Origin of the sequence: Corynebacterium pacaense, from assembly GCF_900169525.1 — a bacterium.
In the GTDB taxonomy this organism is placed as follows: domain Bacteria; phylum Actinomycetota; class Actinomycetes; order Mycobacteriales; family Mycobacteriaceae; genus Corynebacterium; species Corynebacterium pacaense.
The window spans coordinates 173015-230685 of record NZ_LT821240.1 but is presented as its reverse complement, the minus strand read 5'-3'; the positions used below and the strand labels follow the sequence as shown (position 1 = coordinate 230685).

The window sequence follows — 57671 nt, the reverse complement described above, 5'->3', positions numbered from 1 at the left end:
AACGTATGCGATATGCAATCTGCTTCACCGACAACGATAACCCACATCCGGGGTCACAGCCGGAGTTTCGGGGGTGGAGATTCACAAATCACAGCGAGCTGCGTCACGCAATGCGGACAATCGCCGGTCACCCGCGGCCCATTGCCGGCGGCACCGGTTGTAGAGTCTTCCCCATGGAGCGAGACGAGGATGGCGCGGACACCGCGGCGGGCGATCAACCACCGGTCACCTCCCGGCTGCGCACCGGTCTGACAGCGGCCGCGAACTTCATCCTCACCACGGCTTCCGATGCGTTGGCTACGGTGCGATCGTGGACACCGCTCAGGGCGATCACGATCGCAACGGCGCTTGCCCTGTTCATAGCCGTGACCGTCTTCGTGGACGTCCCCTCCATCGGCACGCTGCGGCACTGGGCGGAGGATGCGGGCGGTTCCTTCATCGTCCTGTTCTGCCTGCTGTACATCGGTCTCACGCAGTTTCCCGTTCCCCGCACCGTGCTCACCCTGTCCTCGGGTGTCCTCTTCGGTCCCGTACTCGGAAGCATCGTCGCCCTGGGCAGCACCACCGCCTCCGCCGCGATTTCGCTGGTGATCGTCCGCCGCATCCTCGGCGACTGGATGAGACCACGGCTGACCCATCCGGCGGTGGCGGGCATCGATCTCCGGCTCCGGCACCGCGGCTGGCTGGCCGTGGGTTCACTGCGCATGATCGCCGCCATCCCCTTTTCCATCCTCAACTACTTGACCGCACTGACCAGCGTCTCGCTGCTGTCCTTCGTGCTGGCCACCCTCGTGGGATCGGCGCCGGGAACGATTGTCACGGTTGTGCTCGGCGATGCGCTGAGCGGTGGCGGGGATCTCAGGTTGATCCTGCTCAGCGTGGCTCTCGCAGGTCTGGGCCTGGTCGGGATCATCGTGGATCGGCATCTCCCAGTCAAGGCTGACGAGTAGAATTCTCCGGGTATGCTGGATGAAAACAGCCAGAGAAGAGGAATCGAATGTGGGCGCTGCATGCCAGATACCGGGGACGGGACACGCGCAGGGCGGAATTGGTCGGTCGCTTCGCGGAGGCGCTGTCCACCCTTGACGGTGTCGGGGAGTTTGAGAAGCTCGGCGTGGAGGATATCCGCGCCAACATCGATTCGGCGACCGCAGCCTGCGATGTCGTGATGGCGCTGCTGGCGGCCGGTGACTGGGCCATCGGCATCGGGGTGGTCCCCGGTGCGGATACCGACGATGACGCCCATCTGAGGGAGATGGCGGTGGAGGCCGCCGGCGATGCCCTCCGACCCACGGCCCGCAGCGGGGTGGTCAGGGTGCGGATCTCGGGGGCCAGGCGCGACGATGTCCGTGCCTTCAACATCAGTGCTGCCTTCGCCCTGCTCTCGCAGGTGCTCGGAAAACGCTCGATCGAGGGCAGGGAGGCGACCTCCCTGGTCCGCTCCGGACTCAACCAGAATGAGGCCGCCGAGGAGTTGGGAATCTCCAAGCAGGCGATGTCCCAGCGGCTCCAGGCGGCGGGTTGGCACGCGGAGCAGGCCGGTTGGCAGCTAGCGGTGAACCTGCTGGCGCAGGCGGCGCAGCGGCACCCCGCCTGACGACGCCGCCCCTTTGCACCCCGGCGGCGCGGCCACCCGGGGACTAGATCTGCTGGTGGAAGCCCTCCGGAAGGCCCCGGTCCTCCTCAGTGGGATCGGGCTTGGTCTTCGGCGCGGTCTTGCCGAGCGCCAGCTCCGCGGGATCGGGATCGACCGGCTTGTTGGCCACGGCGTTGGCGGCGGCGACCGCCGCGGCGATCTCCGGGTCGGACTCCGTGGAGAACCACTCCGCAATGTCATCGGCGTTGGCCAGATCCCTCGTCTCCTCATCAACGGAGGATGCCTCATAGCGGAAGACACCATCCTCGCTCCTGTCCCCGAACTGGCGGGCGAAGGCCTCGAGGGAATCGGAGAACTGACTGGGGATGACCCACATCTTGGAGGACTTCCCATCGGCAATCTGGGGCAGCTTCTCCAGGTACTGGTAAGCCAGCACCTCCGGGGTCAACTTTGCGGCCTTGATGGCGGCGTTGACCTTCTGGATCGCGCGGGCCTCTCCCTGCGCCTGGAGGTATCTGGCGGCACGTTCACCCTCCGCCCGCAGGATCATGGCCTGCCGCTCGGCCTCCGCACTGAGGATGGCCGCGTGCTTCTCGCCCTCGGCGGAGAGGATCTTCGCCTGCTTCTCGCCCTCTGCCGTCTTGATGTCCGCCTCCCTCTGCCCTTCGGCGGTGAGGATCGTCGCGCGCTTCTCGCGGTCGGCCTTCATCTGCTTTTCCATCGACTGCTGGATCGACGGTGGCGGATCGATGGCCTTGAGCTCCACCCTGCTGATGCGCAGTCCCCACCTGGTCGTTGCGGCGTCGAGCTCACCGCGTAGCCGGCGGTTGATCACCTCACGGGAGGTCAGCGTCTCCTCGAGGGTCATGCTTCCGACCACGTCGCGGAGGGTGGCCACGGAGATCTGCTCGACACCGACGATGTAGTTGTCCACTCCGTAGATCGCCTTGGCCGGGTCATTGATCTGGAAGGTGACCACGATATCAATGGCCACGGTCAGGTTGTCCTGCGTGATCACGGCCTGCGGCGGGAAGGACACCACGCGTTCACGGGTGTCAATCCTGGCACGGACGCGATCGACGAAGGGTACGAGCAGGGTCAGGTTTCCGGACACGGTGCGCGTATACCGGCCGAGTCTTTCAATGACGGCCGCCTCACCCTGCGGAATCAAGGCAATTGACTTGATTACCACAAAGGCGACGAACACCAGGAATACGATGGCAAGAATGAGACCTGTCATGGGTCCTCCATATTGTTGTCGGTTTCAGTTGTGTTCACGGTTGCTTCCAGACCACTGCGGTGGCACCGTCGATGCTGATGACATGGACGCGTTCACCCTCATCGAAGGCGTGGGACGGGTCCAGGCTGCGGGCCGACCAGATGGAACCGTCCATGCGAATCTGCCCACCCTGTTCGTCGATGCGCTCGAGGACGATCGCCGTTGACCCGAGCAGGGCCTGCGGGGAGGTGTCCAGCACCGCGGGTTTGTGCAGTCGGCGCTTGAGCGCCGGACGGAGGAAGAGCAGCAGGGCTACCGAGGATAGCGCGAAGGTCAGAAACTCTGCCCAGACCGGGACCCCGATCGCCGAGACCCCGGCGGTGGCCAGGGCCGCGCCGGCGAGCATGAGCAGGGTGAACTCACCAGCCGCGAGTTCGAGTCCCGCCAGGACCAGTGCGCCGATGAACCAGATGATCGCTCCCACCTAGCCCACCGTACCTAAACGGGGACAATCAGGGGTCGGCTCCCGCGCCGGGCTAGGCGAGCGCATCCTCCTTGCTCAGGTCGTGGTTGGTGACAAAGTCCACCAACCGCTCCACCGCGCCGATCAGCGTGTGGTCGAGGTCGCGGAAGGAGTTGACGGCACCGTAGACGCGGTGCCAACCCTCCTTCGGGTTGCTCCAGCCGACCCTGCGGCAGACACCGGTCTTCCAGTCCTCGCCGTAGGGCACCTCGGGCCAGGCACGCAGCCCCAGGCGCTCGGGCTTCACCGCGGCCCAGATGTCGATGTAGGGGTGACCGGTCACCGCCACATCGGGACCGAGCGACCGCGTCAACCGCGATTCCTTGGAGCCCTCCACCAGGTGATCGGCCAGGACCCCGATTCTCCGCCCCGGACCGGGGCCGAACTCGGCGAGGCGGACGGGCAGGTTGTCCAGACCCTCGAGGTACTCCACCACCACCCCCTCGACGCGGAGATCATGGCCCCAGACCTTCTCCACGATGGCGGCGTCGTGGATTCCCTCCACCCAGATCCTGGAGGGTGCGGCGACTTTCGCCTGCACGTTGCTTACCCGCCGGGAGCCGGAGTTCGACCTTTCCGGTTCCCGCCTTGGAACGTGACGTACCAGTGTGACAATCGAGCCATCAACCATGAATCCACCCCTGCGCAGCTTGTAGAGCTGCTCCCGACCCCGACGGTCCTCGAGTCGGATGAAGTCACCGTCATAGGTTTTCTCGAAGCCGGTGACCGCACCGACGAAACCGTCACCGCGGACCTCCACGACCAGCCCGGGTTCAGCAGGGACGAGCGGGTAGTCGGGGGTCCTGCTGCGGGCGTGCCCGCCGAAAATATCTCCTGAGTAGGGGTCTGTAGGGCTCATGGGCATCAACCATATCCAATGGGCTGGACTAGACTGACCTTCCGTTATGGAAATGCGTTCACAGGTTTACTCCCCACTGCAAAACACCGCCGTCTGGCTGGGTGCGTGGATCTACGATCTGGTGCCCACCGAGGAAGTCATCGACGCCTTCGTCGATCTCGGCGGAACCCACGCGATCGACGAAGGCGGTCTCCTCGACCTGCTGCGCAGGGTCAGGGAGACCGTCGCACCGCTTGTCGACGCCCCCTTCACCGAACCACTGATCACACTGGCCCTCAGCGGACCGGGTGATCCACGGGCCGCACTGCGTGCGGCCGGCACGGCGGAGGGTGCGTTGATCATCCGTGGCGTCGACAAGCGGGTGTCCCATGCACTGGTCCCCGAACGGCTGGACGGTTCGACTCTGTGGACCTGGACGGAGTACGAGGGCCCGCCGAGTCCCGAGTCCCACCTCTCCCCCGGTGACGCCGATGCGCTGCTCACCACGGCTACCGCGGAGGCCGCGAGGATGATCGAGGCCACGGCGTACTCCACGCTGGCTCCCGCATCCCTGAGGAACCCACGGCTGACCGTTGGAACACTCTCGGACTTCTACGACACACCGGGACTGCCTCACGATGTCCCGCCCCGGGCTGCGAAACTGTTCGCGCGTGCCGACCGCGTGGCCGCAATCGTGGAGACGGTCCAGCAGACCATGGGTGAGCACTCCCTCGACCCGCAGCTGATCGGTCTCTGGCGCCACATCCGCGGCGCCCGGATGGCGGGGGTCAGCTACACGCTGGCCGAGTTCGCACGTTTGTGAACGCGCATCGGTAGGCAGCATCCCTCGGCGCAGGGAGCACCGTTGACCGAGGTGCCGCGCAGGGGCAGGCAACCCCGGCGTTCCGGCTGCCGGTGGCTGCCCTGCTCCTCGATCAGATCGACGACCATGGCGGCGAAGGACTCGGTGGGTCCGGCCGTGGCGGTCCGAACAACGGTCATTCCACGCCTGGCCGCCTCGTCCATGAGTTCGGAGTCCAGGTCCCAGATGACCTCCATGTGGTCGGATATGAAGCCCACGGGGCAGACCACCAGGGTGTCGATACCGCGCTCATTGAGATCCACAGCGTGGTCAACGATGTCCGGCTCGAGCCAGGGAACATGGGGGGCACCGGAACGCGACTGCCAAACCACGTCATAGTCAGTGATTCCCAGTCCCTCCGCGATCAGGGCGGAGGATTCACGGACCTGGTCGGAATACAGGGATCCGTCGATCTTGGTGCCATCGGCATCGACTGAGGTCAACGGAATCGAGTGTGCGGTGAACACCAGACGGGCTCGGCCGCGTCGGTCCTCGGGCAATTCGGCGAAGGAGTCGCGCACATGTGCGACCATGGTGTCGATGAAAAGGGGATGATCGTAAAACTGGCGAATCTTGGTGAAGGTGATCGCCGGCAGGCCCTCGGCGTCCAAATGCTCGATCAGTTGCTGGATATCCTCCTGGTACTGGCGGCATCCCGAATACCCGCCCCACGCGGAGGTGGCCAGGACCAGGGCGTTCCGGACGCCGTCGCGCGCCATCTGCTCCGCGGCATCGGCACCGTAGGGCAACCAATTGCGGTTACCGAAATACACCGGAATCGATATTCCGCGGTCGGCGAGCTCCCTCTCCACGTTCGCGATGATCTCCCGGTTGAGTCCGTTGATGGGGCTCACCCCACCGAAGTGGTGGTAGTGGACGGCCACGTCGTCCAGCCTCTCGGGCGGGATACCCCGCCCACGGGTGACATTCTCCAGGAAGGGACGAACCTCCTCGTGCCCTTCGGGACCACCGAAGGAGAGCACGAGGAGGGCATCATAGGCATCCGGACGGCTCGCATTCATAACGAGAACCTTAACAACTTTCGATTGATATTGCACAAAATTCGATTGAGCACCACCCATCGATAGGTACAGCCACTTTTCCGCCGGGTGGGGCTAGAGCAGCCTCACGGCGTACTCGGTCATCCCCGACCAGCGCACCGGCGAGATCCTGACCGTCGAACCCGACTGCGGCGCCTCCAGCATCTGACCGTTACCGAGGTAGATGGCGACATGCTGGGATGCACCGGGACCGTAGAAGATGAGATCACCGCGCTGCATGCTTGAGGGCGAGACCTTGGTGCCGTGCTGATACTGGTAACCGGTGTAGTGGGGAAGCGAGATCCCCACCCCGGCGAATGCGTAGAGAACCAGTCCCGAACAATCGAAACCGACCTTGTTGTAATCACCGTAGGAATCAGCCACTCCACCGTCCCGGATTCCCAGGGTCGGACCGTTAGCGTCACCGCCACCCCACGCATAGGGCATCCCGATCTGGCTGCTGGCGCGAGCGATGACGGCCTCAATCCTGGCGGCCCGGTCGCCGGTAACAACCTCCTCGACGATATCATCGGCGGATTCGTCGACGACACTGCCGGAGCCGGAGCCGCCGGAGCCGGTTCCGCCGGGGCTCGGCGCGGTTTGGGCCGGCGCGGTTTGGGCCGGCGCGGTTTGGGCCGGCGCGGTTTGGGCCGGCGCGGTTTGGGCCGGCGCGGTTTGGGCCGGCGCGGTTTGGGCCGGCGCGGTTTGGGCCGGCGCGGTTTGGGCCGGGCTGGCCGCGGCCGTCTGCTCCGCTTCATTGGCCGCGGCCAACGCCGCTGCGGCAGCGGCAGCCGCGGCCAGGGCCGCCTGCTGTACCCGCTTGGCCTCCGCGTCCTCGGCCGCCTTCTGCTCCGCGGCCGCGCGGGCACGCTCGGCTTCCGCCTGCGCCTCGCGCGCACGCTGTTCCGCGGCCGCGCGGGCGACCGCCTCCCGCTCTGCCTGGGCCTCGGCTGCCGCCTTCTCGGCCGCCGCGCGTGCCGCGGCCTCAGCGGCCTCGGTCTTCCGCTTCTCCTCGGCTGCGGCGGCGGCCGCGGCCTCCGCCTCCTTTCGTTCAGCCTCGGCGCGCTGATAGTCCTGGTACTCCTGACGCTGCCCCTGCAGGGTGTCCGCCTGGGAACGGGCAGCGGCCAGGCTGCGCTCGGCCTCCCCCCGCTGGGCCACCAGCGCATTGCGGTCCGCATTCAGCGAATTGACCTGAGCCGAGTTACGCTCGATGGCCTCCCGCGTCGTCCGCTCCTGTTCCGCGGCCTCCGCCTCGCGCTGATCGGCGAGGTTGCGGGCCACCCGAAGTGCAGATTCCTTGTTGGCATTCTCGGTGCGCAGCCGATCGAGCTCCGCTACGGCCTCACGCTGCTTGTCCGCAGTTGTCCGCAGGTAGGTCTGCCGATCGAGAGCATCCTCGTTGGCGCTGTTTCCCGACATTCCGGAGAGTCCCTTGGAGGTACCGTTTTGACGGTAGGCGGCACGGGAAAGCTCGTTGAGCCGCTCCTGCGCGGCCTCGATATCTGCCTGGGATGAATCGAGATCGACCTTCGCTGCGTCGGCTTCCGCCCGCGCGCGCTGCGCCTCCGCCTGAGCGTCCTGGAGATCCACCACGGCCTTGTTAACCGCTTCGCGGAGTCCACCCATCTCCATTTCCAGCCGGTTGATCTCACCGTCCCTGGCAGAGATCTCGCCGGCGAGGCGGGAGACATCCCCGTTGCCCGCCTCGATCTGACCCTGCGCATCCGCGATTTCCGCGTCCGAGGGGTTGACGGGCTGTGCCACAGCGGGCGTCAGCGTCAGCGCGAGGCTACCGCTGATGGCCACCGCAACCAGGGCGCGGACGACGAGGGCACCTCTTCTGACGCACCCGGTGGTGCGGCGTGTAGCAGTCAAGGCCACGATATCTCCTGTTCTTTCTGAGAATCACTCGAGATCCAGTTTCCACACTTGAAAAACCTTCCCAGAGTGTTCCCGCGAGCCAGTCCCGGGACTTCTTGACCCACAAACAGGATCGATCACCCGAGCGATCCCGGCACACGCAACCCAACACCTCTCGCGAACGCCATCCTTGGCAAGCTTCCCCGTTTGCCCGAATTGGAAGTACGCAAATGCATTGAGTTAGAGAAGTTCATCGAGTGACGCTTGAACATTCCAGTGTCCGAGATTGACTACAGGGTTCGAATCCGACTCGTGAGTCGATAATTGAACACTAAGCCACCCAGATAACTTTCGATACATACTTAACATCCGCCCCAGCAGAAAAGGCCAGCCCGCGCACCTATATGCGTGGGCTGGCCTGCGAGAACTCTTTACCAGTTTGTTATTGTGATCTTGGTTACATTCGGACGGATAACGGCGCGCCACCGGAGAGCGAGAGGCTGGACATCTGGGGAGGGTAAATGGATAGTCAAGTTCCCATGGTTTACATCTAGGCGTTGTGGCCAGTCAGGGACGGCGTCGCCCCACACTGACGGCCGACAGAACAACGACGACCAGTAGCACAATTCCGACAATCAATGAGCTCTGGGCCCAGTCAATCTCCCCGAATCGAGATTCCGTTACATCACGAATCAGCAACTTGGAGCCCGCGACATAGTCATTGGTGCTGAGAAACCCGTGCTGAGCAGATTCAAGCGAAGCCCTCGAATGGACCTCGCTGACCACCGCCCCGGAACCCGGAGCCCGCACCGCAACGGTGTCCACCGAGGACTGATTGAGCACCTCCTGTGCCACATCACGGAGGCTCGCGGTGAACTCCGGAGTCTGATCAAGGACGACGATCCCCAGTGAGCCGAAACCGTCGGCCGTCGCATCCCTGGTCACGGCGACCAGGTCGCCCTGGAGGTCGGGGTACTGTCCAGCGGTGAGCGCACCCATATAGACGGCACTATCGTCGACATCTGTGACAATCTGATCGATATCAATGTTCTCCGGAATCATGAAAACGCCTTTCGCCCAACGGATCAGTACACGTAACTACCCAGCCATGCCACGAAACAGGGGTAATTCGGGGGTGGTCAAAAGGTCACCCTGCGCTCGCCGCAAGATGCCGCATTGCCGACAAATCCCCTGCCTGAGGTTGGAAACCACGGTAGCAGTGCATTTCATCCACACCGAAAGGCCACGCAGAAACGGGACGCATTCCACAACAGAACGCCCGTACTGTTAGGATAATGGTGACGTAGGGTCTGTTCCGGAATGTTCCCGGGACGAACCCGAAGTTTTCCTCCGCTGGCCCAGCCGATGCAACGGCCGGCGAAACCTCACCCTGGAAAAGTTAGAAATGGAGCTCACTGTGACTGAAAGCAAGAACTCCTTCAATGCCAAGAGCACACTCGAGGTCGGCGGGAAGTCCTATGACTATTTCGCCCTCTCCGCAGTGCCCGGCATGGAGAAGCTGCCATACTCCCTCAAGGTTCTCGGCGAGAACCTTCTGCGCACCGAGGATGGCGCGAACATCACCTCCGAGCACATCGAGGCGATTGCCAACTGGGATGCTTCTGCCGACCCGAGCATTGAGATCCAGTTCACTCCCGCACGCGTGCTCATGCAGGACTTCACCGGCGTCCCCTGTGTCGTCGACCTGGCAACCATGCGCGAGGCGGTAAAGACCCTCGGCGGCGACCCGGATCAGGTCAACCCCCTGAACCCCGCTGAGATGGTCATCGACCACTCCGTCATCGTCGAGGCCTTCGGCCGCCCCGATGCCCTCGCCAAGAACGTCGAAATCGAGTACGAGCGCAACCAGGAGCGCTACCAGTTCCTGCGCTGGGGCTCCGAGTCCTTCTCCAACTTCCGTGTCGTTCCCCCGGGAACCGGCATCGTGCACCAGGTCAATATCGAGTACCTCGCCCGCGTCGTCTTCGACAACAACGGACTGGCGTACCCCGACACCTGTATCGGCACTGATTCCCACACCACGATGGAGAACGGACTTGGCATCCTGGGCTGGGGCGTCGGCGGCATCGAGGCCGAGGCCGCGATGCTCGGCCAGCCGGTGTCCATGCTCATCCCGCGCGTCGTCGGATTCAAGCTCACCGGCGAGATCCCCGTTGGCGTCACCGCCACCGACGTGGTTCTCACCATCACTGAGATGCTGCGCCAGCACGGTGTGGTCCAGAAGTTCGTCGAGTTCTACGGTTCCGGCGTCAAGGCCGTTCCGCTGGCAAACCGCGCCACCATCGGCAACATGTCCCCCGAGTTCGGCTCCACCTGTGCGATGTTCCCCATCGACGAGGAGACCACCAAGTACCTGCGTCTGACCGGTCGCCCCGAGGAGCAGGTGGCACTGGTCGAGGCCTACGCAAAGGCACAGGGCATGTGGCTGGCGGAGGAGAACACCGAGGTCGAGTACTCCGAGTACCTCGAGCTCGACCTGTCCACCGTGGTCCCCTCCATCGCCGGCCCCAAGCGTCCCCAGGACCGCATCCTCCTCTCCGAGGCCAAGGAGAAGTTCCGCGAGGATCTCACAGTCTACACCGACGATGATGTCCAAACCGACTGGTCCATCCCGGCGAAGCGCATGGTCAATGAGGGCGGCGGACTGCCCGAAAGTGACAGCAATTACGACAACTACAATGCATCCGCGGCAGGTCACGGCGAATCAGCCGCCGACGGCGCCCAGGGCCGTCCCTCCAAGCCTGTGATCGTCTCCTCCCCCCAGGGTGGCGAATACACCATCGATCACGGCATGGTTGCCATCGCCTCGATCACCTCCTGTACCAACACCTCGAATCCCTCCGTCATGATTGGAGCGGGCCTGATCGCCCGTAAGGCCAACGAGAAGGGTCTGACCTCCAAGCCCTGGGTCAAGACCATCTGCGCCCCGGGTTCCCAGGTCGTTGACGGCTACTACCAGCGTGCGGACCTCTGGAAGGACTTGGAGGCTCTCGGCTTCTACCTCTCCGGCTTCGGCTGCACCTCGTGCATCGGCAACTCCGGTCCGCTTCCGGAGGAGGTCTCCGAGGCGATCAACGAGCACGATCTCACCGCCACCGCGGTGCTCTCTGGCAACCGCAACTTCGAGGGACGCATCTCCCCCGACGTCAAGATGAACTACCTCGCGTCGCCGATCATGGTCATCGCCTACGCGATCGCCGGCACCATGGACTTCGATTTCGAGACCCAGCCCCTCGGCCAGGACGTGGACGGCAATGATGTCTTCCTCAAGGACATTTGGCCGACCACCGAGGAGATCGAGGAGACCATCCAGCAGGCGATCTCCCGCGAGCTCTACGAGGCTGATTACGCGGACGTGTTCAAGGGTGACAAGCAGTGGCAGGAGCTGGACGTCCCGACCGGAAAGACCTTCGAATGGGACGAAAACTCCACCTACATCCGCAAGGCCCCCTACTTCGACGGCATGCCCGTTGAACCGGAGCCGGTCACCGATATCTCCGGCGCACGTGTGCTGGCGAAGCTGGGCGATTCCGTCACCACCGACCACATCTCCCCCGCCTCCTCCATCAAGCCGGGCACCCCGGCCGCGCAGTACCTGGATGAGCACGGCGTGGAGCGCCACGACTACAACTCGCTGGGCTCCAGGCGCGGTAACCATGAGGTCATGATGCGTGGCACCTTCGCCAACATCAGACTCCAGAACCAGCTGGTGGACATCGCTGGTGGCTACACCCGCGACTTCACCCAGGAGGGTGGCCCCCAGGCCTTCATCTACGACGCCGCCGTCAACTACAAGAAGGCCGGCATCCCGCTGGTCGTCCTGGGTGGCAAGGAGTACGGAACGGGTTCCTCGCGTGACTGGGCCGCCAAGGGCACCAACCTGCTCGGCGTGCGAGCGGTGATCACCGAGTCCTTCGAGCGTATCCACCGCTCCAACCTCATCGGTATGGGTGTCGTTCCGCTGCAGTTCCCCGCGGGCGAGTCCCACGGCTCCCTGGGCATCGATGGTACCGAGACCTTCGATATCACCGGTCTGACCGCGCTCAACGAGGGCACCATCCCCTCCACGGTCAAGGTCACCGCCACCAAGGAAAACGGCGACAAAGTCGAGTTCGACGCCATCGTCCGCATCGATACACCCGGTGAGGCCGATTACTACCGCCACGGCGGCATCCTGCAGTACGTGCTCCGCCAGATGGCTTCGGCATAAGGCAAGAAGCACGGGTATCCCGACAGCGGGACCACGGAAGGGGGCCACTTCGGCACCGCGCGGATTCCCACCGCCGGGGCCGGGTGGCCCCCTTTTCCACACTCTTCCGATACCGATTTCTAGGAGTTAACATGCCGGTGAACGATGGTCGAAAGCCACTCAACAGCCGCCAGGAGATCCTCGAGGGCGCCCGCCGATGCTTCGCGGAGTTCGGCTACGAGGGGGCCACCGTGCGGCGCCTGGAACAGGCCACCGGCAAATCACGGGGAGCCATCTTCCATCACTTCGGGGACAAGGAGAAACTCTTCCTCGCCCTGGCCCGTGAGGACGCGGCCCGCATGGCTGAAGTGGTATCCGACAACGGCCTGGTCGAGGTCATGCGGGGAATGCTGGAGGACCCCGATCGGTATGACTGGCTGGCCATTCGACTCGAGATCTCCAAGCTCCTTCGCACCGATCCCGTGTTCCGCGCCAAGTGGCTCGATCACCAGAGTGTTCTGGACGAGGCGGTTCGCGTCCGGCTGGCCAAGAACGCGGACGGGGGGAAGATGCGCACCGACGTCCCTGTCGAGGTGCTGCACACCTATCTGGAGACGGTCATGGACGGATTCATCACACGGTTGGCAACCGGTGCCTCCACGGAGGGACTGGACCAGGTGCTCGATCTCGTGGAACACTCCGTCCGCAGCTCCGAGCACTAACCGGAGACGTTTTGACCGTCGATCGGCCGGGCGGGATCCAGCCGGCAGTTTCATTCACTCCCGTCCCCCGGGGGTGCTGGGCACCAACCAACGCAGTCACCGCATCGACTCCTCCTTGGAAGTCTCTGAGGGCGGGCTACTCCGGGCACCGGCGGCGCCGAGCATTAACAGGCCGGGACCAAAACAACTAGACTGAGCGGTATGGTTTCAATTCTTCTCGTTCAACCCCGCCAGGGCGAAGCAGCCCGGGCCGCCGAGTATCGCGATTTCCTGCAGTCCACCGGCCTCCGGCCGGAGGAACTGAGCAGCCGAATGCTCGACTCGACCGACACCTTCATCGGGAGCCTCGAGGGTTTCGACGGCGTCATCGTCGGTGGCAGCCCGCTGAATGTAACCAATGCCGACTATGATCCGTGGCAGCGGCACGTCCATTCGGAGCTGGACCGCCTCGCCCGTCATCACCTGCCCACGTTGTTCATCTGCTTCGGCAACACTCTCCTGGCGCATCTCGACGGCGGCGAGATCGGTCGCACCCACCCCGAGGCCTCGGGACCGACCTCCGTGGTGCTCACGGAGGAGGGGCGCCGCGATGTGCTCACCCGCGACCTCCCGGACCGGTTCACCTCATTCACCGGGCACACCGAAAATGTGATCTCGGCGGCGCCCTCGCACCGCGTCCTCGCCTCGGGACCGAACTGCCCCGTGCAGATGGTCCGTGCCAGCGCCTCGACCTGGGCGGTGCAGTTCCACGCGGACATGGACGCGACGGCGATGAAGAACCGGATGGACTTCTACTTCAACTACGGCTACTTCTCTCCTGAGGACTACGAATCCATCATCGCGGGCCTCCCGAGCGTGGACTCGGTGTACGCGAACCGGATCCTGCGCAATTTCGTGGAGGTCTGTGAGGGAAGGAGGAGCGCCGACGGCGCGGAACACAGCCTATCGGCAATCACTCCCTGACCACTCCGGGGCCGACAGAAGGACTACTACAGGTCCGCGACCCGTCCGGAGCCGTCCACGATGGGCAGCCTCCGGTTCTCCGGCCATTGCGGTCGGTTCACAAACTCCGTGATCACCTGCGCCACGAGTTCCCTGGAGGAGGTGCGTCCCACGGAGGCCTCCGGGGAATCCGGAACAACCTCGACTCCCGACGCCGGCTCCTCGGTGAGGGCACCGGGCGCGAGAATGAGATAGTCCAGGTCGGAGGCCGCAAGATGCAGATCCGCCGCCTTCTTCGCCTCCGCGTAGGGGTAGAAGGAATTGTCGGGATCGACCCGGAGAGAGGTGGAGGCGAGGAAACTGACCATGATATAACGGGGCGCCTCGGCGCCGAGGGACACCGCGGCGTCGATTGAGGAGATCGCGGCGTCTCGGTCCACGGCGTAGGTGGCTGCGGGTCCGCTCCTGCCACCGTTGCCTGCAGACCAGATCACCACGTCCTGGCCGCTGAGGATCTCAGCCCACTGCTGCGTGCTGAGGGTGGTGACGTCCGCGAGGACGGGGGTGGCGCCCAGCGCCACTATGTCGGACTGCTGTGCCGGATTGCGGAACAGTGAGGTGACGGCGACGCCGGCGTCGACAAGCTTCCTGGTGGCCAGCAGCGCAACTTTGCCGTGGCCACCGATGATGAGTGCTCTTCTGGTTTGGGTCATGGCACCCACCATAGGCAAAAATCTACTTTCGACCGAAAAGCCAGTAGCTTGCGGGGCCGAAACCGTTGATGAGGCTGACCGCGGCCCACAGCGCCTTCGGTCCCCTGACCCTTCCCGACGGCCGGCGCGCGAGCGAGAACCACATTGCGATCTTTGCACTGATATCAACCAGCGCCACGGCGATCAGGGGAAACCGCAGTTCCGTGGGTAGATCCAACCAGTCGGCGCGAAACGAGGCGCCCGACTTCTTCAAAGAACCTGTATGAGTTGACATGGTCCCCATCATAGGACGCGGTGCGGTTCTGCGCGGGCCGCACCGGTCCGCACCGGTCCGCCGCCAGTGGGGCAGGTGGACACGCCCCAATCCTTCCCACACCCTCTTCCCCCCGGTCCGCACAGCAACAAATGCCATTGTCTCTTCACGGAACCCACACCTGCTGAAGCAACGTAACGCAGCGCAATCGGTTCCTCCCCTTCCTCGCTCTCTGCGGCCGCGGCTGCAAGCGGGAACGGACCTCGCAGGCGCCGCGACGGGCACCCTGTTGCCGTGCCGTCCCTCACCCAGGGCAGGCTGACCACCGTGCGGGAGGAGGAGACGGGATCAGCATTGGCTGTAAGGTTAATACCCATGTTTGCAATCATGACCGTCACCGGCAAGGACCACACCGGAATTATCGCTGCGGTGTCCACCGCACTGGCCAATGTGGGCGTGAATATCCACAACGTCTCCCAGACCATCATGGACGAATGGTTCACCATGATCCTCCATGTCGGATTCAACGAGGATGAGCTCGACATCGCCACCATCCAGAACGAGATGGTCCCGGTGGAACGGGATCAGGACCTGGTAATCCGTATCCAGTCGGAGGCACTGTTCTCTGCGGTCAACGAGATATAGGGCACATTGTGGACCACTCATCGAGTTTCAATCCGAACGACCGTACCACCCGCGGGATCCTCGACACCATCGAGATGATTGAGAAGTACCGACTGGATATCCGGACGGTCACCATGGGTATCAGCCTGCTGTCCTGCGCACGCGGGACCACAGGGGACACGGCGAAGGCGGTGTATGACCGGGTGACCACCCAGGCCGCGCGCCTCGTCGAGGTGTGCGAGGGCATCGAGCGCGAGCTCGGTATCCCCATCGTGAACAAGCGCATCTCGGTTACACCGATCGCGCTGATCACCGCAGCGGGCGAGGGCGATCCGGTGGAAGTCGCCCGCGCCCTCGACCGGGCCGCGAAGGAGGTGGGCGTCAACTTCATCGGAGGGTACTCGGCACTTGTGGAGAAGGGCGGAACCACGTCCGACATCACTCTCATCCGTTCCATCCCCGAGGCATTGAGCACCACGGACGTCGTGTGCGCGTCCGTCAACGTCGCCTCCTCCCGCGCGGGAATCAACATGGATGCCGTCAACGAGATGGGCAAGGTGGTCAAGCAGGCCGCCGAGCTGACCCGCGACCGTTCCGCCATCGCCTGCGCCAAGCTGGTTGTCTTCGCCAACTCCGTCGGAGACAATCCCTTCATGGCCGGAGCCTTCCACGGGGTCGAAGAGCGGGATTGTGTGGTCAGCGTCGGGGTGTCCGGGCCCGGTGTGGTCAGCCGTGCACTCGAGAACCTGCAGGATGCCAGCCTCAATGAGGTGGCCGAGGAGATCAAGAAGGCTGCGTTCAAGATCACCCGCACCGGCCAGCTCGTCGGCGCGATGGCCTCACAGCGCCTCGGGGTGCCCTTCGGCATCGTGGATCTCTCGCTCGCACCGACCGCGGAGGTCGGTGATTCGGTGGCGAACATCCTGGAGAACATGGGCCTGGGTCAGGTGGGCACGCACGGGACCACCGCGGCGCTCGCGCTGCTCAATGACGCAGTGAAAAAGGGCGGCATGATGGCGTGCTCACGCGTCGGTGGCCTGTCCGGCTCCTTCATCCCGGTCTCCGAGGACAAGGGGATGATCGACGCGGTCCGTGCGGGTTCGATCTCCATAGACAAGCTCGAGGCCATGACAGCCATCTGTTCGGTGGGCCTGGACATGATCGCCATTCCCGGGGACACCCCCGCCGAGATCATCTCCGGGATGATCGCCGATGAGGCGGCCATCGGAGTGATGAACCACAAGACCACCGCGGTCCGCGTCATTCCGGTTCCCGGGACGAAGCCCGGCGATGAGGTCGACTTCGGGGGGCTCCTCGGCTATGCGCCGGTGATACCGGTGAATACGGTGTCCAATCATGATTTCGTGCACCGCGGCGGCTTCATCCCGGCGCCCGTTCACGGATTCCGGAACTAGATCCGGACCCCGCACGCAACCCGGAAAACGCCTAGCCTGGTGGAGGAATTCACCACACCAGGAAGGGCATCGCACGTGTCGATACAGTCCGAGCCAACAGAAGGAACCGGCCCGTTCCCCGCGTGGGCGACCTCCGCTGAGGGCACCCTGTCGCGGATGGGCACCGAGGACACCGGGTTGAGCGGGACCGCCGCCGCGGCGCTGCTGAAGAGCAATGGACCAAACGAGCTCCGGCGGGCGGAACCGGAATCGGCGCTGTCACGGCTGCTGCGGCAACTGCGCGACCCGATGATCTACGTCCTCATCGGAGCGGCGGTGCTCACCGCTTTGTTGCGCCACTGGGTGGACACCGCGGTGATCGCGGCGGTGGTGATCATCAACATGCTCGTCGGTTTCATCCAGGAGGGCAAGGCCGCGGACGCACTCGCATCCATCAGGTCCATGCTCTCACCCGAGGCAACGGTCCTCCGCGACGCCACCTGGCGCACAATCGACGCAGGCGAACTGGTCACCGGGGACATCGTCACCCTTGCCGCGGGCGACAGGGTGCCCGCCGATCTGCGCCTGCTCACCGCCACCAACCTCCATATCGAGGAGGCGGCACTGACCGGCGAGTCAGAGCCTGTGTCCAAGGACACCGATCCGGTCGATGCGGGTTCCGGGCTCGGTGATCGGACCTGCATGGCGTTCTCCGGCACCACCGTGGTCCGTGGCTCGGGCACCGGGGTGGTCACCGCCACCGGGTCGGGCACCGCCATCGGGGCAATCACCACGATGCTCGATGAGGTGGACCGGGTGGACACCCCCCTCACCCGGTCGATGACGAAATTCTCCTCGACCATCGCCGTGGTGTGTGTTGTGCTCGCGGTGGTCATGATGGCCACCTCCGCGCTGCTGCACGGGATGGACTTCGGCGACCTCATCATCGCCGGCATCGGTTTCGCGGTTGCCGCGATCCCCGAGGGGCTGCCCGCCGTCATCGCGATCACGCTGGCGCTCGGCGTGCAGAAGATGGCGCGTCGAAACGCGATCACCCGCAGGCTCAACTCGGTGGAGACCCTGGGCTCGGTAACCACCATCTGCACCGACAAGACGGGAACACTCACCCGCAATGAAATGACCGTGCGCGAGGTGCTGACCGCGAAGCGGCATGTCACGGTGACCGGTTCGGGATACTCCCCCGAGGGGGAGATCCTCGACGCGGAGACGGGGCTGAAGGCGGAGCCCGACGCCGACCTGAACGCCCTGGCGCTGGTGGCGGCGACGGTCAACGACGCGGGCGTCGACAAGCGTGATGGTGAGTGGGTGCTCACCGGGGAGCCCACTGACGGCGGCATCCGCGTGTTCGCCATGAAGGCGGGTGTCGCACCCGCTGAGCGGCTCTCGGAGGTGCCCTTCGATTCGGAGTACAAGTACATGGCCACGCTGCAGGACGTCGACGGCCGGCGCACCATCCTCGTCAAGGGCGCGCCGGACCGTCTGCTGGCACGCTGCGGCAACGTGGACCGGGCGCTGTGGAATGAGCGTATCGACGCCCTCGGCTCGCGCGGACTGCGCGTCCTTGCGGCCGCGAGGAGGCAGGTGGGCCGAGAGGTCACCACCATCACCACCGATGACATCGACGCCGGGGGATTCGAGTTTCTCGGCATCTACGGCATCCAGGACCCGCCACGGAAGGAGGCGATCCGGGCAGTGAAGGTGGTGCAGGAGGCCGGGATCCGCGTCCGCATGATCACCGGCGATCATGCATCCACCGCGCGGGCGATCGCCCGCGAGGTCGGCATATCCGGCGATTCGGTGGCGACGGGGGCCGAGATCGAACACTGTTCGGAGGAGGAGCTGCGGGATCTGGTTGCCCGGACCGACGTGTTCGTGCGCACCAGCCCGGAGCACAAGCTCCGCATCGTCCGCGCGCTTCAGGAGAACGGCGAGGTCGTCTCCATGACCGGCGACGGAGTCAATGACGCACCGTCGCTGAAACAGGCCGATGTCGGCGTCGCCATGGGTATCAAGGGCACCGAAGCCTCGAGGGACGCCGCGGACATCGTGCTCGCCGATGACAACTTCGCCACCATCGCGGTCGCCGTCGAGATGGGCAGGACCATCTTCGACAACCTCCGCAAGGCGATCGTGTTCATGCTGCCCACCAACGGCGCCCAGGGGCTGGTGATCTTCGTGGCACTGATCCTCGGCCTCCAGCTGCCGATCACACCGCTCCAGGTGCTGTGGATCAACCTCATCACCGCGGTGACGCTGTCCCTGGCGCTGTCCTTCGAACCCGCGGAACCCGGCATCATGAAACGCCCGCCCCGGGATGCCTCTGTCGGCCTGTTGGACAGGGTTTCTGCGATCAGGATCACGTACGTCTCACTCTTCCTCGGCGCCTCGGCTTTCTTCGCCATGCAGCTGGCACTGCGCACGGGGGCATCGCTGGAGGTCGCGCGCACGATCGCGGTGCACAATCTCGCGATCGGCCAGGTGTTCTACCTCCTTTCGTCGCGGTTCACCCACGTCAGCGCACTCCGGAGGGAACTGTTCAGTGCGAATCCCGTCTCCTGGCTGTGTATGGCCGCGATGGTGATCCTCCAGCTGATCTTCGGCTACTTCCCGCCCATGCAGTTCGCCTTCGGAACAGCATCCGTGCCTTTCAGTTCCTAGCTCCTGCCGCTGGGCACCGGAGTGCTGATCTTCACCCTCGTTGAGGTGGAGAAGTGGATCAGGCGGATCGCCGCATCCCGCGCAGGTAACGTCGCGTAATCCACAACTGCACGCCCCTGGCCAGCGGTGCGCCCAGACGTGCCCAGAACCGGGCCGGACGGGAGAAGGCGACACACCTGCCGGTGACGGTGGCATCACCGTGCATCTCGATGATGAACGCCTCCTCCCCCGACTCCACATGTCCCGGCAGGGTCCCGTACACCAGTACGGTGCGGGTCGGTGTGGTGACACGGTCCAGGATCAGACACGGTGACACCGTCGGACCGAACCGGAGGGACACGGTGTCCGCTCCGGTCTCCGTGACATGCACGCCGGCGAACCGATGGGCCTCCCAACCCAGCAGCCTGCGGGTGGCCTCCCTGAAACACTCCGGGCCGGATCCCATGGCGAGGCTCTCATCCGTGATCGTCCACGTCCCGAGTCCGAGGGAATCCCGACCCTCTCCACCGCTCAGGCGCAGTGCTGCGCCACGCAGGTGCACCGGATACGTCAGCTCATCCGCTTCCACCACCGTCTCCTACCCTGTCCACCGCCGGAAATGAACACGGGGGCTACCGACGCGCCACCCGGGTTGGCTTGGTTCCAGCTGCCGGCAACCATCCTATTGCACGGACCCCGGTGCCCCGCCGCGTGCAGCGCCCCGGCGCTCCCGAGGGGACCCGACCATGAAACGCATCCTGCTCACCATATCCGCGGTGGCGATCTCGGCGGGACTTACCGCATGCTGCGCGGACTACCTTCCGGGACCGCCTCCAACGACCGCCACCAGCATCACCTCCCCGACCTCGTCCCGCCCGGCACCGACCACTCACGCGCATGCAACCAGCGAAACCCCCGCCCTCACGGAGGACCCCGCTCCCCTGCCCACCCGGGAGCAAGCGACGCCGGATTCAATCTGGACATCAACGGGAGCCGGGAACCGGTGCCCAGGCACCGACGCGTTCGTGAGCGATCCCGCCCATCGCACTTGGGACAACCTCGGGGCCGAGCCGGCTTACGACCTCAGTGACATCCCGGTGGCAGAAGGTGGCACCTGTCCCGCCGCGGTCTGCGGGTACGGGACCGACTCTCTGGGAAACCCCAATCCGTCCACGGGCGAGCGGCAGACACGGCACGCCTGCGGGCAGGGCTGCATCACAGATGCCGCGCTGTGCGCGGTGGAACAGAAGATCAACGGATGGGCGCCGTAGCCCGGCGTCGTGCCTCGGACCCAACCGCTACGCCAGTTCGACGATCTCCATGTACTCGTCGTTCCAGAGATCCTCGGTTCCATCGGGCAGCACGATGACGCGTTCCGGTTCGAGTGCCTTGACGGCGCCGGGATCGTGGGTGACCAGGACGACGGCACCGGTGTAGGTGCGCAGCGCGCCGAGGACCTGTTCACGGGAGATCGGGTCGAGGTTGTTGGTGGGTTCGTCGAGGAGCAGCACGTTCGCGCGGGAGGAGACGAGGGTGGCAAGTGCCAGACGGGTCTTCTCACCACCGGAAAGCGTGCCGGCGGGCTGGTCGAGCTGTTCACCGGAGAACATGAAGGATCCGAGGAGTCCGCGCAGGTCCTGTTCATCGGCGTCGCGGCAGGCCTCGATGGTGTTCTGCCACACTGACTTGTCCGGGTCGATGGTGTCATGTTCCTGGGCGAAGTAGCCGATCTTCAGGCCGTGGCCGGTGACGATGCCGCCCTCGCCATCGGTGCGTTCAACTCCGGCGAGCAGCTTGAGCAGCGTGGTCTTGCCCGCACCGTTGTAACCGAGAACGACCACGCGCGAACCCTTGTCGATGGCCAGGTCCACACCGGCGAACACCTCCAGCGAGCCGTACATCTTGGTCAGTCCCGTGGCATTCATCGGGGTCTTGCCACAGGGGGCGGGCTCCGGGAAGGAGATGTGTGCGACGCGGTCGGCCACGCGCACCTCATCGAGGCTGCCCATCATCTTCTCCGCACGGGCGATCATCTGCTTCGCTGCGGCCGCCTTCGTCGCCTTGGCACCGAGTCGGGCCGCCTGGTCGCGCAGCGCACCGGCCTTCTTCTCCGCGTTGGCGCGCTCGCGGCGGCGCCGTGCCTCGTCGGTGGCACGGGCGTCCTTGTACTTGGAAAAGCCCATGTTGTACACGTCCGCCTCGCCGCGGACCGCGTCGAGGTACCAGATCTTGTTGCACACGGCGTCGAGAAGCTCGACGTCGTGGGAGATCATGATCAGCCCGCCCTCGTGCTTGGACAGGAATCCGCGGAGCCAGTGGATGGAGTCGGCGTCGAGGTGGTTGGTCGGTTCGTCGAGAAGCAGCGTCGTTTTGGACTTGCCCGAGCCGTTGGTGGCGGCGAAGAGGATCTGCGCCAGTTCGACTCGGCGGCGCTGTCCGCCGGAAAGCGTCTTGAGCGGCTGGTCGAGGATGCGTGCCTCCAGCCCGAGGTTGTCGCAGATCTGGGCGGCCTCGGAATCAGCCTCGTAGCCGCCGAGCGAGGAGTACTGCTCCTCCAGACGCGAGTATTTCCGAATCGCGGCGTCGCGCTTGCGGTCGTCGCCGGTGGCCTCCATGATCTCCTGCTGCCGATCCATGGAGGAGCGCAGCTGGTCGAGCCCGCGGGCGGAAAGGACGCGGTCGCGCGCCGTCTGCTCAATGTTGCCCTCACGCGAATCCTGGGGCAGGTACCCGATGTCGCCGGAGGTGGTCACGGACCCGCCGTAGGGCTGAGTCTCCCCCGAGAGGATTCTCATGGTCGTTGTCTTACCTGCACCGTTTCGACCCACCAGTCCAATGCGGTCTCCGGGCTGCACACGCAGATGCTGGCCCGGGGCGTTGAGCAGGGTTCGTGCGCCGACGCGCACCTCTAGGTCGTTGGTGACAATCACAACGGCTCAGTGTATCAACTCCTCCGCCACGATCAATTCCCGACGCCATCCGTCGACAGTGCTTAGGGTGGTAAGGCATGAGCGCCAGGAGAATTCCGCAGGGCCAGGGAGATTCGACCACGGGATCGGAGTCGGGGACGGACTACCGCGTCTCCTACACACTCAACCAATATCAGCGGGGCAGCATGGTCCTGCGGTTCGCCCGGCCACCGGCGCACCGGGAACTGCTGGAGGAGCTGGGAAAGTACGGGATCGCACCTGCATCGGTGACGGATCTCTCGGCTGCTCCCGTACCGGACCCCCGGCAGCGCAACGCCACCGTCCATGGTGAGGTGCTCAACTACGGCCGGGAGCAGAGCCCGGCTAAACCCCGGGCACGCCGAGGGTACATCGGGCCGGTCCTCGGCCTCGCACTCCTCGCCTTCATCGTCACCGCCGCCACGGACGACCAGTCCTTCGAACGTGGCCGGGTCCTGGGCAGTGTGATCACCTCCGGGGCCGATTTCGGCGAACGTGTCGAATTCTGCGTCAACGCATTGTCCGACATCGCCGACGGGTCGCCCGGGCCCTTCGAGGACCGTCCCTCCGACTTCGCGCTGCACCCGGCGAACGCCGCCTTCCTGACCGGCTGCCTGCTCTGACGATGCTTTACGACGCCACCGTCATCGGACTCGGCCCCTCCGGCACCGTGGCCGCACACCGCGCGGCCGCCCGCGGACTCCGGGTTCTCGGCATCGACCCCGCGGGGCCGAACGCGCCGGGCACCATCGGGGTGTGGGCGGATCAGATTCCGGGCTGGTTCCCGGACGCCGGAATCGCCGCCGAGTTCCGCCCCTGGGTCATCGCGGACGGGGTACGCCGGCGCCTGCGGTCGCGGTACGTGGTGCTCGCGCCGAAGTGGGAGAAGCGGCTCGGTGGTTTCCCGGTCCTCCGCGGCTCCGCCCCGCTCTCGAAGCGGCTGCCGGCGGCACACACCTTCATCAGTGTTCCGGAGTCAACTCTGTCGGCCAGGCAGCTCGCCCACGGATTCATCATCACCACCGACCGGGAGCCGGACGCGGTGCTGATGGACTTCTCCCCCGTCCCTGGCTTCGGTGACGCCCCGTCGACCTTCAGCTACCGCATCCCGCTCGGCGGGGGGCACTGGCTCATCGAGGAAACGATCCTGGCGACCACGGATCCTCCGGATGAGCTATTGCCGCTGCTGGAGAGAAAATGCCTGGCACGAATGGCCATGCTGGGAATCACAGGGAGGATAGCGGGTACGGAGATAGTGGACTTTCCGCTGGGTCCCGGTGTAGTCCCCCGCGATCGCAGGGGCGGCCGCGTCCATATCGGCGGCGCCGCGGGATGGATGCACCCAGCGACCGGTTACAGCGTCGGCGAGGTGCTGGCGGCCACCGATGGAATGCTCGACCGCGTGCTCGCCGGGCGTCGCCCGCGGCCCGCGGCGTGGCATCTCAACCACTTCCTGCAGCGTCGCGGCCTCGCGGTGCTGCTCAGGCTGTCACCCGCCCAGACACGGCGCTTCTTCTCCGTCGTCCTCGCTCTCGGGGAGGATGATCTCAGAGCCTATCTGACCGGCTCGGACCCCGTCCGAACGGCAGGGGTGATGCTGCGCATCTTCCTGCGGGTGGCAAAAAAGGCCCCGGGAACCGCGCTTGCGGTGCTCAGGGCCTTTCCCCGGGCTATTGCCTGGGGTGCGCGGGACTAGACCGCGAAGCCCAGTGCCTGCAGCTGTTCGCGGCCCTCCTCGGTGATCATGTGCGGACCCCACGGGGGCATCCACACCCAGTTCAGGGAGAGCTTCTCCGCGACGCCGTTGCCCACGACCGCGGCCTGCGCCTGATCTTCGATCACGTCGGTCAGCGGGCAGGCCGGCGAGGTCAGCGTCATGTCGATGTGCGCCTCGGTGCCGTCGATCATGTAGATGTCGTAGACCAGTCCGAGGTCCACGACGTTGATGCCCAGCTCGGGGTCGATGACATCGCGCATGTACTCCTCGACATCGCTCGCCTTTGCCAGGTCCGCCTCCGACTGCTCGGGACGTTCAATCCCCGGGGCCTCGAAGGTGCTTTCGGAATTCGGGTTGGTCATTTCTCCTCCAGTGCCTGTGCTGTCGCTGCTTGGAATGCCTTCCACCCCAGCAGCGCGCATTTGACGCGTGCCGGGTACTTGGCCACACCGGAAAAGGCGACGCCGTCTCCGATGATGTCTTCGTCGCCCTCGTCCCGGCCACGGGACACGATCATCTTCTCGAACTCCCTGAGCTTGCTCATGGCCTCCTCGACCGGACGCCCGACGATCTCCTCGGCCATCACCGAGGTCGATGCCTGACTGATCGAGCAGCCGATGGCGTCATAGGAGACATCCTGAACCACCGTGCCGTCATCGGAGAGCCTGACCCGGAGAGTGAGTTCATCCCCGCAGGAGGGATTGACGTGGTGAACCTCGGTATCGAAGGGTTCCCTCAACCCCTTGTGCTGCGGGTTCTTGTAGTGGTCCAGGATCACCTCCTGGTACATCTGATCAAGTCTCATTGTTCAACTCCAAAAAACTTCTGCGCCTGTTTGATTCCCTCGATCAGGCTGTCGACCTCTGCGAAGGTGTTGTAGAGGTAGAAGGATGCGCGTGCCGTCGATTGTACGTTCATGCACCGGTGCACGGGCCACGCGCAGTGGTGACCGACGCGGACGCACACACCCTGGTCATCGAGAACCTGGCCCAGATCATGCGGGTGGATGCCATCGACGTGGAAGCTCACCGCTCCCCCGCGGTGTTCCGCCGTGGCCGGCCCCACCAGGTGCAGGCCCCTGATCTCCCGGATTCGTTCGAGTGCGTAGGCGGTCAGGGCGTGTTCATGGGCGGCAATGGCGTCCATGCCGATCTCACTGAGCAGATCCACCGCGGCACCGAGTCCGACGACCTGGCTGGTCATCTGGGTGCCCGCCTCGAATCGCTGGGGCGCCGGCGCGTAGGTCGAGCCCTCCATGGTCACAACCTCGATCATGGAACCGCCGGTGAGGAACGGGGGCAGTTCATCGAGAAGAGGACTGCGGCCGTACACGACGCCGACCCCGGAGGGGCCGAGCATCTTGTGCCCGGAGAACGCGGCGAAATCCACATCCAGCGCATGGAAATCCACCGGCATATGGGGCACGGACTGGCAGGCGTCGAGGACCGTGAGTGCCCCGACAGCCTTTGCACGGGCCACGATCTCGGGGACATCGGCGACCGCACCGGTCACATTGGATTGATGGGTGAAGGCTACAACCTTGACCGTCTCATCGAGTTCGAGTGAGTCAAGATCGATCCGCCCGTCCGCGGTGACCTTGTACCACTTCAGCGTCGCACCGGTGCGGCGGCACAGCTCCTGCCATGGAACCAGGTTCGCGTGGTGCTCGAGCTCGGTGACCACTACGGTGTCGCCAACCTGCACTCGGTAGGGCCCGGAACGGTCATCGCCGAGGACGTAGGCGACGAGGTTGAGCGCCTCCGTCGCATTCTTGGTGAAGGCGATCTCCTCGTGCCCGGCGCCGACGAAGGAGGCGATCTTGTCCCGCGCACCCTCGTAGGCGTCCGTGGCCTCCTCGGCGAGTTGATAGGCGCCGCGGTGCACGGGGGCGTTGGTGTGGAGGACGAACCTCTCCTCCGCGCGCCAGACCCGTTCCGGCCGCTGCGAGGTCGCGCCGGAATCCAGATAGGTCAGCGGCGCACCGTCCCTGACCGTACGCGAAAGGATGGGAAACTCGGCCCGCACCCGGTCCACGTCGAGGCTGCCGTCGGCATTGAGGAATTTGGACATGTTACTTGATGAACTGGTCGTAGCCGTCAGCCTCGAGCTTGTCGGCGAGCTCGGGTCCGCCCGTGGTCACGATGTGGCCGTTTGCGAACACGTGGATGAAGTCGGGCGTGACGTAGTTGAGGATGCGCTTGTAGTGCGTGATCAGGATGATTCCGCCGTCGGTCTCCTGCTCATAGGCGTTGATTCCCTCGGAGACGATGCGCAGGGCGTCGACGTCGAGTCCGGAGTCGGTCTCATCCATCACGGCGAACTTCGGCTTGAGCAGGTCGAGCTGGAGCACCTCGTGGCGCTTCTTCTCGCCGCCGGAGAACCCCTCATTGACGGAGCGGTTGGAGAACTCCGGGTCGATGGAGAGCCGCTCCTGGGCCGAGCGGACCTCCTTGACCCATTCGCGCAGCTTCGGTGCCTCGCCGCGGGTGGCCGTCGCTGCGGAACGCAGGAAGTTGGCCATGGAGACGCCGGGGATCTCGGTGGGGTACTGCATGGCGAGGAAGAGTCCGGCGCGGGCGCGCTCGTCGACCTCCATGTCGAGGATGTTCTCGCCGTCGAGAAGCACCTCGCCCTCGGTGACCTCGTAGCGGGGGTGACCGCCGAGGGTGTAGGCAAGGGTGGACTTGCCGGAACCGTTGGGGCCCATTATGGCGTGAATCTCACCGGAGTTGACGGTCAGGTTCACACCCTTGAGGATGGGCTTGGGCTCGGCGGACGCGTCGGAGGGCAGGACCTGGGCGTGCAGGTTACGGATTTCAAGAGTGCTCATGTAGACAAACTTTCGGGGTTATGCGGATCTGTACTGGAGAAGCTGCTGTTACATTCCGAGCGCGTTGAGCTCGGATCCGACGCGGTTTTCGAGTTCCTCACGGATCGACCGGACCGGTACCTTGTTGATGACCTCGTTGAAGAAGCCACGGACGATCAGCCTGCGGGCCTCGTCCGCGGGGATGCCGCGGGCCTGGAGGTAGAACACGTGCTCGTCGTCGAATCGGCCGACGGTGGCCGCGTGACCTGCACCGACAATCTGCCCCGTCTCGATCTCGAGGTTGGGGATGGCATCGGCGCGGGCACCCTCGGTGAGTACCAGTGACCGGTTCGCCTCATAGGTGTCGGTGCCGTGGGCATTGGCACGGATCAGCACGTCGCCGACCCAGCAGGTTCGGGCCTCCGGCTTGTCTGAGGTCTTGTCCGCCTGCAGCGCACCCTTGTAGAGGACGTTCGAGCGGCAGTTCGGCACCGCGTGGTCGACGAGGAGACGCTGTTCGAAGTACTGGCCGTCATCGGCGAAATAGACGCCGAGCATCTCGGCGTCGCCGCCCTGTCCGGTGAAGATGACACGGGGAACGATCCTGACGACGCTGCCACCGAAGGTGGCGATGGTGTGGCGCAGGGTGGCGTCCCGACCGATCCGGGCAAGCTGGTTGCTCAGGTGCACGGCGTCCTCGGACCAGTGCGTATCGACGATCACCGTCAGGCGCGCGTTGTCACCGACGAGGAACTCGACGTTGTCCGCGTGGGTGCCGGAACCGAGGTAACGCAGGGTGACGATGGCATCAGCGCCCTCCTCCACCTCGACAGAGATCGCACCGAAGGAGGTCAGGCCCTCGCCCCTGCCGTTGACCGTGATGGTCACGGGCGAAGGGTTGTGGGTGTTGCGGGCGAAAGTGACGATGTCACCCTGCTCCATGGAGGTCCACGCCTGTGCGGCGACGCGGTCGACCGGTGCACCCGCCCGACCGAGGCGCGGATCGTCGCGACCGACGACCTCGTGGGAGGCCCCCTCCGCGTCGGCGGGGATCTCCACCGTCACGTCCGGGGTGGTGGCGGGAGCGAACTCACCGTTGTGCAGACCCCTGAGGCGGCGCAGCGAAATGAAACGCCACACCTCGTCGCGGCCCCGTGGGATATCAAAATCCTCGACGTTGTACGAGGTGAACACATCACCCTTGGTGTTGTGCGGGGTTGCATTCTTTACAACAGTTGCTTCAGTCATTGGGCTTAGCCCACCGATCCTTCCATCTGCAGTTCGATCAGTCGGTTGAGCTCCAGGGCGTACTCCATCGGCAGCTCCTTGGCGATCGGCTCAACGAATCCACGGACGATCATCGCCATCGCCTCCTCCTCGGCCAGTCCCCTGCTCATGAGGTAGAACAGCTGCTCCTCGGAGACCTGGGACACGGTGGCCTCGTGGCCGAGCGAGACGTGGTCGTTGCGGATGTCGTTGTAGGGATAGGTGTCCGAGCGGGAGATATCATCAACCAACAACGCGTCGCACTCCACGTTCGAGGTGGAATGGTGGGCGTTGGCATTGATCTGTACCAGGCCGCGGTATGCGGCGCGTCCGCCACCGCGGGCGACGGACTTGGAGACGATGTTCGAGGAGGTGTACGGGGCCATGTGCGTCATCTTGGCACCGGTGTCCTGGAACTGACCCTCGCCGGCGAAGGCAACGGAGAGCACCTCGCCCTTGGCGTAGGGTCCCGTCATCCACACGGCCGGGTACTTCATGGTGACCTTTGAACCGATATTGCCGTCGACCCATTCCATGGTGCCGCCCTCTTCGACCTTGGTCCGCTTGGTCACGAGGTTGTAGACGTTGTTCGACCAGTTCTGAATGGTGGTGTACCGGCAGCGCCCACCCTTCTTCACGATAATCTCCACGACGGCGGAGTGTAGGGAGTCCGACTTGTAGATCGGAGCGGTGCAGCCTTCGACGTAGTGCACGTAGGCATCCTCGTCGACGATAATCAGGGTCCGCTCGAACTGGCCCATGTTCTCGGTGTTGATGCGGAAGTACGCCTGCAGCGGGATGTCCACGTGGACGCCCTTGGGCACGTAGATGAAGGATCCACCGGACCACACCGCGGAGTTCAGAGCGGAGAACTTGTTGTCACCTGCGGGGATGACGGTTCCAAAGTACTCCTTGAAGAGATCGTAGTGCTCCTTGAGTGCGGTATCGGTGTCCAGGAAGATGACACCTTTTTCCTCCAGGTCCTCGCGGATCTGGTGGTAGACTACCTCGGACTCGTACTGAGCCGCCACGCCCGCGACCAGGCGCTGCTTTTCAGCCTCCGGGATGCCGAGCTTGTCATAGGTGCTCTTGATGTCCTCCGGGAGATCCTCCCAGGACTGTGCCTGCTTCTCGGTGGAGCGGACGAAGTACTTGATGTTGTCGAAATCAATGCCCGAGAGGTCCGCGCCCCAGGTCGGGACCGGCTTCTTCTCAAAGATGGACAGTGCCTTGAGACGCTGCTGGAGCATCCATTCCGGCTCGTTCTTCTTGGCGGAGATATCGCGGACGACATCCTCGTTCAGTCCTCGCCGTGCGGAGGATCCCGCGTCATCGGAGTCGTGCCAGCCGTAGTTGTACGGTCCGATGGACTCGATGATCTGGTCATCGGTCAGGGGTTCGGAAACCCCTGGATTCGTCGTTGTCGAAGTCATGATCCGCTCCTTTCATCAGAAGTGTGGGTAATGGGTGTCAATGGAATATTGGTTGTGCAGATACCGTGGCCGTCCGCAATGGTGGCCAGTGGCTGGGTGTGTTGCCCCAACAGCTCGGATACGGCGTGGTGCTCCGCTTCGCAGAGCTCCGGGAATTCCGAAGCGACATTGGAAATGGGGCAGTGGTGCTGACATATCTGCAGTCCGGCACCGGCACCGTCGACTGTTGCTGCATAACCGTGTCTGCTGAAGGCCTCGGCCAGAGCCCGGGCTGTGTGCTCCACCGATTTCTCCGTGACATCCGCCGGGGTGATCCCCTCGACGATTGTCGCGATCCGCCTCCGCGCAAACTCCCTCACCGCACCTTCCCCACCGATTTCCCGGAGGGCGTCCAGTGCCGAAGTGGCGAGGGTATCGTATTCATGGCCGAAGAGTGAACGTCCCTTGTCGGTCAACCGGAAGGATTTCGCCGGCCGGCCCCGGGCTTTCTGCCCGCCGGGATTGTGGCGGGCTTTTGTGGCCTCCACAAGGTTCTCTTCGACCAGGTTGTCTAAGTGTCTTCGCACTCCTGCTGTGGAAAGTTGAAGCTGTTCCGCAATATCGGCCGTGGTGGAGGGGGCCCGTTCCAGCAGGATCAACATGATGTGGCGGCGCGTGTCGCCTTCGACGTTGCGCATCTCGGTACCGGATTCGGAAACGCTGCCCATCGATGTCACCTCCTGCTCCCACGATCGAATTCAACCTACGGTTTTTCACCTTCACTTTTAGACAACACAAGTGTTCCTTAATTCTATTCCCCTGTCCAATTCCCCGACCGTGGCCCGGGGTCTCCCGGTTGCCCGATGTCGTCCGTGGAATCCGGATGCTCCACTTAGGTCCACCTATCCATGCAGCGTGCTCCGCCGGCCCGAATATGGTTGAGTGATCCGCATCACAAGAGTGATTCCATGACTGTCGTGTCACAAATGACACGGGTGTGAGCTCTCTCCGAAGGTCTGCGCCATGGGTACACTGTTGGCCGTGACCGACGACGTGAAGCAGGACCCGAAACCAGGGGCGTCCGGGGCGGCAGCCTGGAGGAGTCGTCTGCCCGGTCCGTTCCGCTCCATCGCCAATGAGCTTCCCTATCTCGGGGTCGCCGGATCCCGGTCCTCGGCGCTGCACATCAACAGCGACTCCGGTAGCGAACTGGCGTCCCTCTCCGGCATGGAGGTCCGCCGCTTCGCCACGTTGCGCTACATCGGCACCGTCGGCTCACTGATGATCGCCTTCGGCGCACTGGGCGCCGGGGCCCTTCCCGTTGTCAACAATCCCTACGTCGCCTTTCCCGGCGGCAACCTGATGAGCAGGATGCTCCAGACCTCCTCGATGATTGTGCTCATCGGTGTCGGACTGCTCGTCCTGGCGTGGGTTCTCATGGCACCGTTCACCGGGGTCTCCATCACCAGGCGCGACAGCAGACCCGCCCGGGTCAGCATCGCGATGCTGCGCAGGACCTTCGTCGCCTGGATCGCGCCGATCTCACTGACCGCGCCGATGTTCACCCAGGACATCTACTCCTACCTCGCGCAGGGGGCGACGGTGGCCGATGGTCTCGATCCCTATTCCGGCGGCCCCCTGGATCTTCTGGGCCCGGACAATCATCTGGCCAGATCCGTGCCCTTCATCTGGGCCCACTCCCCCTCCCCCTACGGTCCGGTCGCCCTGGGCATCGCGGCGTCGATAAGCAGGATCACCGACAACAGCATCATCGCCGGTGTCTACGGTCACAGAATCGTGTCCATCCTCGGGGTGATCGCCGCGGGGTGGGCGATGGCGAAGCTGGCGCGACGCTGCCGGGTGTCCCCCGAGGTTGCCATCTGGCTCGGTATTCTCAATCCGCTGCTCATCCTCCATCTCATCGGCGGCATCCACAACGAGTCCCTGCTCCTCGGACTCATGCTCGTGGGCCTCGAGCTCGGACTGCGCGCCGTCGACGCGGTCCGTGTCGGGCACTGGCGCGCTGCGATCGGAATGCTGGCGGCAAGCGGGTTCCTCATTTCCTGTGCGGGAATGGTCAAGGTAACCGGCTTCATCGCCCTCGGGTTCGTCGGAATGGCCCTGGCGAGGGAGCTACGCGCCAGGGAGAGGAACTCCGTCACAGCCCTGGGCGTGGCGATCCTCATCCAGATCGTGGTACTGGTGGTGTCCGTGGCGGCTGTCACCGTGATCACCGGCGTGGGACCGGGCTGGATCAGCGGACAGGGCGGTGCCGCCACGATCAGAAGCTGGATGTCCATGACCACTGACATCGGGGTGATCACAGGATTCATCGGCATGCTCCTGGGCCTCGGCGACCACACCACGGCCATTCTCACCGTCACCCGCTCCGCGGGCGTTCTGGTCGCGGGTGCGTTCATGCTCCGTATGCTCTTCGCCACCTACCGCGGACGCATCCATGCCGTCGGCGGGCTGGGGGTGGCAACCTTCGTCCTGGTGATCCTGTTTCCGGTGGTCCATCCCTGGTACCTGCTCTGGGCGATTCTCCCCCTCTCCGCGTGGGCGAACCGACTCTTCTTCCAGATCGGCGTGGTGGCCTACTCCACGGCAATGAGCTTCTTCGTCCTACCAAGGGGTCTCGCGCTGCCACCGGGACCGATATTCGCCATTTATTTCGGCGCCCTGATCGGTTTCCTGCTCATCGTCGCACTTGGCTGGGGGGTAATGAGGAGGCGTCAAACTTTTGGTTTAGACTGAACTATCGTGACTACTCAGTTTCCGGCCTCCCGGGCCCGCCCCGGCACGTCAGCAGGTCCGTCCGATTCCGCCATTGAGGTGCGGAATGTGGTCAAATCCTTCGGCGAGATCACCGCTGTCAACGGCCTGAGCTTCTCCGTCGCCCGCGGCAGCGTATTCGCTCTGCTCGGACCCAACGGGGCGGGCAAAACCACCACCATCGAGATGTGCGAGGGGTTCACCGCCCCGACCTCGGGGGAGATCCGGGTACTGGGCATCGACCCCGCGACGCATCCCGATCAGGTGCGCCGCCGCATCGGCATCATGCTCCAGGGTGGCGGCTCCTACAACAGCATCCGGGTCACCGAGATGCTCAGGCTCGCCGCCTCATACAATGACAATCCCCTCGATCCCGAGTGGCTTCTTGATGTGGTGGGACTGCGCAACGTGGGCCGGACCCCCTACCGCCGACTCTCCGGAGGCCAGCAGCAGCGCCTCTCGCTCGCCCTCGCGCTGATCAGCAGGCCGGAGATCATCTTCCTCGACGAGCCGACAGCCGGAATGGACACCCAGTCACGCAACATGGTGTGGTCCCTGATCAACGATCTGCGCCGCGACGGGGTGACGGTTGTCCTGAGCACGCACCTGATGGATGAGGCGGAAGCCCTCGCCGATCACGTCCTGATCATCGACCATGGCCGCATCCTCGCCGAGGGAACCCCGGAGGAGCTGACCATCCGCGACCAGGAGCAGGGCGGTCAGGTGGCGATAGAGACCTCCACCGCACTCGATACCGACCTGCTCCTGCAGGCACTGGCAGCCGCCGGACTGCACCACGTGACGGTCCGCTCCGGCCGGCCGATGTCCTACGTCCTCCGGGTGGAACCGACCCCGGCGGCACTGGCCGTAATCTGTGCGGCCGTTGCGGACCAGGGCGTGCTCATCCGGGCGCTGAGCACCAACCACCGCTCACTCGAGGACGTCTTCCTCGACATCACCGGCAGAGAACTGAGGAGCTAGAGAAGCAATGAGCACCACCTCCGATGTTTCGGCCTTCCCCGCCGGAACCTTCACCCCGGCGCCGCGGCGCGCGTCCACGGCGGCGATGCTGCTGGCACAGGGCAGGATCGAGTCCCTGCTCTTCCTCCGCCACGGCGAGCAGCAGCTGATCAACCTGTTCATCCCCTTCGTCGGGCTGATCGCGCTCGCGAAATTCGATCTGCTTGGCAGTGATGATCCGCTGACCGTCGCCTTCCCCTTCATCCTGTCGGTGGCCGCGATGAGCTCGGGATTCACGGGGCAGGCCATCTCGCTGGCCTTCGACCGCCGTTACGGGGCACTCAAACGCACCGGTGCCAGCGGTGTCCCCGCATGGACGATCGTCTTCGGCAAGGTCATCGCCGTCATCGCGGTCACCGTGGTGCAGCTGCTCATCCTCGGCACCACCGCTCTCCTACTGGGATGGCGGGCGCCGGTCAGCGGAATCGCCCTCGGGGTGGTCACCCTGGTCATAGGTGTGGCCGCCTTCACCGCCCTCGGACTGCTCATGGGCGGAACCCTCTCCTCGGAGCTGGTACTGGCGTTGGCCAACCTGATCTGGATCGTGCTCACCGCCGTTGCGGCCTGGGCGGTGTTCACCCCGGGTGTCGATGCCGGCGGAGCTCTGTCCGTCATCCCCTCGGTCGCCCTCGCCCAGGGCATGACCACGGCCCTTTCCGGCCACCTGCCCTTGCTCCAGCTCGTTGTTCTCCTGGTCTGGCTGGGTGTGGCCGGGTTCGCCGCCAACAGGTGGTTCAGTTTCACACCGGGCCGCTGAATTCCGGACATCGGGACCTGTCGTCCGCCCGGCCCCCGAAGTTCCCCGGATCGGCAGTGGCAAATGCCACTGCGCAGCGGCACGGCCCGGATTCTTGAAAGCCCCGGCGCAGCGGCTACCATTTACCGTGTGTCTACTTCGATCGCCCCGTCCAGCCAACCGGTAGAGCTCAAACCCATTCCCAGGTGGGCCCCGAGCGTGAAGGTGCAGCGCACGCTCGCGCTGCTGCTGCTCATCTTCCAGGGTGGCATCACCGTGACCGGATCAATCGTCCGCGTCACCGGTTCCGGACTCGGGTGCGACACCTGGCCGCTGTGCCAGGAGGGTTCGCTGGTGCCCGTCGCGGGCGCCACCCCGTGGGTCCACCAGGCAATCGAGTTCGGCAATCGTATGCTCACCTTCGTACTGGTGGCCGCGGCACTGGCCGTCTTCCTTGCGGTGCTGGGGTCGAAGCGTCGAAAAGAAATTGTCGTGCACTCCTTCGTGCAGGGCATCGGCATCATCGTGCAGGCGATCCTCGGTGGAATCTCCGTCCGCGTCGATCTGCACTGGTGGGCCGTCGCCATCCACTTCCTGCCCTCGATGCTGCTGGTCTGGCTGGCGGCGATCCTCTACACCCGCATCGGTGAGCCCGATGACGGCGCGAAGACCCGGATGTATCCGGGCTGGATCCGCATCATGGGTGTCATCTCCGCGGTTGCCCTGACCGTGGTGCTGGTCACCGGGACCATGACCACCGGCGCCGGCCCGCACTCCGGCGATGACGGGGTGGGCATGGATGGCCGCCTCCAGGTCGACATCGATCTCATGGCGCACATCCACGGATACTCGATGTACGTCTACCTCTTCTTCACACTGATTCTGGTGCTCGGACTCCACCGCGCCAAGGCCCCGGAGGATTCCCGCAGACTTGGACTCATGCTGGTCCTGTTCATCCTCATCCAGGCGGGAATCGGTATCGCCCAGTACAACCTCGGGGTGCCGCGGTGGACCGTCCCGCTGCACATCGCCATGTCCTCGGTGGTCGTCGCGTTCACCTCCCTGCTGTGGGCCCGCGGTCTGCCGATGATCGGCGGCACCGCCGATGCCACGGGCTCGGTCGAGGGGGATCGCAAACGCGCGGTCCTCGAGGCGCGGCGAACCGCCTAGCCGGTTTCCCCTCCACCACAGCCACCGAAAAGTTACTGTGGTGCTATGAAAGCAATCCAGGTCAGTCGCACGGGAGGGCCGGAGGTCCTCGAGTACACGGATGTGACGGCACCCGACCCCACCGATGCGCAGGTTCTCGTCGCGGTGGATGTGGCGGGTGTCAACTACATCGACACCTACTACCGGGAGGGGATCTACCACTCACGGCTGCCCTTCATCCCCGGGCTCGAGGGGACGGGCCGGGTCACCGCGGACCCCCTGGGACTGATCGCGCCGGGGACCAGGGTCGCCTGGTGCGACGCCTTCGGCTCCTATGCGGAGCAGGTGTGCGTGCCCCGTAACCGCCTCGTGGCTGTTCCGGAGGGCGTGAGCGAGGAGGTGGCGGCCTCGATGCTCCTTCAGGGGATGACGGCGCACTATCTCACCAACGGCGTCTACGACCTCGGGGAGGGTGACTCCTGCCTGATCACCGCGGGTGCGGGAGGCGTCGGCCTGATGGTCACCCAGATGGCCGCGGCCAAGGGGGCGCGCGTCTACAGCGTGGTTTCCACCGACGAGAAGGCGGAGCTGGCACTTGATGCCGGGGCGACGGAGGTCTTCCGCTATTCCTCGAGCCTCGCAGAGCAGGTGCGCCGCCGCAACGGCGGCACGGGCGTGGACGTGGTCTACGACGGTGTCGGCCGTGACACCTTCTCCGAATCCCTGGAGGCGGTGCGCCCCCGCGGAACCGTGGTGCTCTTCGGAGCGGCCTCGGGTCCGGTTGAGCCCTTCGACCCGCAGCTGCTCAACACTCACGGCTCAATCTTTCTCACGCGCCCATCACTGGGTGCATGGACCGCGGAGGAGGGGGAATTCGCCAAACGCGCCCAGGCGGTCACGCAGGCGATCGTGGACGGCACCCTGAGGGTGCGCGTCACCGGAAGCTACCCGCTTGCCGACGCCGCCACCGCCCACCGCGATCTGCAGGCACGGGCGACCTCGGGTTCCATTGTGCTGCGGGTTTCCTGAAACCCACCGGGATCAGAACAGGGTGATGGTCCACCCGAGCATCTCCGAGATGGTCTCGAGCCCGAGTACCGCGTCCACGGAAAGCGCCACAAAGAGCAGCGCCAGGTAGTTGTTGGAGAGAATGAAAAGCTTCAACGGCTTGACCGGTCCGCCGTTCCTGATGCCGAGATGGAGCTTGACGGCCATGAACAGGAACCAGGCACCCGCGAGTACGGCCGCCGCGGCGTAGATCCAACCCGCCGCCGGAATGAGCAGGAAGGTGGTCAGAACCGTGGCCACGGTGTACCAGACGATCTGCCTGGTGACCTGCGCCGGGGTTCGCACCACCGGAAGCATGGGGACACCTGCGGCCTTGTAGTCCTCGCGGTACTTCATGGCGAGCGCCCAGGTGTGCGGCGGGGTCCAGAAGAAGATGATCATGAACAGGACCACGGCCTGCCACCACTGCGCGGGTACCCCGGCCGGGAACTGGTCGGTGATCACGGCCCAGCCGACGACCACCGGCATGCAGCCGGCCGCGCCGCCCCACACGATGTTCATGTGGGTCCGGCGCTTGAGCCACTTGGTGTAGACGAAGATGTAGAAGGCGATGGTGATCAGCACGAACACCGCCGCACTCAGCGAGTTGCACAGCAACCACAGCCACAGGAAGCTGGCGGCGGTCAGTGCCCAGGCGAAGATCGAGGCATCGCGGTTGCTGACGGTGTGCCGGACCAGCGGGCGGGCGCGCGTGCGACCCATCTGCTGGTCGATGTCGGAGTCCGCGACCATGTTGAAGGTGTTCGCCGCCGCCGCGCCCATCCAACCGCCGATGACGGTGAGGAGAATGAGCAGGATGTTGTTCTCCCCGCGCTCTGCCTGGAGCATCGCGGGAATGGTCGCCACGAGGAGGAGCTCGATGACCCTGGGCTTCGTCAGCGCAACATAGGCCTTGATCTTCTCCAAGGGTTTTTCCTCCACAGCATTGTGTTTTTGTTCAGATTCCGCCGAGGCGGCCGGTGAGCGCATGGCAATACAGTCGCACGGTGAGGTGCAATAGTTCCCGGGGGCACCCGTGCGGGCCGTGCCCCGGGGCCCGATACGGACCCTGCCATGCTATCGCTTTCCCGCCGGTTTGAATAATCAGCCCAATCTACCTCCACCGTGGAACCGCGGCGGATTCGGGACATGCTGTAATAGTGGCCAAAATCACTCAAATGGTATGACTATGCTGTTTCGGGGAGACCACCCGGTGATAGAGTCGGTGCAACATCACTATGGTTATAGGTGTTGCACATCTGTTCTTCCACCCCTTCGTGGCGAAAGCCACTCTCCGGGAGTGCGACGGGCAGTCCCAGAAACGTAGCCTGACCTCGGGGCACCCCGGGATCATCCCGCATGATTTTCCACCTTCGTCCCGGTTCAAGAACCAGGAAGGATTGACCACCTTGACGCTGTCACCTGAACTTCAGGAACTCACTCAACGCACCTACCCATCGGACTGGTCCGATGTGGACACCAGGGCCGTGGACACCGTGCGTGTCCTGGCCGCCGACGCAGTGGAGAAGTGCGGTTCCGGTCACCCCGGCACCGCGATGAGTCTGGCCCCCCTGGCCTATACCCTCTACCAGCGCGTGATGAACGTCGACCCCACAGACACCAACTGGAGCGGGCGGGACCGCTTCGTCCTTTCCTGCGGCCACAGCTCCCTGACCCAGTACATTCAGCTCTACCTCGGCGGTTTCGGCCTGGAACTGGATGACCTCAAAGCGCTGCGGACCTGGGGTTCGCTGACTCCCGGCCACCCGGAGTACCGGCACACCCGCGGCGTGGAGATCACCACCGGCCCGCTCGGTCAGGGCCTGGCCTCCGCCGTGGGCATGTCCATGGCCTCGCGGCGCGAACGCGGTCTCTTCGACCCGGAGGCTCCCCAGGGTGAATCCCCCTTTGACCACTACATCTACGTCATCGCCTCCGACGGCGACCTGCAGGAGGGCGTCACCAGCGAGGCCTCCTCTCTCGCCGGCACCCAGCAGCTGGGCAATCTGATCGTCTTCTGGGACGACAACCGGATCTCCATCGAGGACAACACCGAGATTGCCTTCACCGAGGACGTGGTGGCACGCTACCGCGCCTACGGATGGCAGACCATCGAGGTCAGCGGCGGCGAGAATGTCGCCGCCATCGAGGCGGCCGTGGCCGAGGCCAAGAAGGACACCTCCCGCCCCACCTTCATCCGTGTGCGCACCGTCATCGGCTACCCCGCGCCCACCATGATGAACACCGGCGCATCCCACGGCGCCGCGCTCGGCGCCGATGAGGTCGCAGCCACCAAGGAGGTGCTCGGCTTCGATCCCGAGCAGCACTTCCATGTCGACGAGGACGTGATCGCCCACACCCGTCTCCTGGCCGAACGTGCCGCTGAGAAGAAGGTCGGCTGGCAGCAGAAGTTCGATGCCTGGGCCGCGGCCAATCCCGAGGCATACGCACTGCACGAGCGGCTGCGCACCAGGGCGCTGCCCGAGGGATTCGCCGACGAGCTTCCCACCTGGGAGCCCGATGCCAAGGGGCTGGCGACCCGGAAGGCCTCCGAGGCCGCGCTGCAGGCCCTCGGTGCGACCCTGCCCGAACTCTGGGGCGGCTCCGCCGACCTCGCCGGCTCCAACAACACCGTGATCATGGGCTCGCCCTCCTTCGGGCCGGAGTCCATCTCCACCGAGACCTGGTCCGCCGAGCCCTATGGCCGCAACCTCCACTTCGGTATCCGCGAGCACGCCATGGGGGCGATCCTCAACGGTATCGCGCTGCACGGAGGCACCCGCCCCTACGGTGGCACCTTCCTCATTTTCTCCGACTACATGCGCCCCGCGGTGCGCCTGGCGGCACTCCAGGGAACGGACGCCTACTACGTGTGGACCCACGACTCCATCGGCCTCGGTGAGGACGGCCCCACCCACCAGCCGGTGGAGACACTCGCCGCGCTGCGCGCCATCCCGAACCTGTCCATCCTGCGACCCGCCGACGCCAATGAGACCTCCGCGGCGTGGCGCGCTGCCCTGGAGTACAAGGAGGGCCCGAAAGGTCTGGCACTGACCCGCCAGAACGTCCCGGTCCTCGAGGGCACGAAGGAAAAGGCCCTGGAGGGCGTCCGCCGCGGCGCCTACGTCCTTCTCGAGGGTTCCAAGCCGACCCCGGACGTGATCCTCCTGGGCACAGGCTCTGAGGTCCAGCTGGCCGTCGAAGCCGCCGGGACACTGGAGGCAGAAGGCGTGGCCACCCGGGTCGTCTCGGTGCCGTGCATGGACTGGTTCGCGGAGCAGGACCGGGAGTACATCGATTCCGTGCTTCCCCCCCAGGTCACCGCTCGCGTCTCGGTCGAGGCCGGAATCGCCATGCCCTGGTACCGCTGGCTCGGAACGAAGGGACGTACGGTTTCCCTCGAGCACTTCGGCGCTTCAGCTGATTACAAGACGCTGTTCGAGAAGTTCGGTATCACCGCGCAGGCCGTCGTCGAAGCGGCCCGCGAGTCCATCAACGCCTAATAGCCAACCCCGCCCGAACACCGATGAGCCCGGGGCTTTGGATTCTCCGGAATTTAGAGCCCCGGGCCGAGGTTCTCTCAGGTATATAAAGATCTCCTATTGCATTCAGCGAAATCCAGCGACATTCAGCGTAAAGGAACTCCATCATGTCCCATATTGACGAGCTCGCCCGTATCGGCACATCGACCTGGCTCGATGACCTCTCCCGCGATCGCATCACCTCGGGAAACCTCGCCCGCATCATCGATGAGAAGTCGATCGTCGGCGTGACCACGAACCCCGCCATCTTCGCCGCCGCGATGTCGAAGGGCGATGCCTACGATGCCCAGATCGCCAAGCTCAGAGAGTCGGGCGCGGCTGTCGATGAGGCCGTGTACGCGATGAGCATCGATGATGTGCGGGACGCCTGTGACATCTTCGCCGGAATCTACCAGTCCTCCGAGGGCTTCGACGGTCGCGTGTCCATCGAGGTCGATCCGCGCATCTCCGCCGACCACGACGCCACCATCGCGCAGGCCAGGCAGCTGTGGGCCAAGGTTGACCGCCCCAACGTGATGATCAAGATTCCCGCCACCCCGGAGTCCATCCCCGCCATCACCGACGCACTGGCCGAGGGCATCAGTGTGAACGTGACTCTCATTTTCTCCGTCGCCCGCTACCGCGAGGTCATCGCCGCCTATGTCGAGGGCATCCGGAGGGCCGCCGCCAACGGCCACGACGTCTCGAAGATCCACTCGGTCGCCTCCTTTTTCGTCTCCCGCGTGGACGTGGAAATTGACAGGCGCCTCGAGGCCATCGGGTCCGCGGAGGCCCTGGAGCTGCGCGGCAGGGCCGGTGTCGCCAACGCGCGCCGCGCGTACTCCGTGTACAAGGAGCTTTTCGACGCCGCCGACCTGCCCGGGGGTGCGAACACCCAGCGGCCACTGTGGGCCTCGACCGGAGTGAAGAACCCCGACTACCCTTCGACCCTCTACGTCTCCGAACTCGCCGGGCCCCACACCGTCAACACCATGCCGGAGGCCACCATCGACGCGGTGCTCGCCGAGGGCAACCTCCACGGCGACACCCTCGACGGAACCGCGGAGGACGCCGAGCGGGTGTTCACCGCCCTCGATGAGGTCGGGGTCGATCTCGCCGACGTCTTCGCCGTGCTGGAACGCGAGGGCGTGGAAAAATTCGTCGATTCCTGGTCCGAGCTGCTCGAGTCGATGCGTGCCCGTCTCTCCTGAGCCTCACCTGCGTTCCCAGAAAGGACCGTGACGTTTCCACCGTGAACAACAACAAGTGGGTCAACGCGCTGCGCGACCCCCAGGACAAGCGCCTGCCGCGCATTGCCGGCCCCTCCGGCATGGTAATTTTCGGTGTGACCGGAGACCTGGCGAGGCGGAAACTGCTGCCCGCCATCTACGATCTGGCAAATCGGGGGCTGCTGCCCGCCGGCTTCGCGCTGGTGGGCTACGGCCGCCGTGACTGGAGCAAGGCCGATTTTGAGCACTATGTCAGGGAGGCCGCCGTCGCCGGTGCCCGCACGGAGTTCCGGGAGAACGTGTGGAGGCGGCTGGCTGAGGGAATGGAGTTCGTCCGGGGAAACTTCGACGACGATGAGGCCTTTGACAATCTGGCGGCCACCCTGAAGAACCTCGACGAGACCCGTGGGACGGCCGGAAACTGGGCCTACTACCTGTCGATTCCCCCGGATTCCTTCGCGGCGGTGTGCCATCAGCTGGAGCGTTCCGGCATGGCCAACTCCACCGAGAAGGCCTGGCGCAGGGTGATCATCGAAAAGCCCTTCGGACATGACCTGGAATCGGCCCATGAACTCAACTGCCTTGTCAACGCGGTGTTCCCGGAATCCTCGGTGTTCCGCATCGATCACTACCTGGGCAAGGAGACGGTGCAGAACATCATGGCGCTGCGCTTTGCCAACCAGCTCTTCGAACCGTTGTGGAACTCCAACTACGTCGATCATGTGCAGATCACCATGGCGGAGGACATCGGCCTGGGTGGTCGCGCCGGATACTATGACGGCATCGGCGCGGCCCGGGACGTGATCCAGAACCACCTCATCCAGCTCCTGGCGCTGGTGGCCATGGAGGAGCCGATCTCCTTCACCCCCTCCCAGCTGCAGGCGGAGAAGATCAAGGTCCTGCGGGCCACACAGCCCAGCTACCCCATCGAGGAAAGCTCCGCCCGTGGACAGTATGCGGCGGGCTGGCAGGGTTCCGAATACGTCAGGGGCCTGCGCGAGGAGGATGGATTCGACCCCGACTCCACCACCGAGACCTTCGCGGCGTGCACCCTGGAGATCACCTCCCGCCGGTGGGCGGGGGTCCCCTTTTACCTGCGCACCGGCAAGAGACTGGGCCGACGGGTCACCGAAATCGCGGTTGTCTTCAAGAACGCGCCCCACCAGCCCTTCGATGAGGGGATGACCGCCTCGCTCGGGAAGAACGCCATCGTCATCCGTGTCCAGCCCGATGAGGGTGTCCTGATCCGCTTCGGTTCCAAGGTCCCCGGCTCGACCATGGAGGTTCGTGACGTCAACATGGACTTCTCCTACTCGGAATCCTTCACCGAGGAATCACCGGAGGCATACGAGAGGCTGATCCTCGACGCGCTGCTCGACGAGTCCAGTCTCTTCCCCACCAACGAGGAGGTGGAGCTGAGCTGGCGGATCCTCGATCCCATACTCAAGACCTGGGAGCGTGAGGGACAGCCGGAGGAGTACGCCGCCGGAACCTGGGGCCCACGGGGCGCCGAAGAGATGCTCGCACGCAACGGCCACACCTGGCGCCGGCCATAGGGAGAGGATGACCCATGATTTTTGATCTTCCAGACACAACCACCCACGAAATCTCCAAAACACTGTCGCGCCTCCGTGAGTCGGGTACCCAGGTCACCACCGGCCGTGTGCTCACCCTCATCGTGGTCGCCAAGTCGGACAACGATGTCGCGGCGATAACCACGTCCACCAATGACGCCTCCCGTGAGCACCCCTCGCGGGTGATCATCCTGGTGGTCGGCTCGGAGGAGGAACCGACGAAGGTGGACGCCGAGGTCCGGATCGGCGGCGACGCCGGCGCCTCGGAGATGATCATCATCCACCTGCAGGGGCCGGTGGCCAGCAATCTGCAGTCCGTGGTCACTCCCCTGCTGCTGCCGGATACCCCGATCGTCGCGTGGTGGCCCACCGATGCACCCGCCAACCCCTCGGCGCATCCCATCGGTAAGATCGCGCAGCGGCGCATCACCGATTCGCTGCACAGTTCCGCGGACACGCTGGCCAATAGCGTGGAGAACTACCACCCGGGTGATACCGATATGGCCTGGGCCAGGCTGACACAGTGGCGCGGGCTCGTGGCCTCCTCACTGGATCATCCGCCGCAGGGGCCGGTGACCTCCGTACGCATCACCGGTGCGTCGACAAGCACCTCCGTCGACCTGGCGGCGGGCTGGTTGGCCGGCAGGCTGCAGGTGCCGGTCGTCCGCGTGGGCACCGACACCCCGGCGGTGCCTGTCGACGAGGACGGGACCCCGCTGCTCGCCGTGAGCAACCTGGAGATCACGCGCACCACGGGCACCATCGACATCAGCATCAAGGATGCCCACACACTCCGGGTCGACATTCCGGAGAGCGGCACGACCGCCTCGCTGGTGGCCATCGGGCGCAGGAGTGAGGCCGACTGCCTCTCCGAGGAGCTGCGTCACATGGATCCGGACATGGGCTATCAACATGCGCTGGCGGGTCTGGCAAGTGTTACCCGGACCGAGGAATAGAACGCGAATGGGACAGGATCGGAACAGAGAGGGTGGACAGCCATGGTTGAGGTAGTGAGGGCGACGGATACCGAGGATCTGGTGGCCGCGGCCGCCATACGCTTCCTCGATGTGGTCACGTCCGTTACGGGTGATCCCGAAGGCGGGGTGCACGGCGATGGAGTCGCCCGAATCGTGCTCACCGGTGGCGGAGCAGGCATCAGGCTGCTGGAGAAGCTGGCCGAGATCGGTGGCGGACTCAACTGGTCCCGGGTCCGGGTGTTCTTCGGTGACGAGCGCAATGTCCCCGTCACCGATGCGGAGTCGAATGAGGGCCAGGCCCGAGCCGCTCTGCTGTCCGCCGTGAACATTCCCGAGGACAACATCCACGGGTACGGACTGGGGACGGTGGACCTTGCCGAGGCCGCCCTCGCCTACGAAGGTGTGCTCGATAGCGCCGCCCCGCAGGGATTTGACCTGCACCTTCTCGGGATGGGAGGCGAGGGCCACATCAACTCACTCTTCCCCCACACGGCCGCTGTCACGGAAACGGAACGCAGGGTGCTCCCCATTTTCGACTCGCCGAAGCCTCCCGCGGAACGGGTCACCCTGACCCTGCCCGCGGTACATTCGGCGGCTCGGGTGTGGCTGCTCGTGTCCGGGGCGGAAAAGGCGGAGGCCGCGGCGGCCATTGTCGATGGTGCCGCCGCCGAGGACTGGCCCGCGGCCGGTGCGCAGGGCCGGGATGAGACCGTGCTTTTCCTCACCGAGGATGCGGCGGGAAAGCTCGGCTGATTCCCGGACAATCTCCGGGGCGTTTTTTGCAGCGCAATGGGCGGTGGGCGGCCATGTGCCGCCCACCGCCGGGGAACCGTTTTCAGGCGGGCATCTTGAACAGGGCACCGTCATCCGGGGGTTCCCCGGGCGGTTGGCCGGGCGGTTGGCCAGGTGTCTCCTCGGATTCTTTTTGCCTTGCCCTGGCCCTGGCTCCGCCGGATTCCTCCTGTGCGGCCGACTCATTAAACACCACCCCGCCACCTGCCGGATAGTGTCCGACCCTGCCCGACTCCGGGTCAACGTCCATGAAGCCCTTGTTGTTGACCCCGCTCCGGGAATCGTCGACCGCCGGGTGGTGTCCGAAGCACTGGGGAGTCAGGTTGGAAATGTCGGTGCCTCCCCCCTGTGCCCAGGGTGTCAGGTGGTGGATCTCACACCTGATCATGGGTTGATCACACCCCGGAGCACTGCACACGAGCTCGGAGGCGAGCAGGGCGATGCGCTGCTCGAGGGAAGCCGAACGCCTCGTCCGACCAAGATACAGCGGTCTTCCCGAACGATCGTCCAGCACCGCTCCGAAGTCGAACTTCGCGGCCCCCAGGCGGAGAATCTCATGTGGAGCCAGTGCGATGCCCGTGTTGGTGGGATAGCGGTGCCTGGCGCCTTCCTCCTCGAGATCGGCGATATCCCCGGCCGTCATGGAGATGACGATGGATCCGATCCCATGGCGTCCCCTGGCCAGCAGTCCCGAATGTGCCAGCCCCAGAATGTGCGTGAGTCCATCGATTCTTCGCTGCCCCATGGTGCGGGTGTCCTCGTCCGCCGGTACCTCGACCAGGTCGCCGCGTCTGGTCAGCGGAGCCAACGCCGCCTGGAGCATCGCCGCCGCGTCCGCCGGAAGGTAGCCGCTGAACCTGACACCACCGTCGGCATCCTGGTCCGCGAGGTGCAGGAATCGTTTACGGGACGCCGCGAAGGGATCACCGCTGCTCCTGTTCGCTCTGGTGACCTGTTTACGGACCCAGGCACGGAGGTCCTCGGGGCTTCTCGACGCCGATTCCTCGACGGCCTTTTTGTACAGCTCCTCCTTCGTGGGAACAGTTTTGCGGTTGAGGTTTCCGAGCTCCTGGTTGATGATGTTAAGTTTCTCCGCACTCGTTGCCTCCTTCCTTGCCTTCTTCAGGGCCTCCCGGCGCTCCTGCTCCGCCTTCTCCCTGGCCTCGCGAGCCTCCCGTCCTCCATCTGGCTCCCCGCGCCCCTTTCTCCCGGTGTCGCCCTCGCCCCTGGGGTCGGCTTCCGGTCCGGGCTCAGACTCCGATCCGGGCTCGAACTCCGGTCCGGGAAGCGGGAAGAGGTCATCCGCGAGACGATTCCGTCTATGGGCCTCGGCGCGCGAGATGCCGAACCTCTTCATCAGGAAGTCAAGGTGATTGCTTGAGCCGACCAGGGCCCCCGCTCCCGCCAATTGGGCGGCGCGGGTGACCCCCGCATCGATCAGCGCCTTCGAATTCACTATCCCCTCAAAGGCAACCAGCGCATCGATGTTCCCAGCGAAGTCCGCGCCTGAGGGTTCAACCGTGAAGACATCCATGATTCCGGTCATGGCGGAACCGATGGCCTTGACCATCTCTGCGATTCCGTTCTCCTCCATGTTGCACACCCCCTGTCCTCATCCCGTCCCCCCACCAAGCGTTAGCACCTATTATAATAGTCCACCTGTTCGAACGCAATACCCGATGAGAAAAAAATTTCGAACAGTGGCATGGCGACGCTGGTCCACCTCGGAGAAGCGGCCACCACCGACCATCGGAGCCCGGAGGACCCGAAAATCGGACCGAAACACTGTCCGAAACACACACCGAGAAGCAGCTCGAATAGCGCCCCCGGAAGAGGCCCGGTGAACGCCCAGGAACACAATCTCCCCGGAAAGGACCACAACGCTCCCCCGGTGAGGTGCCTAGCTCCTCATCCCCACCCCGACCGGCTCATGCGATGCAAGAGAGAAGCTGTCACTGTACAAGGGATTATCAAGCCCCCTGGCCAGACTCGCCGCCAGTTCCGCGTAGGCGGGCGATAACTTGAACGCATGCCCGGAACCGCCGGTCAGAACAACCACGTTTCCCACACGGTCGATGATCGGATTCTTGTTCGACGTATAGGTGTCATAATGAACGCTGTACCGGTTGGGCTCCGGACTGACACCCGGAAAGAGGTCGTGGACTCTTCGGCCGAACTCGGAGACCTCCTGCCTGTCGAGCCTGAGGTCGCTGTCCTCGACGCGTGGGGCCGAGGGTCCGCCCCACAGATCCAGGCCGGCGATCTTCACGCTGTATCCATCCACACTGGGGGCTCCGAAGACGTGGAAACCATCGCGGTCCCGGATGAAGCACGGCATACGCTCCGGGAGGAATTCGACGGGGCGCGTGGCCAGGAACCAGGTGAGAACGAGTTTTCTCACCTCCAGCAGATCCCGGAGTTGCGGAATGAGCTCCGCGCTCCAGGCCCCGGTGGTCACGATAACCTGGTCAACGGCTATCTCCTCCCCGTTCGCGCTGACTATCACACCCGATCCGGTGTCCCGGATGGAGGTGATCTGCATATGATCACGGATCAGCGCTCCATTTCTCCGTGCCTGCTCGATGGCGCTGAGCACGGCGAGCTCCGGACGCAGCGCACCGCCCTGGAGATCCAGCACGCCGGCCTCGTCATCCCTGCTGTCCATGCCGGGGTAGCGGTTGCGCAGCTCCGTCACGGAGAGCCGCTCGTGGGGCAGTTCATACTCATCCACGGACCGGAGCAGCCGCTGAAAAGGCTCTTCGCTTTCCCTGCCCGTGGAGATCACCCCGAAGTTGTGCAGCAGCTGGCGCCCTGAGGCCGCACCCAGTTGCAGCCACAGCTCCCGGGCCCTGCGAAGCAGTGGGACAAAGGTTGCCCCCTCGTGATAGGCCATGCGGAAGAGTCTGGATTCCCCCGTGTAGGCACCGTAGCCGTGCCCGAGCCCGAACTGTTCGACACCGATCGCCTCGACTCCCGGGGTTCGACTCAGATGCCACAGCGCCATCGATCCGGTCGATCCCAGACCGATCACCGCGATCTTCCTCTTCATGCCCATCGATTCCTCACCTTCCGCCCTTCTCGACGCGCGCACATCAAGCCAGTGCCGGCTCGTCCCAGAGAGTCAGCCTCGTACCGATCCCTTCCTCCACAGCGTTCTCATAAACCTGCGTGGCCCAGGCCACGTCCTCCACCGGCATGCCGCCGACGGAGTAGAGGATGATCTCATCGTCGTTGAGACGAGCCGGCAGGATGCCCTCGCAAATGTCGCCGATCTGCCGAATCCTCCCCGGATCCAGGATCCCGGCTGTCATCAGGTCGTGCCAGTGGGTACCGGGAATCCCCAGCAGTTGATATGCCTGCGAACCGTACTCCTCGGCCCAGGCGTCGTACAGACCCATGTAATCCACCACGAGCCGGGCGTCGCCGGTGATGAACTGATCGTCGAATCGCGCCGCCGCGGGAAGCAGGAGGAGCGCCCCCGGCTTCAGCCAGTCCTTGCGGAAGTAGGGGAATGCAGCCGAGCCGGCGGCATCGGTGGTGGTGGCCGCCACGATGATATCTGCATCCGCCGCGGCATCCTGTTCACTGTCCACCGCAACCACACTGACCTGCGGATACTTCTCCGCAGCCCAGGCTCGGAACTCCTCGACACCCCGCGCGCTTCGGCCCTTGACCTTGATGGTGTCGATTCCCGGGCGCAACGCCAGGCATGCCTGCGTAATGGTCTTTCCCATGACTCCGGGACCGATGATCGCGAGGGTCGTCGCGCTCTTTACGGCCAGGTGCTTGACCCCCACACCCGGAACCGCCCCAGTCCGGTATGCGGACAGGAGGTTGCCGGACATGATCGCCTTCGGCGCGCCCGTGACCGTATCATTGAGCACGAAGGTGTGGATCGAGCGTGGCAGGCCCGAATTCCGGTTCTCGGCGTTGGAGCCGTACCACTTGACACCGGCGTTGTTGAAACGTCCCCCGAGGTACGCAGGCATTGCCATGAAGCGGCGGTCCGGCCCGTCCTTGGGCATCCCGTCGAATTCTGGTGCCTGCGGGAAGGTGATCATGGCCCCGTGGGAGTTCGAGTTCAACCCGGCCATGCGGTAGTCACCGCGTGCGAGCAGCACCAGGGTCTCCTCCATGACATCGACGCATGAGGCGATGTCGGTGACCCCCGCGGCGATCATGTCCGCTTCATTGAGAAAAATAAAGTCAATCACAGTGTGTCTTCCTTCTGCTTGTCGACGCCCACGTCACTACCCGCACCCGCCGCAGCGGGTGCGGGTGCGCTCACGTTGGGGGATTCCTCGACGGGGATCGTTGTATCCGGGGTGGTCCGCGAAGCCAGACCCATCCCCGGGATGGTGAACTGATAGGCCGTTTCCGCGTGGACGGAGCGGTCGATGCCGTTGTACTCATCCTCGGCGGAGATTCGGATATCAGTGACCTTGCTCATCAGCGTCGCTATCAGCCAGGTCATGCCGAAGGCGTAGCCCAGGGTTATGATCACCGCGAGCGGCTCCCTCCAGAGCAGGGAGACATCTCCCCCGCGCAGCACGCCGGCGAGTTCGCCCGGGGCGGCCGGGTCACCGAAGAGCATGACGAACATCGCCCCGGCGATTCCCGCCATGCCGTGGACGGCGAACACATCGAAGGTGTCATCGATGCGGTGCGTCCGCTTCCAGGTGATCGCCCATGCCGCCACCGCCGAGCCGAGGAAACCGACGACCACGGCACCGATGGGGCTGACCGCATTAGCGGAAGGGGTGATGGCGACCAGTCCCGCGATGATGCCGGTGGCCAGTCCGAGCAGGGTGGCATGGCCGTCCCTGATGCGTTCGATCAAAATGTACCCAAGCATGCCGCCGCCGGCCGCCAGCACCGAGGTGACCACGACATAGCTGGCGAGGAAGTTCGCTCCGCCCGCGGTGCCGCCGTTGAATCCGAACCAGCCAGCCATGATAAGTCCCGCCCCCAGAAGGGTGATCGGAAGATTGTGCGGTCGCACGGACATGGTGTGTCTGCGTCCGAGAACCAGTGCCAGTGCCAGTCCGGAGGCACCTGCGTTCATGTGGACGGCGGTTCCACCGGCGAAGTCGTGGAAACCGAGGGTGTTGACCATCCACCCTCCGACGAATCCCGTGGATTCATCGTCGAAAGCGAACACCCAGTGTGCGAGGGGTGAGTAGACGAAAGTCAGCCACAGCACGCCGAAGACGAGCCAGGAGCCGAACTTCATTCTTCCAGCGGCACCCGAGGCCACCAGAGCCAGGGAGATGGCCGCGAAGAGGATGTAAAAGCCGGCCCACATCATTCCGCCCGCTCCATCGTCGGTCATGATGCTGCGGAATCCGAAGTAATCCATGGGATTTCCGATGATTCCCAATCCCCCGAGCGAATTGCCCATCACGAGTCCGTGTCCGTAGAGGACATACATGACACTGGTGACGGCGAGCGCCCCCATGACCATCATGAACGTGTTGAGCACCTGATTTCCGCCAAGCATTCCCCCGTAGAGGAAGGAAAGACCGGGAAACATGAGACTAACCAATGCAAACGCTGCAAGGATCCAGGCAAGATCAGAGGGGTCCATTATTAGGCCTTTCCACAGTGAGGTCTATTCCTGATGCAATTTTTCTATTGCATGATAGGTAATCTATCCCAGCCGTTTCTATAGGTCAATCGGTTTAGGATCCCCTGTCAGCTGAATCACAGCCGTGGAAAAGCAGAAAGGGACCCTCCCCGAACGGGGAGGGTCCCAGCTGCCCTGGTTACTAAAGACCTAGGAGTACGCCTGAATCAGGTTCAGCGCGACGATGCAGACGATCCAGATGATCGCGGTGAGGATGGTCACGCGGTCGAGGTTCTTCTCCACCACGGTGGAACCGGAAAGGTTGGACTGCACGCCGCCACCGAAAAGGCTCGACAGTCCGCCGCCCTTGCCCTTGTGCAGCAGGACGAAGATCGTCATGAGCACGCTGGCGATGACGAGCACAATCTGAAGCGCTAGTGCCATGTGGGGAGACTTCCTTTACGTAGAACTGTTTTTCCAATAACTCAGGACAGTATACACAACGGCCGCTATCCGGAGTTGCGCAGTGCGGTCGACAGACCGTTCATGGTCAACTGGATGTTCCGGGAGACCTCAACGCTGTCATCGCCTGAACGGTACCTGCGCATCATCTCCACCTGAATGACGTTCAGCGGCAGGAGGTAGGGGTATCTGCTGCGCACGGAACGCGCCAGCAGCGGATTGTCGTCGAGCAGGTCCTCCGAACCTGTGATCACCGCGAACATGCGCTTTGTCAGGAAATACTCCTCGTGGATCTGAGAGTACACCCGCTCCGCGACATCGGCGTCCGCGACGAGTTCGGAATAGAGCCTGGCCAGCCTCAGTTCCGCCTTGCTCATCACCTGCGCCATGTTGTCCAGAACGGAGGTGAAGAAGGGCCAGGTGCGGTTGAGCTCCTGGAGTTGCGCGATCCGCTCCCCGGCCTCCACACCCTCGCCCACCCACTGCTCGAGCGCCGTGCCCACACCGAACCAGCCGGGCAGCATGACCCTCGACTGGGACCAGCTGAGCACCCAGGGGATCGCCCGGAGGTCCTCCACCGTCTCGGTCTGCTTGCGCGAACTAGGGCGCGAGCCGATGTTGAGCGACCCGATCTCCTGCACCGGGGTGGACTCGGTGAAATAGGGAATGAACCCCGGATCATCATGCACCAGCGATGTGTACTTCTCCAGGCTCAGCCGCGAGATCTCCCTCATGATCTCATGCGCACGCTCCGGTGCGCTGAGATCGGACACATCCAGAAGCGAGGCCTCCAGGGTCGCGGAGACCAGAGCCTCAAGATTCCTGCGTGCGGTGCTCACGGAGCCGTATTTCGCGGAGATGATCTCGCCCTGCTCCGTGACGCGGACCGAACCCTGCACCGCCCCCTTGGGCTGTGCCAGGATCGCATCATAGGAGGGTCCGCCACCACGGCCGACGGTACCGCCACGCCCGTGGAACAACCGGAGCTTGACCCCGGCCTCACGGCAAAGCTCCACCAGTCGGAGCTCGGCATCATAGAGCGCCCAGTTCGCCGCGAAGTACCCGCCGTCCTTGTTCGAGTCGGAGTAACCGAGCATCACTTCCTGGACGTCGTCCCGCTGCGCGAGGTAGTTGCGGTAGAGATCGAGATCCCACAGCTCATCCAGAATTCCGGCGCCACGCTGCAGATCATCGATGGTCTCAAAGAGCGGGATCACATCGATGTCACCTCGGGGAGTATCCCCCTGCGCACGGATGAAGCCGAACTCCTTGAGCAGCACCATCGGCTCGAGAACATCGGTGACCGAGGAGGCCATGGAGATGATGCAGTGCGGGACCATGCGCGGACCGAACTTCTTCACCGCCTCCGAGGCCGTGGAAAAGATGCCGAGTTCACGGTTGGTGGCCTCGGAATAGGCCCAGTCACCATGTGGGATCAGAGGTCGCGGCGTGCTCAGCTCCTTCAGCAGTAGCTGTGTCTTCTCCTCCTCGGAGAGCCCGCGGTAGTCGGGGGTCGCCTGGGCCGTGGCGAACAGCTCAGTCAGAACGTCCTCGTAGCTCTCGGAGTTCTGGCGCAGATCGAGGGAATAGAGGTTGAAGCCGAAGCTTCCGGCCGCCGACCGTAGATCGGCGAGCCGGTCATCAGCGATGAGGTCGTCGTTGGAGCGGCGCAGCGAATCATCGAGGACGAGGAGATCCCGCTTGAACTCCTCCGGCCCCGCGTAGGGATCGAAAATGTGGAACCACTTTCCCTCCACCGCGTGCTCACCTATCAGATGCGAGGTGGTGGCCAGGATCCGCCCGCGGATGCCGTGGACGGCCCGACGGTACGGTTCGTCGACGCGGCTGGGGACATCATTGTGGCCGGCGTCGGCGAGCGCGACCAGATCTGTGGTGACGCTGCTCATCCGGTCCGACAGACTCAGCTCGTGCTCAAGTGCATGGAGCTGACGTGCATAGTATTTGAGCACCGTCTCCGCCGCACGGTGGGTGGCGTAGTCCACGGTTTCGGAGGTGACGTAGGGGTTACCATCATGGTCCCCTCCGATCCAGGAACCAGGCTTGACCACGGCGACCTCGGGCAAGTTATCCCCGAACGCCGCATTCAGTCGCGCCATCACGTCCCTGTTGATCCGTGGAATCTCCTTGAGCAGACTCAGCTTGTAGTAGCGCAGTCCGACCTCGATCTCATCCTCGATGCGTGGACGCGCCACGCGGATCAGCGCGGTCTGCCACAGGATGGTGATCCGACGGCGCACCGCACGCTCGACATCGGCGAGTTTGGCATCGGTGCGCGCGGTGGGTTCCGCGGCGAGGAGTTGATGCCTCTCCTTCATCAGTGCGGTGATCTGCTTCTGCGCATCGAACACGGTTCGACGCCTGGTTTCGGTGGGGTGAGCGGTGAGTACCGGCGCAACCTCCGCGTTGCGCAACACCGCCGCGACCTCGTCGCGGCCGATGCCGGCGTCGTCAAGCTTTGTCCACGTGGCCTCCAGCGTGCTGTCCGGAGCCGGTGCGCCCGAGTCCAGGAGCTCCTCGCGGGCGGCCTCATCGTGGAGGTCCTCCGCGAGATTGGCCAGCAGAGCGAAATGCGTGAAGGCGCGGGCGACGGGGGTGGCCAGGCTCGGGGAAATGTCACGGAACATCTCCACCATCGCCTCCATCTCCGCATTGCCCTTGGCGATCTGGAACGCGGTCTGGCGGGCGCTTTCAACAAGGTCGTAGACCTTGCTCCCCTCCTGCTCGGCTATCACCTCGCCCAGGATGCGCCCCAGAAATCGGATGTCTTTTTTCAAGCGATCAGTCACTGTGTTCAACTTCCGTCAAAGTATCGAAAAGAACAGCCGCCCACTGCTCCCCGTGGTTCACGGGCGCGTGGGCGGCGTTGCTGAAAAACGCTAGACGACGCTGGCTGCGGCGGCCACCAGCTTGGCAAACGCCTCACCGTCGAGTGAGGCACCGCCGACGAGCCCACCGTCGACGTCCGTCTGACCGACGATCTCCGCGACCGTCTCCGCCTTTACGGAACCGCCGTAGAGAATGCGGATTCCCGCCGCAACGTCATCGCCGGCGATCTCCGCGATCAGTCCACGGATGGCACGGCAGACCTCCTGGGCATCCGCAGCCGAGGCGACCTTGCCGGTACCGATGGCCCACACCGGCTCATAGGCGATGACGGTGTTGCCCAGATCCTCCGGGGACAGCCCCGCCAGGGACTGCCTGGTCTGCTCAACCACGTACTCCACGTGGGTGCCCGCCTCGCGGATCTCCAGGGGCTCGCCCACGCACACGATCGGGCTGATGCCCGCACCGAGCGCGGCCTTGGCCTTCGCCGCCACGAGTTCATTGCTCTCGTGGTGGTATTCGCGGCGCTCGGAGTGACCGACCACGACCCAGGAACAGTTCAGCTTCGCGAGCATCGCTGCGGAGACCTCACCGGTGTAGGCACCGGACTCGTGTGCGGAGACGTCCTGGGCACCGTAGGTGATCTCCAGCTTGTCGCCCTCGACGAGGGTCTGCACCGAGCGGATGTCTGTGAACGGCACGGTGACCGCGACATCGACCTTCTCGTAGTATTCCTTGGGTAGTGCGAAGGCCAGCTTCTGAACGGTTCCGATCGCCTGCTGGTGATCCAGGTTCATCTTCCAGTTGCCGGCGATGAGTGGCTTACGTGCCATGGGGGTGGTCCCTTTCGGTTGAACGTTGATGAGAGAGGTGGATTAGTCTTCGAGCACGGCAACGCCGGGAAGTTCCTTGCCCTCGAGGAACTCGAGGGAGGCGCCGCCACCGGTGGAGATATGGGAGAAGCCGTCCTCATCCAGCCCGAGGACGCGCACGGATGCCGCGGAATCGCCGCCGCCGACGACGGAAAAGGCTCCGTTGTTCGCGGTGGCATCGATGATCGCCTGCGCGATGCCGCGCGTGCCATCGGAGAAGGCCGGAAACTCGAAGACACCCATGGGCCCGTTCCAGAAGATGGTCTTCGCGCCGCTGAGCACCTCCGCGAACCTGGTCACCGACTCGGGTCCGATATCCAGTGACATCCACCCCTCGGGGATCGAGTCGAGATCGACGATCTTCTTCTGTGCATCCTTGGCGAACTCGGAGGCCGCGACAAGGTCAACCGGAAGAACGATCTTGTCGCCGAAGCGCTTTACCAGATCGCCGCAGGTATCCACCATCTCCTCCTGGAGCAGTGACTTCTGGACATCATGGCCGAGGGCCTTGAGGAAGGTGTAGCACATGCCACCACCGATGATGATCGAGTCCGCCTTTGCCGCGAGCGCCTCGATCACGCCGAGCTTGTCTGAGACCTTGGAACCTCCGAGAACAACGACATAGGGTGACTCGGGATTCTTTGCCACCTTCTCCAGAACCGCGAGCTCCTTCTCCACGAGTTCACCGGCGTAGTGCGGCAGCCGCTTGGCGATATCATAGACCGAGGTCTGGACACGGTGGACGACACCGAATCCGTCGGAGACGAATGCCCCGTTATCGGCTGCCAGCGAGGCCAACTGATCGGCGAACTCGCCGCGCTCCGCCTCATCCTTCGAGGTCTCGCGGGGGTCGAAGCGGACGTTCTCCAGGAGGAGGATGTCACCATCGGTCAGTCCGTTGGCGCGCTCGTGGGCGTCCTCACCGACGACATCGCCGGCCAGGGCCACATACTGGCCGAGCTCCTCGGAGAGTGCCTCCGCGACCGGCGCGAGGGAGAACTTCTCGTTGACCTCGCCCTTGGGGCGGCCGAGGTGGGCCATGACGATCACCTTGGCGCCGGCCTCCGACAGTGCCCGCAGCGTGGGCAGGGAGGCGATGATGCGACCCTTGTCGGTGATGTTTCGGTTCTCATCGAGGGGAACGTTGAAATCGGAACGTACGAGGACGTGGCGTCCTTCGACGCCTTCGTCGAGAAGGTCCTTGAGGGTCTTAACAGCCATGCTGTGCTCCTAGCAATGTGTCGACGGATGAAGCAGTTGGTTTCAGTATTCGATTGTAGGGAATATCCGAGCTCCCATTGATGACCGGGAGCACAAACGGCCCGGGGTGTGCCGAGGCACACCCCGGGCCGCAGGGTTGTCACACGGAGTGACAGGGTGGCAGTTTAGAGCTTGGATCCAACGAGCTCGGTCAGACGCAGCAGCTGGCAGGTGTAGCCCCACTCGTTGTCGTACCAGGACACAACCTTGACGGTGTTGCCCGAGACCTTGGTCAGGCCGGAATCGAAGATCGAGCCGTGGGAGTTGTGGATGATGTCGGTGGAAACCAGCGGATCCTCCGAGTACTCCAGGGTGTCACCGAACTCACCGGTGGCGGCTTCCTTGATGGCGGCGTTAATGTCCTCGACGGTGACCTCGGAGTTGGTGGTGAAGGTCAGGTCGGTGGCGGAACCGGTGATGACGGGAACGCGGAGTGCGTAACCGTCGAGCTTGCCCTTGAGCTCGGGAAGGACCAGGGCGACAGCCTTGGCCGCACCGGTGGAGGTGGGGACGATGTTCACGGCTGCTGCACGGGCGCGACGCAGGTCGCGGTGCGGTGCATCGTGGAGGCGCTGGTCACCGGTGTATGCGTGAACGGTGGTCATGAGGCCGTTGACGATGCCGAACTTGTCGTTGAGGACCTTGGCCATCGGAGCCAGGCAGTTGGTGGTGCAGGAGGCACCGGAGATGACGTTGTGCTTCTCCGGATCGTAGTCCTGGTGGTTGACGCCGTAGACGAAGGTGGCGTCCTCGTTCTTGGCGGGGGCGGAAATGATGACCTTCTTCGCGCCTGCCTCGATGTGGGCCTTTGCGGCCTCGGCGTCGGTGAAGAAGCCGGTGGACTCAATGACGATATCCACGTTGTGTGCGGCCCAGTCGAGGTTCTTCGGATCGCGCTCCTCGGAGACGGCGATGCGCTTGCCACCGACGGTGATGGACTCATCGTCGTACTCGACCTCCTGGCCGATGGGGCCGAGGATGGAATCGAACTTCAGGAGAGTGGAGAGGGTCTTGTTGTCGGTGAGATCGTTCACCGCAACGATCTCGAGGTCGTCGCTGCGCTGCAGGACCGCGCGGTAGAAATTACGTCCGATACGACCGAAGCCGTTGATGCCAACACGAATCGTCACGATGGTGCTCCTCTGAGAGAATTGGTTTACGTCCAATGTGTGATGTCCAGATCCACTGCGGCAAACCGAACCCTTGAACTTTTGTCGGGCTTACCTTGTTTCCAAATCTACCGGTTCTGGCGGTGTCTCTGATTCATCCTGGTTCTGATTTTAACGATGAATCGCAGATCCTGCAGCGTTTCTAAAAACGACCGGACACAAACAAAAATCGTAGATCTCACGTTCGGGGGTGGTTTCTCACTTTCCCTCTCGTTCATTTGTCGCCCGAGTCACGCAACCTCGGGAACACCCCATAACGGCACCCTATAATGGGGGTACGGGAGTTCTCCATTACAGACCGCGGTGAACGAATTCCCCGATCTCAGAAACGGACACTTGTGATACAACTCACGTTGGTGGCTCCCCTTCGGTGGTCCACCACCGTCGCCCGTATGGGCGTCGACAGGCATCTTCGGCCCTACATCTCCTCCAGGAGGTCCTCGGTGACGGCGGAGTTCGTGTCGGGGATCCCGAGTTCCTCGGCCCGCTTGTCGGCCATCGTCAACAGGCGCCTGATCCGACCGGCGACGGCGTCCTTGGTCATCTGCGGGTCAGCGAGGCGACCGAGCTCCTCCAGGGAGGCCTGGCGGTACTGCACCCGCAGCTGACCCGCCTCGGCGAGGTGCTCGGGAACATCATCGCCGAGAATGCGCATCGCCAGTTCCACCCGGGCGGCGGCGGCCACCGCGGCACGCGCGGACCGCCGCAGGTTGGCGTCATCGAAATTGGCCAGCCGGTTCGCCGGCGTGCGGATCTCCCTCTTGATCCGTTTGTCCTCCCAGCGAATGCGGGACTTCTGTGCGCCCATGCGGGTGAGCAGCGCCCCGATGGCCTCCGCATCCCGGACCACCACGCGATCCGAACCCCTGGAATCCTTCGTCTTCGCCGTCACCCCGATTCTGCGTGCGCACCCCACCAGCGCGAGGGCCGCCTCCTGGCAGGGACACAGCACCTCCAGGGTCGAGGAGCGTCCGGGCTCGGAAAGGGTGCCCGAGGCCAGGAACGCGCCACGCCACGCCGCCTCGGCATCACTGATCGTCCCGGAGACCACCTGCGGGGACAATCCCA

At 64.3% G+C, this 57671-nt stretch carries 49 protein-coding genes and 1 pseudogene (1 of these 50 cut by a window edge); 22 read left to right on the top strand and 28 right to left on the bottom strand.

The window, feature by feature from the left end:
- The first annotated feature begins 173 nt into the window (after positions 1-173).
- Both B7E02_RS08205 and B7E02_RS08200 read left to right on the top strand, forming a co-directional pair.
- On the top strand, positions 174-950 hold the full coding sequence (locus B7E02_RS08205; protein ID WP_080794893.1) for a TVP38/TMEM64 family protein: 777 nt from the start codon (positions 174-176) through the stop codon (positions 948-950).
- A 47-nt stretch (positions 951-997) separates the two neighbouring features.
- Positions 998-1597 (top strand): MarR family transcriptional regulator, encoded by a 600-nt coding sequence (locus B7E02_RS08200; RefSeq protein ID WP_080794892.1) that lies wholly within the window; start codon positions 998-1000, stop codon positions 1595-1597.
- A 43-nt stretch (positions 1598-1640) separates the two neighbouring features.
- Here B7E02_RS08200 and B7E02_RS08195 read toward each other — a convergent pair whose 3' ends face one another.
- Genes B7E02_RS08195 through B7E02_RS08185 form a run of 3 tightly spaced genes read right to left on the bottom strand, consistent with a single transcriptional unit; the run spans position 1641 to position 4198 of the window.
- Positions 1641-2837 (bottom strand): SPFH domain-containing protein, encoded by a 1197-nt coding sequence (locus B7E02_RS08195; RefSeq protein WP_080794890.1) that lies wholly within the window; start codon positions 2835-2837, stop codon positions 1641-1643.
- Positions 2838-2871: 34 nt separating this feature from the next.
- Positions 2872-3300, bottom strand: coding sequence for an NfeD family protein (locus tag B7E02_RS08190; protein WP_080794888.1), 429 nt, complete (start codon positions 3298-3300; stop codon positions 2872-2874).
- A 52-nt stretch (positions 3301-3352) separates the two neighbouring features.
- Entirely contained in the window at positions 3353-4198 is an 846-nt protein-coding gene (locus B7E02_RS08185; RefSeq protein WP_080796854.1) for a DUF3097 domain-containing protein, read from the bottom strand.
- A 46-nt stretch (positions 4199-4244) separates the two neighbouring features.
- Between B7E02_RS08185 and B7E02_RS08180 the strand changes: the two genes are divergently transcribed.
- The gene (locus B7E02_RS08180) at positions 4245-5000 is read left to right on the top strand and encodes a hypothetical protein (RefSeq protein WP_080794886.1); all 756 of its coding nucleotides are present in this window, start codon (positions 4245-4247) and stop codon (positions 4998-5000) included.
- Here B7E02_RS08180 and B7E02_RS08175 read toward each other — a convergent pair.
- The 3 genes from B7E02_RS08175 to B7E02_RS08165 form a co-directional block, all read right to left on the bottom strand.
- Positions 4970-6061, bottom strand: coding sequence for a ferrochelatase (locus B7E02_RS08175; protein ID WP_080794884.1), 1092 nt, complete (start codon positions 6059-6061; stop codon positions 4970-4972). The genes B7E02_RS08180 and B7E02_RS08175 overlap by 31 nt on opposite strands.
- Before the next feature lie 93 nt (positions 6062-6154).
- Positions 6155-7963 (bottom strand): DIP1281 family NlpC/P60 protein, encoded by a 1809-nt coding sequence (locus B7E02_RS08170; RefSeq protein ID WP_080794882.1) that lies wholly within the window; start codon positions 7961-7963, stop codon positions 6155-6157.
- 546 nt (positions 7964-8509) lie between these two features.
- The gene (locus B7E02_RS08165) at positions 8510-9004 is read right to left on the bottom strand and encodes an Rv1476 family membrane protein (protein ID WP_080794881.1); all 495 of its coding nucleotides are present in this window, start codon (positions 9002-9004) and stop codon (positions 8510-8512) included.
- Positions 9005-9359: 355 nt separating this feature from the next.
- On the opposite strand from B7E02_RS08165, the gene can reads away from it, so the two are divergent.
- The 3 genes from can (at position 9360) to B7E02_RS08150 (ending at position 13837) form a co-directional block, all read left to right on the top strand.
- Complete coding sequence (can, locus tag B7E02_RS08160; RefSeq protein ID WP_218672385.1) at positions 9360-12173, top strand: aconitate hydratase; 2814 nt, start codon at positions 9360-9362, stop codon at positions 12171-12173.
- A gap of 131 nt (positions 12174-12304) precedes the next feature.
- Positions 12305-12874, top strand: coding sequence for a TetR/AcrR family transcriptional regulator (locus B7E02_RS08155; protein WP_080794877.1), 570 nt, complete (start codon positions 12305-12307; stop codon positions 12872-12874).
- 201 nt (positions 12875-13075) lie between these two features.
- Positions 13076-13837 carry a glutamine amidotransferase gene (locus B7E02_RS08150; RefSeq protein ID WP_080794876.1) on the top strand — a complete coding sequence of 254 codons (762 nt, stop codon included), beginning with the start codon at positions 13076-13078 and terminating at the stop codon, positions 13835-13837.
- A 26-nt stretch (positions 13838-13863) separates the two neighbouring features.
- On the opposite strand, the gene B7E02_RS08145 is transcribed toward B7E02_RS08150, so the two are convergent.
- Both B7E02_RS08145 and B7E02_RS08140 read right to left on the bottom strand, forming a co-directional pair.
- Complete coding sequence (locus B7E02_RS08145) at positions 13864-14529, bottom strand: NAD(P)H-binding protein (protein WP_080794874.1); 666 nt, start codon at positions 14527-14529, stop codon at positions 13864-13866.
- A gap of 22 nt (positions 14530-14551) precedes the next feature.
- Positions 14552-14803 carry a hypothetical protein gene (locus B7E02_RS08140; RefSeq protein WP_179129697.1) on the bottom strand — a complete coding sequence of 84 codons (252 nt, stop codon included), beginning with the start codon at positions 14801-14803 and terminating at the stop codon, positions 14552-14554.
- A gap of 354 nt (positions 14804-15157) precedes the next feature.
- On the opposite strand from B7E02_RS08140, the gene B7E02_RS08135 reads away from it, so the two are divergent.
- The 3 genes and pseudogenes from B7E02_RS08135 (at position 15158) to B7E02_RS08125 (ending at position 19578) form a co-directional block, all read left to right on the top strand.
- Positions 15158-15427, top strand: a complete 270-nt coding sequence (locus tag B7E02_RS08135; RefSeq protein WP_080794871.1) for an ACT domain-containing protein — start codon at positions 15158-15160, stop codon at positions 15425-15427.
- Between the two features lie 74 nt (positions 15428-15501).
- Positions 15502-16821, top strand: a complete 1320-nt coding sequence (locus B7E02_RS08130) for a PFL family protein (protein WP_245802291.1) — start codon at positions 15502-15504, stop codon at positions 16819-16821.
- A 156-nt stretch (positions 16822-16977) separates the two neighbouring features.
- Positions 16978-19578 (top strand): annotated as a pseudogene (locus B7E02_RS08125) (HAD-IC family P-type ATPase).
- Here B7E02_RS08125 and B7E02_RS08120 read toward each other — a convergent pair.
- A complete protein-coding gene (locus B7E02_RS08120; RefSeq protein WP_245802225.1) occupies positions 19538-20047 on the bottom strand; it encodes a DUF1990 domain-containing protein in 510 nt (169 codons plus the stop codon). The pseudogene B7E02_RS08125 and the gene B7E02_RS08120 overlap by 41 nt on opposite strands.
- A gap of 157 nt (positions 20048-20204) precedes the next feature.
- Here B7E02_RS08120 and B7E02_RS08115 point away from each other — a divergent pair, with 157 nt between their 5' ends.
- Positions 20205-20729: a hypothetical protein gene (locus B7E02_RS08115; protein ID WP_080794868.1), complete on the top strand. Its 525-nt coding sequence runs from the start codon at positions 20205-20207 to the stop codon at positions 20727-20729.
- A gap of 27 nt (positions 20730-20756) precedes the next feature.
- Here B7E02_RS08115 and B7E02_RS08110 read toward each other — a convergent pair whose 3' ends face one another.
- On the bottom strand, positions 20757-22388 hold the full coding sequence (locus B7E02_RS08110; RefSeq protein ID WP_080794867.1) for an ABC-F family ATP-binding cassette domain-containing protein: 1632 nt from the start codon (positions 22386-22388) through the stop codon (positions 20757-20759).
- A 77-nt stretch (positions 22389-22465) separates the two neighbouring features.
- Here B7E02_RS08110 and B7E02_RS08105 point away from each other — a divergent pair, with 77 nt between their 5' ends.
- Complete coding sequence (locus B7E02_RS08105; protein ID WP_080794865.1) at positions 22466-23029, top strand: hypothetical protein; 564 nt, start codon at positions 22466-22468, stop codon at positions 23027-23029.
- A gap of 2 nt (positions 23030-23031) precedes the next feature.
- Complete coding sequence (locus B7E02_RS08100) at positions 23032-24102, top strand: lycopene cyclase family protein (protein ID WP_080794864.1); 1071 nt, start codon at positions 23032-23034, stop codon at positions 24100-24102.
- Here B7E02_RS08100 and B7E02_RS08095 read toward each other — a convergent pair.
- From B7E02_RS08095 to B7E02_RS08065, 7 genes are read right to left on the bottom strand one after another with little or no spacing between them, the layout of a single operon-like run.
- Positions 24099-24485, bottom strand: coding sequence for a metal-sulfur cluster assembly factor (locus B7E02_RS08095; protein WP_080794863.1), 387 nt, complete (start codon positions 24483-24485; stop codon positions 24099-24101). The genes B7E02_RS08100 and B7E02_RS08095 overlap by 4 nt on opposite strands.
- The gene (gene sufU / locus B7E02_RS08090; protein WP_080794861.1) at positions 24482-24928 is read right to left on the bottom strand and encodes a Fe-S cluster assembly sulfur transfer protein SufU; all 447 of its coding nucleotides are present in this window, start codon (positions 24926-24928) and stop codon (positions 24482-24484) included. The genes B7E02_RS08095 and sufU overlap by 4 nt, the downstream gene beginning before the upstream one ends.
- Positions 24925-26193, bottom strand: coding sequence for a cysteine desulfurase (locus B7E02_RS08085; protein ID WP_080794860.1), 1269 nt, complete (start codon positions 26191-26193; stop codon positions 24925-24927). The genes sufU and B7E02_RS08085 overlap by 4 nt, the downstream gene beginning before the upstream one ends.
- A 1-nt stretch (position 26194) precedes the next feature.
- The gene (gene sufC, locus B7E02_RS08080; protein WP_080794859.1) at positions 26195-26953 is read right to left on the bottom strand and encodes a Fe-S cluster assembly ATPase SufC; all 759 of its coding nucleotides are present in this window, start codon (positions 26951-26953) and stop codon (positions 26195-26197) included.
- 48 nt (positions 26954-27001) lie between these two features.
- A complete protein-coding gene (gene sufD / locus B7E02_RS08075) occupies positions 27002-28180 on the bottom strand; it encodes a Fe-S cluster assembly protein SufD (RefSeq protein ID WP_080794858.1) in 1179 nt (392 codons plus the stop codon).
- 5 nt (positions 28181-28185) lie between these two features.
- A complete protein-coding gene (sufB, locus tag B7E02_RS08070; protein ID WP_080794856.1) occupies positions 28186-29631 on the bottom strand; it encodes a Fe-S cluster assembly protein SufB in 1446 nt (481 codons plus the stop codon).
- Entirely contained in the window at positions 29628-30338 is a 711-nt protein-coding gene (locus tag B7E02_RS08065; RefSeq protein WP_080794855.1) for a helix-turn-helix transcriptional regulator, read from the bottom strand. The genes sufB and B7E02_RS08065 overlap by 4 nt, the downstream gene beginning before the upstream one ends.
- A 313-nt stretch (positions 30339-30651) precedes the next feature.
- On the opposite strand from B7E02_RS08065, the gene mptB reads away from it, so the two are divergent.
- From mptB to B7E02_RS08040, 5 genes are all read left to right on the top strand, one after another.
- Positions 30652-32367, top strand: a complete 1716-nt coding sequence (gene mptB / locus B7E02_RS08060; RefSeq protein WP_425429790.1) for a polyprenol phosphomannose-dependent alpha 1,6 mannosyltransferase MptB — start codon at positions 30652-30654, stop codon at positions 32365-32367.
- 6 nt (positions 32368-32373) lie between these two features.
- Positions 32374-33366: an ABC transporter ATP-binding protein gene (locus B7E02_RS08055; protein ID WP_080794853.1), complete on the top strand. Its 993-nt coding sequence runs from the start codon at positions 32374-32376 to the stop codon at positions 33364-33366.
- 7 nt (positions 33367-33373) lie between these two features.
- Positions 33374-34162, top strand: a complete 789-nt coding sequence (locus tag B7E02_RS08050; RefSeq protein ID WP_080794851.1) for an ABC transporter permease — start codon at positions 33374-33376, stop codon at positions 34160-34162.
- Positions 34163-34291: 129 nt separating this feature from the next.
- Entirely contained in the window at positions 34292-35311 is a 1020-nt protein-coding gene (locus tag B7E02_RS08045; protein WP_080794849.1) for a COX15/CtaA family protein, read from the top strand.
- Between the two features lie 45 nt (positions 35312-35356).
- Positions 35357-36319 carry a quinone oxidoreductase family protein gene (locus B7E02_RS08040; protein WP_080794846.1) on the top strand — a complete coding sequence of 321 codons (963 nt, stop codon included), beginning with the start codon at positions 35357-35359 and terminating at the stop codon, positions 36317-36319.
- 12 nt (positions 36320-36331) lie between these two features.
- On the opposite strand, the gene B7E02_RS08035 is transcribed toward B7E02_RS08040, so the two are convergent.
- Positions 36332-37327, bottom strand: a complete 996-nt coding sequence (locus B7E02_RS08035; protein ID WP_080794844.1) for a heme o synthase — start codon at positions 37325-37327, stop codon at positions 36332-36334.
- A 419-nt stretch (positions 37328-37746) separates the two neighbouring features.
- Here B7E02_RS08035 and tkt point away from each other — a divergent pair, with 419 nt between their 5' ends.
- The 5 genes from tkt to pgl all read left to right on the top strand — a co-directional run bounded on the left by tkt (position 37747) and on the right by pgl (position 44391).
- Positions 37747-39840, top strand: a complete 2094-nt coding sequence (gene tkt, locus B7E02_RS08030) for a transketolase (protein ID WP_179129694.1) — start codon at positions 37747-37749, stop codon at positions 39838-39840.
- A gap of 146 nt (positions 39841-39986) precedes the next feature.
- Entirely contained in the window at positions 39987-41069 is a 1083-nt protein-coding gene (gene tal / locus B7E02_RS08025; RefSeq protein ID WP_080794837.1) for a transaldolase, read from the top strand.
- A gap of 41 nt (positions 41070-41110) precedes the next feature.
- Complete coding sequence (gene zwf, locus B7E02_RS08020) at positions 41111-42643, top strand: glucose-6-phosphate dehydrogenase (protein ID WP_143336714.1); 1533 nt, start codon at positions 41111-41113, stop codon at positions 42641-42643.
- 14 nt (positions 42644-42657) lie between these two features.
- The gene (locus tag B7E02_RS08015; RefSeq protein WP_080794830.1) at positions 42658-43617 is read left to right on the top strand and encodes a glucose-6-phosphate dehydrogenase assembly protein OpcA; all 960 of its coding nucleotides are present in this window, start codon (positions 42658-42660) and stop codon (positions 43615-43617) included.
- Between the two features lie 42 nt (positions 43618-43659).
- Positions 43660-44391, top strand: a complete 732-nt coding sequence (pgl, locus tag B7E02_RS08010; RefSeq protein WP_080794827.1) for a 6-phosphogluconolactonase — start codon at positions 43660-43662, stop codon at positions 44389-44391.
- Positions 44392-44473: 82 nt separating this feature from the next.
- Here the strand turns inward: pgl and B7E02_RS08005 are convergent, their stop codons facing one another.
- The 10 genes from B7E02_RS08005 to whiA all read right to left on the bottom strand — a co-directional run.
- Complete coding sequence (locus B7E02_RS08005; RefSeq protein WP_080794825.1) at positions 44474-46024, bottom strand: HNH endonuclease signature motif containing protein; 1551 nt, start codon at positions 46022-46024, stop codon at positions 44474-44476.
- Between the two features lie 306 nt (positions 46025-46330).
- On the bottom strand, positions 46331-47485 hold the full coding sequence (gene solA / locus B7E02_RS08000; protein WP_080794823.1) for an N-methyl-L-tryptophan oxidase: 1155 nt from the start codon (positions 47483-47485) through the stop codon (positions 46331-46333).
- 37 nt (positions 47486-47522) lie between these two features.
- Entirely contained in the window at positions 47523-48611 is a 1089-nt protein-coding gene (locus B7E02_RS07995; protein ID WP_245802290.1) for a tyramine oxidase subunit B, read from the bottom strand.
- A 29-nt stretch (positions 48612-48640) separates the two neighbouring features.
- Positions 48641-50017 (bottom strand): ammonium transporter, encoded by a 1377-nt coding sequence (locus tag B7E02_RS07990; RefSeq protein WP_080794819.1) that lies wholly within the window; start codon positions 50015-50017, stop codon positions 48641-48643.
- A gap of 189 nt (positions 50018-50206) precedes the next feature.
- A complete protein-coding gene (secG, locus tag B7E02_RS07985) occupies positions 50207-50440 on the bottom strand; it encodes a preprotein translocase subunit SecG (protein ID WP_080794817.1) in 234 nt (77 codons plus the stop codon).
- A 65-nt stretch (positions 50441-50505) separates the two neighbouring features.
- The gene (gene ppc, locus B7E02_RS07980) at positions 50506-53265 is read right to left on the bottom strand and encodes a phosphoenolpyruvate carboxylase (protein WP_080794815.1); all 2760 of its coding nucleotides are present in this window, start codon (positions 53263-53265) and stop codon (positions 50506-50508) included.
- 90 nt (positions 53266-53355) lie between these two features.
- Positions 53356-54135 (bottom strand): triose-phosphate isomerase, encoded by a 780-nt coding sequence (tpiA, locus tag B7E02_RS07975; protein ID WP_080794812.1) that lies wholly within the window; start codon positions 54133-54135, stop codon positions 53356-53358.
- A gap of 42 nt (positions 54136-54177) precedes the next feature.
- On the bottom strand, positions 54178-55395 hold the full coding sequence (gene pgk, locus B7E02_RS07970; RefSeq protein WP_080794810.1) for a phosphoglycerate kinase: 1218 nt from the start codon (positions 55393-55395) through the stop codon (positions 54178-54180).
- A gap of 164 nt (positions 55396-55559) precedes the next feature.
- Positions 55560-56564 (bottom strand): type I glyceraldehyde-3-phosphate dehydrogenase, encoded by a 1005-nt coding sequence (gap, locus tag B7E02_RS07965; protein WP_080794809.1) that lies wholly within the window; start codon positions 56562-56564, stop codon positions 55560-55562.
- 457 nt (positions 56565-57021) lie between these two features.
- Positions 57022-57671, bottom strand: partial view of a DNA-binding protein WhiA gene (gene whiA / locus B7E02_RS07960; RefSeq protein ID WP_080794807.1) — the 3' portion only. It continues 334 nt past the right edge of the window; only the last 650 of its 984 coding nucleotides appear in the window; the start codon falls outside the window, past its right edge — the gene reads right to left on this strand; its stop codon occupies positions 57022-57024.

Bases quoted from the DNA above. Each gene is read 5' to 3' on its own strand.
- B7E02_RS08205 (WP_080794893.1), top strand. From the start codon at position 174: ATGGAGCGAGACGAGGATGGCGCGGACACCGCGGCGGGCGATCAACCA.
- B7E02_RS08200 (WP_080794892.1), top strand. From the start codon at position 998: ATGTGGGCGCTGCATGCCAGATACCGGGGACGGGACACGCGCAGGGCG.
- B7E02_RS08195 (WP_080794890.1), bottom strand. From the start codon at position 2,837: ATGACAGGTCTCATTCTTGCCATCGTATTCCTGGTGTTCGTCGCCTTT.
- B7E02_RS08185 (WP_080796854.1), bottom strand. From the start codon at position 4,198: ATGAGCCCTACAGACCCCTACTCAGGAGATATTTTCGGCGGGCACGCC.
- B7E02_RS08180 (WP_080794886.1), top strand. From the start codon at position 4,245: ATGGAAATGCGTTCACAGGTTTACTCCCCACTGCAAAACACCGCCGTC.
- B7E02_RS08175 (WP_080794884.1), bottom strand. From the start codon at position 6,061: ATGAATGCGAGCCGTCCGGATGCCTATGATGCCCTCCTCGTGCTCTCC.
- B7E02_RS08165 (WP_080794881.1), bottom strand. From the start codon at position 9,004: ATGATTCCGGAGAACATTGATATCGATCAGATTGTCACAGATGTCGAC.
- B7E02_RS08155 (WP_080794877.1), top strand. From the start codon at position 12,305: ATGCCGGTGAACGATGGTCGAAAGCCACTCAACAGCCGCCAGGAGATC.
- B7E02_RS08150 (WP_080794876.1), top strand. From the start codon at position 13,076: ATGGTTTCAATTCTTCTCGTTCAACCCCGCCAGGGCGAAGCAGCCCGG.
- B7E02_RS08145 (WP_080794874.1), bottom strand. From the start codon at position 14,529: ATGACCCAAACCAGAAGAGCACTCATCATCGGTGGCCACGGCAAAGTT.
- B7E02_RS08140 (WP_179129697.1), bottom strand. From the start codon at position 14,803: ATGTCAACTCATACAGGTTCTTTGAAGAAGTCGGGCGCCTCGTTTCGC.
- B7E02_RS08135 (WP_080794871.1), top strand. From the start codon at position 15,158: ATGTTTGCAATCATGACCGTCACCGGCAAGGACCACACCGGAATTATC.
- B7E02_RS08130 (WP_245802291.1), top strand. From the start codon at position 15,502: ATGATTGAGAAGTACCGACTGGATATCCGGACGGTCACCATGGGTATC.
- B7E02_RS08115 (WP_080794868.1), top strand. From the start codon at position 20,205: ATGAAACGCATCCTGCTCACCATATCCGCGGTGGCGATCTCGGCGGGA.
- B7E02_RS08105 (WP_080794865.1), top strand. From the start codon at position 22,466: ATGAGCGCCAGGAGAATTCCGCAGGGCCAGGGAGATTCGACCACGGGA.
- B7E02_RS08100 (WP_080794864.1), top strand. From the start codon at position 23,032: ATGCTTTACGACGCCACCGTCATCGGACTCGGCCCCTCCGGCACCGTG.
- B7E02_RS08095 (WP_080794863.1), bottom strand. From the start codon at position 24,485: ATGACCAACCCGAATTCCGAAAGCACCTTCGAGGCCCCGGGGATTGAA.
- sufU (WP_080794861.1), bottom strand. From the start codon at position 24,928: ATGAGACTTGATCAGATGTACCAGGAGGTGATCCTGGACCACTACAAG.
- B7E02_RS08085 (WP_080794860.1), bottom strand. From the start codon at position 26,193: ATGTCCAAATTCCTCAATGCCGACGGCAGCCTCGACGTGGACCGGGTG.
- sufC (WP_080794859.1), bottom strand. From the start codon at position 26,953: ATGAGCACTCTTGAAATCCGTAACCTGCACGCCCAGGTCCTGCCCTCC.
- sufD (WP_080794858.1), bottom strand. From the start codon at position 28,180: ATGACTGAAGCAACTGTTGTAAAGAATGCAACCCCGCACAACACCAAG.
- sufB (WP_080794856.1), bottom strand. From the start codon at position 29,631: ATGACTTCGACAACGACGAATCCAGGGGTTTCCGAACCCCTGACCGAT.
- B7E02_RS08065 (WP_080794855.1), bottom strand. From the start codon at position 30,338: ATGGGCAGCGTTTCCGAATCCGGTACCGAGATGCGCAACGTCGAAGGC.
- B7E02_RS08050 (WP_080794851.1), top strand. From the start codon at position 33,374: ATGAGCACCACCTCCGATGTTTCGGCCTTCCCCGCCGGAACCTTCACC.
- B7E02_RS08040 (WP_080794846.1), top strand. From the start codon at position 35,357: ATGAAAGCAATCCAGGTCAGTCGCACGGGAGGGCCGGAGGTCCTCGAG.
- B7E02_RS08035 (WP_080794844.1), bottom strand. From the start codon at position 37,327: ATGCGCTCACCGGCCGCCTCGGCGGAATCTGAACAAAAACACAATGCT.
- tal (WP_080794837.1), top strand. From the start codon at position 39,987: ATGTCCCATATTGACGAGCTCGCCCGTATCGGCACATCGACCTGGCTC.
- B7E02_RS08015 (WP_080794830.1), top strand. From the start codon at position 42,658: ATGATTTTTGATCTTCCAGACACAACCACCCACGAAATCTCCAAAACA.
- pgl (WP_080794827.1), top strand. From the start codon at position 43,660: ATGGTTGAGGTAGTGAGGGCGACGGATACCGAGGATCTGGTGGCCGCG.
- B7E02_RS08005 (WP_080794825.1), bottom strand. From the start codon at position 46,024: ATGGAGGAGAACGGAATCGCAGAGATGGTCAAGGCCATCGGTTCCGCC.
- solA (WP_080794823.1), bottom strand. From the start codon at position 47,485: ATGGGCATGAAGAGGAAGATCGCGGTGATCGGTCTGGGATCGACCGGA.
- B7E02_RS07995 (WP_245802290.1), bottom strand. From the start codon at position 48,611: ATGATCGCCGCGGGGGTCACCGACATCGCCTCATGCGTCGATGTCATG.
- B7E02_RS07990 (WP_080794819.1), bottom strand. From the start codon at position 50,017: ATGGACCCCTCTGATCTTGCCTGGATCCTTGCAGCGTTTGCATTGGTT.
- secG (WP_080794817.1), bottom strand. From the start codon at position 50,440: ATGGCACTAGCGCTTCAGATTGTGCTCGTCATCGCCAGCGTGCTCATG.
- tpiA (WP_080794812.1), bottom strand. From the start codon at position 54,135: ATGGCACGTAAGCCACTCATCGCCGGCAACTGGAAGATGAACCTGGAT.
- pgk (WP_080794810.1), bottom strand. From the start codon at position 55,395: ATGGCTGTTAAGACCCTCAAGGACCTTCTCGACGAAGGCGTCGAAGGA.